A 56,727-nucleotide genomic window follows, 5' to 3' on the forward strand; every position below is an offset into this window, starting at 1 on the left:
CCAGCTCCCCGCCGGCTACAAGGCGGTGCTCCCGGCGTGAACCACGGCACCACCCTGCGCCCGATGCGCTGGTGCCGAGCCGACTTCCCACTCCCGTTGCTCTCCGTGCGCCGAGGTCCGGTCAGCCTCAGTTGAAGACCAGGACGTCGGTGCGCATCGGGATGGAGCTGTTCCAGCCGATGTTGATCTTGAAGGTCACGATCCCGTTGCCGGGGGCGATGCTCGACACCTGGAAGGCGGCGGCGCCCACGAAGCGGTTCCCGTTGGAGTCGATCTCGGAGGCGGTGATGACGACGGTGGAGTCGATCCCGATGACGTTCCAGGGGATCTGCAGGTTGAACGTCCCGTGCGAGGGGGTCCAGGTCCACCAGCCGCGCCACACGGCGCCGACGTTGCCGCCGATTGCGGCGAGCTCCTGTCCGGGGCTGGTGGGCTGCGAGCTGCCCGCGATCTGCGGGCTGTCGGAGGCGGAGACGGAGGAATCGGCTGCGGTCATGGCGGCTCTCCTGTCGCCGGGAGAGCCTCCACAGGCTCTCCGGATACTCCGAGTGTCGGTCAGTATGCGGAGCGTCGACAATCACTCGTGCGAGTGAACTCCCCTGCCTCATCGGCGTGTTGGCGTACTGACCGGACAGGCCTCATTGGGAGGTGTCGACTCGTTGGGTCGCCGCCACGGCCATCCGCAGCGCTTCCGACAGTGCCGCCAGCAGCGGCAGCGTCGGCGCCGCGTGCCCCGCCTCGACTGCCCGCAGCTGCTCCTCGGTCAGCCCCGACCGCTCCGCCGACTCCGCCACCGACCGCCCGAGCGCCGCCCGCCGCTCCCGCACGGCCCGCGCCAGATCGCCCGCCGGATCGCCGTCCGGATGCGCGGGGAAGTCCTCGATCAGGGGTCGTCTGCTGTCCATCGGGGCTCCTCGTCTCGACTGCGGGGCGCACAGTGTGACAGCGCGTCAGCCGGAAAAGGGTGAAGCGGCGGTCAAGTCTCCTTGGCCGCCGCCCAGTTCATCGCACGGCCCCTCCGAGGCCTCCCGCCGGAACGCACACCGCACCGCGTATCAGGACTTCCCCGCCGGAGCCATGCCGATCTCCTCGCCCCGGGTGCCGGATTGGTCATCCATGTCGATTCTTCCGGAACCTCTTGGTGACGGCCCTGAAGCCTTCGAAGGTATCGATCACGTCGAGCTCGATCATCACCTTCGAAAGTCCACCGCCGACGGCTAGAAGTTCGTAAGCGATGAGATACATGGCAGGGACGAAATCCGGTCTCAATCGTTCCGGCGGCGGGGGAAGAGCCGTCCGGGCCAACCCTTTCGGTGTTCGGCCTCGGTGGCGGAATCCTTCAGCTCCGGGTAGGCGTCATCGGGCCTGTTGTGCCCGATGTCGAGATCCTCGCCGGCCCGGGTGGATACCGAGCCCGGGCCGTAGTTGGACCAGACCGACATGCCGTCATTCGTCATCTGGACGACGAACGGGATCTCGGTGGTGGGCGGCGCCTCGCTGTTCACGACGACGGCCTCGCCGGGCTCCAGCCAGATGTCACTGCCTTCGGGTTCGAGCATCAGCTCCATTCGCCGGTCGCTACGGTTCTCGATCTCGACCTTGAATTTCACTTTGCGTTCCATTCGAAAAGTATGGCATGGGCGTGGGTTGGTGAATTGCTCGGGTCGCCCGCTTCCCCGGGGAAAGCGGGCGACCCGAGTCATGGCTACTCCTGATCAGCTGGAGCGTTTCGCCTTGCGCCAATTCTTGAGGACGTAGCGGGTCGCGGCTGCACGGGGGCCTGCGCTCGGGCTCGGGGTGCGTCTGAACGCCGAGGCGTGTGCCACCTCCTTGAAATACCTGTGGACGATCCGCACCTCCTTCTTGGTGAAGGTCTTCTGCACGTTCCTGACGTGTTCCAGGGTGTGCAGCTTCCGGTTCTCGTTCTTGTTGAGCCACAGCACGCCGTTGCCGAGCTGGTTCGGCGGAACATTGTGTCGCTGGGCTACGGCCCCGACCTTCTTCCAGTGCTTGGCCACGGAGGGGAAGTCCGAGACCTTCGTCCCGACTCCCTTCAGGCCGCTGGCCGTCCGCATGGCCGAGACGCCCCGGCTGACGCTCTTCGCGGCGACCACCGCGGTGGCGACGACGGCGGTCGCGCCCACGGCGGCGGCGACGACCGTCGCCGCCATGACGGCGGCTTGTCCCCAGTTGCCGGTGGCCGCGTAGGAGACGGCGGAGACGGCTGCCGCTACCGAGCCGATGGGACCGGGGATGTACGACGCGACCTCGGCGACCTTGGCGACCACCTCGACCGTCTTCTTCAGCCACTTGGGCATGCCCCAGTTGCCGTCGAGGTCGGTGCAGTTGACCGGGTCTCCGGTGCAGTAGTCGTACGCACTGGCGTTGCCGCCGGGGACCGGGTCGACCTGGAGGAACCGGCCCAGGGCCGGGCTGTAGAGACGGGCACCCATGAGGATGTCGCCGTCCTGCGCTTCGGCCGAGCGCAGCTTTCCGCCGAGCCAGCCGTATCGGACGGTGGTCTGGCCGTCCTGCGGGATGCCGAACTCGTCGAAGTCCAGCACCACCGGCCTGGTCAGTGCCGTGTCCGTGGTGACGACCACGGAGCCGAACAGGTTGGTCAGCTGCAGCTGGATGCCACCGGTCCGGCCGGTGGTGGCCACCAGGTCGGCGTCCGGCCCCGAGATGTTGCGGGTCAGCGTGCCCAGGGCGGTGTCCTCGACGGTCCACCGGACGTGGTCGGAGTCGTCGCCGTAGTGGTTCAGCTTCGACGCCGAGCCGGCCCAGGTGCCGTCGGCCTGCTTCTTGCTGGTGGTGAACGCGGTCAGGCGGTGAGCGGCGTCAACGGCCCATTCCTGCCTGGTGTCCCCCTTCTCCTGGGCGGCGACCTTGTCGTTCGCCCAGTAGGTGTTGGTCGCGCCGGTGGCGGTCTTCACCGTGCGTCCGAAGGCGTCGTAGACGAAGCCCGGGTCGGTGAGCCGGTCGGCGCTGTCGTAGGTGTGGTTCTCCGCCGTGGCCCCGGCCGTGCTGCACTCGCCGGCCTCCCCGCGGGGGGAGGTCTGCTTGGACAGGCGGTTGGAGTGGGCGTCGAAGGCGTACTGCCGGGTCACGCAACCGGCGGCGGCCGTGGTCTGCTCGGCCTTCACGAGCCGGCCGAGCCGGTCGTACCGGTAGGAGCGGGTGGCGGTGGAGCTGGTGTCCTTGGCCACCTGGCCCTGGGTGGAGATGTCGGTGGTCTGGGCCCAGACCACCGTGTTGTCGGAACTGCGGGTGTAGCTGCGGCCGGTGGCCTCGCCGACCGCGTTGAAGGTGTCCTTGCGGACGATCCCGCCGGGGTAGGTCTGCTCGACCAGCTGGCCGTCGGGGCCGTACTTCGCGGTGAACTCGCCCGCGACGCTGTCGTTGACCGAGGTGACCAGCCCGCGCGGCTCCTTGGCGCGGTCATAGGTGTAGGTGGTGGACCCGGTCGGGTCGCTCACCTTGACCGGCTTGCCGTACCGGTCGAACTCCGTGGTGGTCGTGGCACCGTCGGCGTCCGTGTAGGAGATCAGTCGGCCGAGGGAGTCCAGGACCCGGGTCAGGGACTTGTCGCCGGTCGTCGTCCGCACTGCGTCGCCCGTCGCCGGGTCGTAGTCGACGGTCACCTTGGGCAGGGGCTTGCCCTCGTCCGAGACGATCTCGGTCGAAACGATCCGGTCCAGCTCATTGTGGACCGTGACGTTCTTGCGGGACTTGCCCGCATTCGTCTCCGTCGTCTCCTCGGGCTCCTTGAAGGCCGAGTAGCGGGTGACCCGCTTCACCGGAAGGGTGGTCGGCATCCGAGTGCCGTCCGCCCCGGTGACCGCACCGCCCGGCATCGTGACACAGGCCAGGCCTGCCCACTCGGGGCGGTTGCCGCAAGCGGTGTCGTCCGGATTGGCCTTGGCCGTGTAGAACACGGACTTGACGGTGCCCGCGTCGATGCCGTTCGAGCCCGGCTTGCGGGATTCCAGCGCCCGCCCGGCCGGGTCGTACTTGACGTAGGCCGTCAGCTTGGCGCCGAGGGCGTCGGTGGTGACCGAAGTCGCTGTCTTCAGCGTCCAGCCAGGGGCGCCCCCGATGGGCGCGTCGTAGCCGCGCTTGGTGACGCGCAGCTCGACGTCGTCGGCGTAGCCGTCGATGCGGGCGCCGTCGGTGGCGGTGGTGATCAGGTGGTAGGCCTGGCCGTCGGGCTTCCCCTCGTCGTAGGTGTTGGTGTTGTGGTCCCGGGCCACGACCGACGTGCCGGCCGGGAGCGTCGGGTTGACGGTCGTCTTGGTGAGCGTGACGGTGTCGGCGCCGGTGTGGAAGCGCTCGCCGCCGCTGGCGGTGTTGGTGTCGATGACGGTGAGCCTGAGCTCGTGGTCACCGCGCGCGAGGTGCAGCGACCGGCCCACCGAGAACGGGGCGATCACCGGGTTGGTGCTGTAGGTGTCGATCGGCTGGCCGATGTTCTGGCCGTCGATCGCCCACTGGATGACGCCGTGGTCGCTGTTCTTGGTGAGCTGGCCGGAGAGGACGTAGTCGCCCTCCTCGGGAACGCTGACCCGCATGGTGTCGAACGCGCCCGCCGCCGCGCCGCGGATGCCCAGGTGGGCGCCCCCGGACCAGAGCAGGCCGCAGCAGTCGCTGTCGACCTGGACCTTGGTGTTCGTGCCCAGTTGCGGCAGCTTCTCGGCCTCGAACGTGACGGTGACCGGGGCGGTCTGGCCGTTGACCTGCTCGGCCAGGGACGCCCGGTAGGCCGGGCCCAGCGTGTCGAGCACATCGATGCCGTCGGCCGAGTAGACCGTGCGCGAGTCCAGCAGTCGGGCCCGCGAGGCGGGGTCCGCCGGCAGGTTCAGCTCGGCGGCGAACGTGTCGGCGTCCGGGTGGCTGCCGAGCGCGATCGAACGGTTGGTCGCACTCAGGGTGCGTACGACATGGCCGTAGCGGTCGTACTCGGAGGTGTCGATGTCACCGCCGGGGGTGACGGACGGACTGGCCGTGTTGACCTCGCTGCCGGAGGCGTTGAGGTAGTGGACGCCGGCGGGCTTGTAGCCGTCCGGGCCCGGCTTGGCGGCCGAGGCCGTGTTGGCCCGGGGGTCGTCCTCCGGGCCGAAGACGGCGGTCGCGTCCGTCGGAGCATCGGTCTGCGCCCACTTGGCCACGTCGGCGCCCGCCAGGTCGTACGGACCGCCGGCACTACGGGTCAGCGGCACGTCGTAGACGACCGAGGTCGCATTCTCGCCGATCACCCGGTCCTTGCTCCCCGGCGCGAGGGTCCCGCGACGGACCTTGAGCAGACGGCCGGGGTCCTGGTCCGCCGCGGCCTTGCCGTAGTCGAAGTTCCACGGCAGCTGACCCGCGGGGGCGATCCGGGTGACCCGGCCCGCCTCGTCGTAGGTGTAGGCGAGTTTCAGCGGAGTAGCCGGACGCGGATCCCAGACGGTGGCGATACGGCCCTTGTCGTCGTACGCGTAGTGCGCGACCTCGACGGCCTCCTGCTTGGAGGTGGCCGGGTTCCAGGACCAGACCTTGACGCCCCGGACGCGGTCCAGGTAGTCACCCGGGGCCGAAGCGGTCGCCGTCGTCGCCTTGGCGTAGTCGTACTCCATCACCTCGCAGCCGCGCGGCAGCGGGTCGACGGTGCAGCCGTTGACGTCGTCGACGCCCGGTTCCACGGCCGGGATGACGCGCTTGACCAGCGAACGGCCATCGGCGGTGTCGTACTGGTACCGGGTCGTCGAGGCGGCGTCGGGCCCGGTCTCGCTGACCACCTGGTAGATGTTCGAGCCGGCCTGGCGGGCGAAGACGGTCCTGGAGCCGTCCAGGTCGGTCAGCTCGTAGGTGGTGCCGGCGGTCTGGAGGTCCCAGATCTGGTTGGGGCCCGCCCAGCAGACCCAGATCGAGGCGCCCTTGTCGGCGTCCAGGCACTGGCCCGAATGACGGTTGGTCACCGTGTTGTCGGGGCGGACCTCCCACTGCTGGTTGTTACCGCCGTTGCAGGTCCACAGGGTGAGCGGGGTGCCGTTGGCGACCTGGCCCAACGGGTTGTCCAGGCAGTGGCCCAGCAGCCGCAGGGTGAGGTCGTCGCCGCGGGTCCACTGCTGGTTGGCGGCGCCGCTGCAGGCGGCCGGCTGCAGCCGGGAACCGTTTCCGGGCACGCCGCCCGCGACCTCCAGGCACTGGCCCGAGGTGGCGAGGACGATCGCGCCGGACTTGGCCGGCACGGCCTTCAGGGTCAGGCCCTCGGCACCGGGCTCGGGGAAGAACGTTCCGTCGTTGCCCTTGGCGAAGGTCAGCGAGCTGTCGTCGTTGTTCTTGATCTCCACCAGGTCGGACTGCTGGAAGGAGAGCGAGCGGTAGTCCGAGCCCTTTCCGGCGTCGGGGCCGCCGGCCCACTGGGGGCCGAAGGGGGCGACGATCTCCTTCAGGGACAGGTCGTCGAAGTAGACCTCCTTGCCGCTGCCGCCCGCGTTGCCGTTGTAGAGGCGGAACCAGGCCTCGGTGGCGTCGGCCGGGACGGCCATGTCGACCGTCAACTGCTGCCAGCCGTCGGTGAAGGAGGCCTTCGGGGAGGCCGTCTCGCCGTAGCCGGCCGGGGTGCGGTACACGCCGACGAGGCGAAGGCCGCGGTCGGGCAGTGGGCTGTCCAGTCCGGTCGCGCCGGGGACGTAGATCCAGCCGGTCAGCCGGTAGGTGCGGCCGGGCTTCATGCCCTGACCCATGGTGTACTCGGGGCCCAGTGCGGCGAAGGAGTCCCACCCGGAGGCAGCCGGGGTGACCGACAGCGAGTCGGTGGAGCTGTCGTGGCCCCGTGTCGTGGAGCGGGTGACGGTCGCCTGGCCGGGGGTGAAGCCCGTCGTATCGGCGCCGATCTGGCGCTGGTTGAGCGTCAGCCGCTCGCCCTGGGGCTGCCAGCCGCGGCCGAGGTCACGGGAGGACACCGTGCGCTTGACCGACATGCCGAACTCGTCGGCGTCGGTGACGTCGGTGGAGTAGTCACCGGTGAGCAGGTTGACCGAGCCGGGGCCGATGCCGGTGCTCGCCGCGCCGTCGGCGTTGCGGTCGACCGTCATGGTGTTCCAGACGGTGGTGTAGCCGTTGCCGGAGCCGTCCTCGGGGAACAGCACGGCACGCACCTGGACGACGCCGCCGACCTGGCCGAGGGTGTCCAGCACGTTCCAGTCGGCGTGGGTGCCGAGGTCGGCGAGGCGCGGCTTGTCCTCGGTGACGGCCGTGTTGTCGGCCTTGGTGAGGTTGGCGCGCGGGACGGTGTACTCGGTGGCGCCCGGGCCGCGGCGGTACTGGTAGACGACCCGCTTGAACTGGGCCTGGGCGTCGACGGAGAGCTTGACGCGCTTGGCGGCCTGGGTGCCGTTGACCGGCGAGCTGATGCCGGCCTGGCCGACCTGGAACACGTACGTCGCGGGCGGGGACAGGTTGCCCGCACGGTCCTTGGACTGCACGCTGAGCACGCGCCGGCCCTCGGTCGTCGGCGTTATCGACGTGGTCAGCGCGCCGGTCGCGGCCACGGTCACCGGGGTGCCGCCATCCAGGGTGTGGACGTAGGCCGCGGTGTCGTCCGTGCCCGGGGCGGGCGAGAAGGTGAACGAACCCGGCTGGCCGGCGGTGCCGTGCCAGAGGTCGTCCGCCGGGTAGTCGGCCGAACTCACGAACGGCGTACCGGGCTTGACGGTGTCGGCGACGACGTTGGTGCCCACCCAGCCGGAGCGGGACTTGCCGTCGTCGAGCATGGCCCAGATCGAGTACTGCACGCCCTCGTCGAGGCGGGCGATGCCGTAGTCGGAGGGGCGGACGGTCGCGATCGCGCCGTTCGGGGTGTCCCGGACGATGCTGCCGACGAAGGTGCCGCCGCGCCACAGGTCCAGGTAGACCTTCAGCGGGTCACCGTCGGGGTCGGCCGCCTGCACCTGGAAGCGCGGGTTCGGGTCCGAGGTGTAGCGGGGGTTGCCCTGTTGCGAGGGCAGGACCTCCACGGTCGCCGGGGTCGCCGGGACGGTGTTGTACGTGATCGAGACGAACGGCGGCCAGTAGCCCTCGGCGGAGCTGAACCGCTTCCACGACAGGCTGCTGGACTCGTCGGCGGCCTTGAGGGCGAAGCCGTAGTCGTTGTAGCCGAATCCGGCGAAGTGCCGGATCATCTCGGTGACGTCGGCCTTGGCCCAGAAGGTGCCGTCCGGGGCGTAGCAGTCGTGGTTGTCACCGTCGCCGGCGACGTCGTAGGTGTCGTTCGACGTGGCCCACTTGCGCTCCATGGCGGGCTGGTTGCCCCAGCGGGTCCACCAGGCCGCGCCGCCCGCGTTCCACACCTCCCACTGCTTCGGGGTGCAGGAGGAGGAGTGGTAGTTGGCGAGATGGAGCGTGGCGCCCAGGATCTGCTTGCCGTTGAACGACCCGCCCGGGACGGTCAGAAACGACCGGGCCACGACCTTGCCGTCGTAGCTGCCCAGTTTGAGGTCGGTCGACGCGGAGGCGTCGATGTTCTCGTTGGTCTGGACGTAGGTGTCAAAGGTCGTGCCGACGTCCACCACCGGGTCGATGGTGACCGGGAACCGGGTCTTCGGGTCCGCCAGGAAGTGGGCGTCCGGGGTGAACACCAGCTCGGTGTCGGTGCCTTGGCCGCGCAGCTGCATCGTGACCGCGCCGCGGTTCAGGTGCTCCTGCGAGGCCGGGTCCACGACGGCGTCCCACATCACCGGGGCCGGGATGCGGACGGTGGTCCTGCCGCTCGCCTTGTCGAGCAGCTGGATCGAGCCGTCCTGCTGCGGGGCGACGGTGAGGCCGGTGGTGTCGAGCGGGATCGTCACGGTGCCGGTCTGGGCGACGGCGGCACGGTCCTTGACGATCAGGAACTGCTCGAAGCCGGTCCGGGTGGCCTCCAGCACCAGGTCGACACCCGGGCGGGCGTCGACGTAGGTGGCCTTGTTGCCCTCCAGCCTGGGCTTGGGCAGCTTGCCGAGCCAGCCGAACCTGACCTGCTGCTCGCCCGAACCGATCCGCACCAGCTCGCGCTCGGCGGGCTCGGCCTCGGCGGGCTTCGGGTCGGCCGCGGGGGCTGCGGCGGCGCGGACGCCGTTGCGGGAGGCCCGGGTCGGCGCGGCCGAGGAGGACGCGGACGGCGAATCGGACGCTGTCGGTGCGGCAGACGCGGTGGCAGACGGCGCCGGAGAGGGCGCGGCCGTCGGCGTCGCGCTGGGCGCCACCGCCGGCGCCGTGGTCGGCGCGGTGCTCGGCACCGTCGCCGGCGCGGCGCTCGGCAGGCTGTCGCCCACCGTCACCCCGGCGTCGCCGCCCTCGAAGACGACCCCGCCCGGGTGCGCCTTCGGCGCGACCTTGCCGTCCTGGGTCTGCACCAGGGTGGTGTCGACGGGCACCCAGGCGTCGCCGGACTTCATCCGGATCGGCCCGGTGGACCGGTCGGAGGTCAGCGTGCCGTCGGGGTTGGCCCACAGGGTGGTGAACTCGGTTCGGGCGCCGGTGACTTCGATCCGCCGCTTCTGCAGTCGGGCCGAGAGCAGGGCGGACGCCTCGTCGAGCGCCTCGGTGGCGGGCGCGACCGGGGGTACGGGCGGTGTGGACGCGGCGACCGCGGGGGTCGCCGTGATCGCGTCCACCGCGACACCGGTCTGCACCAGCAGACCGAGCGTCAGGATGGCGGCTATTCGCCGTTTCCTGCGCGTGGAGAAGGCCCCGTCCGTGGAACCGGACGAGGCCTGAGACCGTCGTGACATCAAGACTCTCTCAAGAGATTGCCAATGTTTAGCACGGCTTTGGTAAAAGCCGATTCACAATCTCTCATTCGCGACGCACTGCGAATGGCCAACGGGGATGAAGATTCCGTAACGGATCAACGGTTCAGAGTGTTCGTGGAATGACGATTCGTCGGCAAGGTGCCGATATGTCGGAAAAATCGCCAGGGCCCTACGCCGGTTCGTATGTCGTCCGCCGCACCAGCGCCCGGGCGTGCGCGCCGTCCATCGGGTGGGCGAACAGGTACCCCTGCCCCAGCGGGCAGCCCATGGCGGCGAGCAGGTCGCGCTGGTCGGGGTGTTCGATGCCTTCGGCGATGACCTGGACGCCGAGGGTGTCGGCGATCCGGGTGATGCCCTCGACCAGGGCGTACTGCTGGGGGGAGAGGCCGAGCCCGTCGATGAAGGACTTGTCGATCTTCAGGAGGGAGATCGGGAACTCGCGCAGGTACGACAGTGAGGAGTAGCCGGTGCCGAAGTCGTCGATCGCGAGGCCGATGCCGAGTTCGCCGAGGGTGGCCATGTCGGCGCGCAGCCGGTCGTCGCGGCGCATGAGGACGGATTCGGTGAGTTCCAGGACGAGGGTGCGCGGGTCGATGCCGGAGGTGTCGATGGCGTGGCGGACCACGTCGACGAAGCCGGCGTCGCGGAACTGGCGGGCGGAGACGTTGACGTTGACCCGCAGCGGGGGGCGGCCGGTGGCGGTGCGGGCGGCGGAGCTGGCGGCGTGCCAGGCGGCGGCCTCCTCGGCGGCGCGTTCGAGGACCCAGGCGCCGAGCGGGACGATCTGGCCGCTCTCCTCGGCGAGGGCGATGAACTCGTCGGGCAGCACCATGCCGCGCCGGTCGTGCGGCCAGCGGACGAGGGCCTCGAAGGCCACCAGGTCGCCCGTGCGAAGGTCGATGATCGGCTGGTAGTACAGCTGGAAGGCGGATTCGGCGATGGCGGAGTCCAGGTTCTCGTTCATCTCGTGCCGTTCCACCATCCCGGCCTGCAGGGCGGGCCGGTAGTGGCACCACTGGCGGCGGCCGGCCGCCTTCGCGGAGTAGAGCGCGAGGTCGGCGTGGGCGAGCAGTTCGGCGGAGTCCACGCTGTCCTCGGTGGTGGACACCCCGATGCTGGCGCTGACCCGCACGGCGCCCGCGCTGAGCTTGAACGGTTCGGCGAAGACCGCGAGCACGCCGGCCGCGAGGGTGTCCACGTCGGCCGGGCGGGACGCGTCCTCGACCAGGACGGCGAACTCGTCGCCGCCGAGCCGGGCGGCGGTGTCCGAGCTGCGCAGCGCGGTGGAGATCCGCAGCGAGACGGCGACCAGCAGTTCGTCGCCCACCGCGTGGCCCTGGGTGTCGTTGACCACCTTGAAGTCGTCCAGGTCGATGAACAGCACCCCGGTGACGGCCCCGCTGCGCTCGCCGCGGGAGAGCGCGTGGCCGACCCGGTCCTGGAACAGCACCCGGTTGGCGAGGCCGGTCAGCGAGTCGTGGAAGGCGCGGTGGGTCAGCTCGCGCTCCATCTGGCGCTGCTCGGTGACGTCGCGCAGGGTGAGCACCAGGCCGCCGACCGTCGGGTCGTCGCGCAGGTCGGTGTAGCGCACCTCGGCCTCGATCGGGGTGCGGTCCTGACGCAGCAGCCGCCAGTGCTCGCGCGGCTGGTCGCCGCGGGGCGGCTCGGCGGAGCCGCGCATCCGGGCCAGCGCCTTGCCGACGTCCCGGCTGTCCTCGGGCGGGACGAGGTCGGTCAGCAGGGTGCCGTCCAGGTCGGGGCGGCCCAGCACGCGCTCGGCGGAGGAGGAGGCGTAGCGGATGCCGTCGTCGGCGTCGAGGATCAGGATGACGTCGCTGGCGTTCTGCACCAGGGTGCGGAAGTACAGCTCGCTGTCGCGCCGGGCGACCTCCTGGCTCAGCACCTGGCGTTCGACGGCCAGGGCCGCCTGGCCGGCCAGGATCTCCAGCGAGCCCCAGAGGCTGGTCAGCTCCTGCTCGGTGCCGGTGACCACGAGCGCGCCGATCAGCGGGTCGCCGGAGGGGCGTTCGGCCAGCGTGAGCGGGCAGACCAGGGCGGCGGGCATGTCGCCGAGGTGGGTGGGCAGCTCGTCGGAGCCGACGGGCAGCAGGCGGGTCTCGCGGTGGGCGGCGAGGCGGGCGAGGGCCTCGTCCTGGGCGTGCTCCGCGTCCCGGGCGGTGTCGTCCGGGCCGCCGGTCCTGCCGATGCCGGCCCGGCGCACGTGCAGCACCCCCGACTCGGTGACCGCGAGCAGCGCGACGTGCCCCCGCTCGGCGGGCATCAGGGTGGAGGCGGCGGACTGGACGGCGTCGGCGACCTCCGCCACCGTGACCGCCGCGGTCAGCCGGGCGCCGGCCTCCCGCAGCGCCCGCTCCCGGGCCACCGCCTGGCGGCGGGCGACCACCACGACGGCCAGCCGGGCCAGCACCAGCAGGTAGAGCAGCGCGGAGAAGGCGCCGATCACGCCCGCGTTGCTGGTGTTGCCGGCCAGCGACTCGATGATCAGGATGGCGGGCGCGATCAGCGAGGCCAGGGTCAGCAGCGCGAGCCGGGTGGCGGAGAGGTCCGGCTGCTGGGTGGGGACGGGCCTGGTCAGCTCGACCATCGACGGGTGCAGCGCGGCCGCGCCCCAGGCGGTGTAGAACGCGGCCCAGCCGAGCTCGACGCCGGTGCCGATCCGCCAGGTGCCGTGCAGCTGGATCAGCCCGTAGAGGATGTCCGAGGTGAGCAGGCCGAGGGCGCCGACGGTGAGCAGTTGCAGCGAGCGGGAGTTGCCGCCGCGCGGGGTCAACAGCCGTAGCAGCAGGGCGAGGACGACGACGTCGCCGAGCGGGTAGGCGATCGAGACGGCCTTCTGGATCCAGCTGAGGTCCGGGTTCCGGGCGTACGGGAGGATCAGGTAGATCCAGACCAGCAGGGCCAGTCCGAGGGTGATGATCAGGGCGTCGAGCAGCCCGGCGCGGTCCTGGCGCGCGGTGCGCCAGCGGATGAAGCCGAGCAGGCCGACCGCGTACAGCAGGAACTCGGCGAGGTAGAAGCCGTCGGCGACGGACGGGAACGGGTTGTTCAGGTGCAGGATGTCGAGCTGCAGGGCCTGGATCGCCTCGCCCGTGGTGAAGCTGAGGTTGGCCAGTGCCAGCACGTACCAGAACAGCGGGTGGCGGGGCCGGTTGAGCCGGACGCCGACCACCACGGCGGCGACGCCGCCGAGGCCCATGCCCGTCCACCAGACGATCCGCAGCCCGGGGTCGGCGAAGTAGATGCCGGTGAACAGCACCATCCAGAGCAGGTAACAGACCATCAGGCGTTGTCGCCGGCGAGTCAACGAGGCTACCTCCTCCGCGACACCACCCCGCCGTTCGGACGGGGGAGTTCGGGCGAGGGCGGGTCTTGCGGACGGGTCCTCGGGGGCCGGTCGGCCCACGGGGGAACGGCGTCCGGCGGGCTGTGCGACGGACGTTGTCGGTGTGCCCTGAGTGCGTATAGTCGGAATTGTCGCACCTCCCAGCATTCTGCCGCTTCAGCACGAGGTCAAGCCGGTGGACGACGCAGCCGACAGCGCACGGGGCGTACGCCCGGATGTGAACTCCGGACGTCACGCCGTGGTACGGAACGACGACGGCCAGTACGCGCTCTGGCCTGGGGACTTGACCCTGCCCGGCGGGTGGCGGCAAGTCTACGGCCCGGACGGGCGGGCGCAGTGCCGGGCCTGGGTGGAGCGGAACGGGCGGGCCGCACCGGAGCGCGCCGCCCGCGCCGCCCGGGCCGGGTTCGCGGACACCGCGCACGGGCTGTTCCGCGCCCGGGCCGCGCACGACCCGGAAGCGGTCGCGGTGGTGGGGGAGGAAGGCACGCTGAGCTACCGCGAGCTGGACGCCCGCAGCGACCGGCTGGCGGCCGCGCTGCGGGCCCGGGGGGTGGTGCCGGAGCAGGTGGTGCCGGTCTGCCTGGGGCGCGGGGTGGAGCTGGTGGTGGCCTGGCTGGGGGTGCTCAAGGCGGGCGGGGCGTTCCTGCCGCTGGACCCGGCGCATCCGCAGCGGCGGCTCGCCGGGCTGGTGGCGGACTCCGGGGCACGGGTGGCGGTCACGGACGGTCGCGCATTCGACGGGGTGGAGCGGGTGGGGCCGGACGACGGTGCTCCGGACGAGCTCGCCCCGGCCGATGCCACCCCCGACGACCTCGCGTACCTGATCTACACCTCCGGCACCACCGGCCGCCCCAAGGGCGTCCCGGTCACGCACCGTTCACTGGTGTTCACCCTGGACCGGGTCATCCACGCCTACGGCCTCGCCCCGGGCGAGCGGGTGCTCCAGCTGGCCGCGCTCGGCGCCGACACCGCGCTGGAGCAGGTGTTCTCGGCGCTGCTCGCCGGGGCGACGGTGGTGCTCGGCGGCCGCGACACCTGGGCGCCGACCGAGCTGGTCCGCCGGCTACCGGGGCTCGGCCTGGCCGTCGCCGACTTCACGCCCGCGTACTGGCACCACGTGCTCGACCTGTTGCCGCCCGGCGGCCCGGCCCCGGCCGGGCTGCGGCTGGTGGTGGTCGGCGGGGACGTGGTGCACGCCGACGACTGCCGGGCCTGCGCGGAGCGGCTGCCCGGGGTGCGGCTGCTCAACGCGTACGGGGTGACGGAGGCGGCCGTCACCTCCCTGCACTGCGAGGTCACCCCGGAGCTGCTGGACTCCCCGGCCGCGCCGGTGCCGATCGGCCGCCCGCTGCCGGGGGTGCGGGTGCACGTGCTGGACGGGCGGCTGCGCCCGGTGCGGCCCGGTGAGCGGGGCGAGATCCACCTGGGCGGGCCGGGCCTCGCCCGGGGCTACTGGGAGCAGCCCGGGCTCACCGCCGAGTCGTTCCCGCCCGATCCGTACGCGCCGCTGCCCGGCGAGCGGATGTACCGCACCGGCGACGCCGGACGCTGGCGGGCCGACGGGCAGCTGGAGATCCTCGGGCGCTTCGACGACCAGGTGAAGGTGCGCGGGCACCGGGTCGACCCGGCCGAGGTCGAGGCGGTGCTGGCCGCCCACCCGGCGGTGCGGCAGGCCCGGGTCGCGGCCGACGGCAGCGCGCCGGACGGCAGCCGCCTGCTCACCGCCTACTACACGCTCGGCGACCGGGCGGTGCGGCCGGAGGGGCTGCGGGCGTTCCTCACGGAGCGGCTGCCGGAGTACCTCGTCCCGGCGGAGTTCGTCGCGCTGGAGGCCATGCCGCTCACGGCGGCCGGGAAGATCGACCGGCGGTCGCTGCCGGACGCCCCGGTCCGGGCCGACGCCGCCCCGGCCGCACCCGCACCCGCGCCCACGTCCGCAGTGGAGCCGGGTGCGGCGGAACCGGGTGCGGCGGAACCGAGCGCCGTCGAGGACGCCGTCGGACACCTCTGGGCGGAGCTGCTCGGCGCCGAACTCGTCGGCCCCGATGCTGACTTCTTCGCCCTCGGCGGCACCTCGCTGCTCGCCATGGAGATGCTCGCCCGGGCCCGGATGATGTTCGGCCTGGACGTCGGCCACGTCCGCACCCTCACCCGGGCGCTGCTGCGCTCGCCCGTGCTGCGCGACTTCACGGCCGCCCTCCAGGCCGCCCGCACCGGCGGCGGCCCCGGCGGTGGCGGCCCGGCCGACACCGCCGTGGACTGGTACGCCGAGGCCCGACTCACCCACGCCGTCCGGCAGTCCTGGAGCCCCGCGCCCTCCCGGGCCGAACCCGCCGAGATCCTGCTCACCGGCGCCACCGGATTCTGCGGCGCCCACCTGCTGCACCAGCTGCTCGCCACCACCCACGCCCGGATCCACTGCCTGGTCCGCGCGCCCGACCAGGAGCACGCCCTGGAGCGGCTACGCGCCACCCAGCAGCGCTTCCTGCGCCACGACCTGACGGACGCCCGGGTGGTGCCGCTGGTCGGCGACCTGGCCACCGAGCGGCTCGGCCTGACGGAGCGCCGGTTCGACTGGCTGGCCGACCACCTGGACGCGGTGTACCACCTCGGCGGCCAGGTCAACTTCCTCTACCCGTACCACCAGCTGCGCGCGCCCAACGTCGGCGGCACCCGGGAGGTGGTCCGGCTCGCCGGGCACAGCCGGGGCGTGCCCGTGCACTACGTCTCCACCCTCGCGGTGCTGGCCGGCTTCGGCGCGGCCGGCGTCCGCGAGGTCACCGAACGCACCCCGCTCGCCCACCCCGAACGGCTCGGCGTCGGCTACGTGGAGAGCAAGTGGGTCGCCGAACAGCTGCTGCACAACGCGGCGGCGGGCGGACTGCCGGTCACCGTGCTGCGCACCAACGACGTCACCGGGGACCTCACCACCGGGGTGATGAACACCGGTACCGAACTCTGCGCGCTGATCAAGTACTTCGCCGACAGCGGCAGCTGCCCGGACGTCCGGCTGCCGTTGGACTTCGTCCCGGCCGACCGCTTCGCCCGGGCGCTCGCCCACATCGCCGCGCACGCGCCCGCCGACGGCGAGGTCTACCACCTCACCTCGCCGAACCCGGCCGGGCTCCCCGACCTCGCCGACCGGCTCCGGGCGCGCGGCCACCGGATCGCCGAACTCCCCTACCGGCACTGGGTGCAGCGGCTGGTCCGGTTCGCCGCCGGGCACCCGACCCACCCGATCACGCCGTTCGTCCCGCTGTTCGTCGACCGGGCGCCGGACTCCCGGCTGTCCATCAGCGAGCTGTACTTCCAGCCGGTGTTCCCCCGGTTCGACCGGTTCAACGCGGAGGCGGCGCTGGAGGACAGCGGCATCGAACTGCCGGACGTGGACGCCGGGTTGCTGGACCTCTACCTGGCCCGGCTGGCCGACGAGGGGTTCCTGTGACCCGGACGGTGCCCGACTTCGACGCCCTCGACCTCCGGCACGCCCCGGCGGACGGGCCGGTGGCCTTCGGCGGCGTGCTCGGCCCGCGCCAGCTGCTCGCCGCCTACCGGCACGGACTCTTCCCGCTGCCCGCCGCCGACGACTACGCGGCCGCCTACAACGAGGCGCTGCACGGGGACGCCGTCGACGCCGGTGAGGTGGCCCTGCTGCCCGGCGGGGCGGACCCGTACGCCCTGGCGTGGTGGTCACCCGACCCGCGGCCGGTGCTGCGCCCCGGGGCCGTCCGGCTGCCCCGCCGGCTCGCCCGGCGGCTGCGCGGCGCCGTGGAGTGGTGGACGACCGCCGACCGGGCCTTCGACGCGGTCCTCGCGGCCTGCGCCGAGGGGCGCCGACCGGCCTGGCTCACCGAGGAGTTACGGGCGGTGCTGATCGAGCTGCACGGGCTCGGCGCGGCGCACAGCGTCGAGGTGTGGGAGGGGGAGGAGCTGATCGGCGGGGTCTTCGGCGTGGCCGTCGGCCCGGCGCTGAGCCTGGACTCGATGTTCCACCGGCGCCCGGACGCCGCCCGGATCGCCGTCGCCGACCTCGGAGCCCGGTTCGGCGCCGCGGGCGGACGACTGCTCGACGCCCAGTGGGACGGGCCGTACGTGCGCAGCCTCGGCGCGCAGCCGACGGAGCGCGCCCGCTACCTCGCCGAGCTCGCCGGGGGCCCCGCGGCGGATACCCTGCCGGACGGTCGCCTGCCTGCCGCGCGGCTGGCCTGACCTGCGGGACAAGGGTCGGCCCGGCAGTCCGTTGGCCTGTCTTCGACAAACTTATTCCTCGTCAGTAACATGACGCCGCGTGTTCAAACCCTCGATAGGCAGGGCCGCGCCCGCAGCCCTGCTCACCCTCATCCTCGCCGGAACGGCCGCGTGCGGGCCCACCGGCTCCGGCAGCACCCCGCAGGCCGCCGTCGAAGCGGCCGCCACCAGCAACGCCGACACCGGCGCCACCGCCGCCGGGGGCAGCCCGGCGGGCGGCACCCCCGCCTCCGGCGCCCCCCACGCCCGGGCCGGCACCCCGGCCGCCGGCCGGCCGACCCCGGTCTCGGGCACCGGCAACGTCACGGTGGCGCCGGCCGGCGACCAGCAGGCCGCCATCGGCACCCCCGGCAAGGACGGCGGCGCGGTCACGGCCGCGACCAAGGCGCTCCAGCTCACCGCGTACGACCCGGGGAAGGGCACGGCCGTGCTCACCTCCTCCGGTGCGACGGCCGCGCCGAGTGCCGCGCCGAGCGCCGCGCCGACGGCCTCGGCGAGTGCTGCGCCGAGCGCCTCGTCGACCGCTTCGCCGACCGGCTCGCCGAGCGCGAGCACGAGCACGAGCGCGGCCCCCTCGGCCTCCGCCACCGCTGCTGCCGCCGCTGTGCAGCCCGGCCAGCTGATCGCCAGCCCGCCCACCGCCGCCGCCCCGCAGGGCGCCCTGGTCGCCGTCACCGGCGCCACTCCGGGCACGGGCAACACCGTCAACCTGACCACCCGCCCGGCCACCCTCTCCGAACTCCTCGGCGGCACCGAGGCGGACGGCCAGGTGCCGATCGACGTGCACGGCATCCAGGTCACCCCGCTGGTCAAGGACCTCAAGGCGACCGCCGGCATCGACGGCAACGGCGTGAAGGCCGACGCCTCCGGCACTCTGGGGATCGACGTCAAGGCCCCGGTCCCGCTGCCGGCGGGCGCGAGCCTGGACGCCTCCGGCTCCCTCCAGCTGCACCCGGCCGTCCACTTCGCCTACCACGGCGCGCAGGCCACCAGCCCGCGCACCGCCTCGATCGGCTTCGACCTGGGCGCCCAGGCGCACTGGAAGGTCACCGGCGACGTCGCCCGCAACACCGGTGCGGCGCCGATCCGGGTCCCCTTCGCCAAGCTGCAGGCCAGCCCGGTGCTGACCGTCGCCGGTCTGCCCGTCGTCGTCAACCTCGGCCTCACCTGCTACCTGGAGGTCAGTGCCGACGGCCAGGTCCACCTGGAGACCGAGCAGGACGCCACCGGCACCTGGGCCGTGCGCGCCGACTACACCGGCGGCAAGGGCTGGACCCCGGTCACCAGCGCCGACACCAAGGTCTCCCCGGTGCACGTCCGCCTCAACGGCAAGGCGTCCGTGCGCGCCGCCCTCGGCGTCCAGGCCAGCGTCGGCCTGTACGACACCGTCGGTGTCGAGGCCGCCGTCGCCCCCTACCTCAGTGCCAAGGCCGACGGCTCCCTCGCCGTCGACCTGCCCGGCAACGGGCCCGAGCTGAAGGGCAGCTGGGCCCTGGTCGGCGGCGTCGACCTGAACGGCGCGCTGACCGCCCACCTCAAGGTCTTCGGCACCCCGCTGTTCGAGAAGAGCCTGCCCTTCCCGCCCTTCCACAAGGAGTGGCCGCTGCTGACCGGCTCGGCCACCCTGCCGGCCACGAAGCCCAGCGGCAGCTGACGCGCCGCCAGAGCGTCGAGGACCCCCGGCCGAGCCGCTCGGCCGGGGGTCCTCGCGTCCGCCGGAGCGGGAGCACTCAGGGCGGGAGCACGTCGACGGTCTGCGGCCCCGCCGCCGACACGCATCCGCCCCGGATTCCCCTACTCTTCCTCCATGCTGTCTGTGGTGGTGGCCCCCTGGGAGGGCCGGGCGGAGCCGGTATTCCTGCGCGCGCCGGACGAACTGCACGACGCCGCGAGCACGATGAAGGTCGCGGTGCTGGCGGCGCTGGCCCGCGGCGGGGTGGACCTCGACGCCGAGGTGCCGGTGGTGAACCGCTTCGAGTCCGTGGTGGGCGGGGAGTTCGGCAACGATCCCGACTGGGACAGCGATCCGCTGCCCTGGGAGCTGCTGGGCACCCACGTGCCGCTGCGGCTGCTGGCCGAGCGGATGATCACCCACTCCTCCAACCTGGCCACCAACCTCTGCCTGGCCCGCACCGACCAGCGGACGGTGGCCGAGGTGTGGCGCCGGGCGGGGGCCACCCGCAGCTCCAGCCCGCGCGGGATCGAGGACTACGCGGCGCGCGCGGCGGGCGTGCACAACCGGGTGAGCGCCCGCGACCTCGTCCGCCTGCTGCACTCGCTCGCCGACGAGCCGGAGTTGCTGGCCCTGCTCGAACGCAACGACTTCCGGGTCGACCTGGCGGCCGGCCTCCCGCCGGGGATCCGGATCGCGTTCAAGAACGGCTGGGTGCCCGGCGCCCGGCACTGCGTCGGCCTGGTCCACCCGTACGACTGCCCGCCGTACCTGATCGCCGTCTGCTACACCGGCCCGCTCGCCGACGGCACCGACCGCACCGACCCGGCGGCCCGGCTGCTGGCCCGGGTCTCGCGGGCGGTGTGGCAGCGGCGCCGGGAGATCACTCGTTGACCGCGGGCATCGGCGCGCCGTCCGGGTGCCCTGCTCCGTACCCCGCGCGGGCGCGACTCCCGCGCGGGGTACCGAGGCGGCGTCCGGGGGCGGCGTCCGGGGACAGCGGCATCAAGCTGGGCTCGGGCGGACTCAGTACGGCTTGACGAGCACGTGGGCGGCGCCCGGGATGCCGATCTTGAGCAACTCGTCCTCCTCCGGGGTGGTCGGCGTGCCGGTCTCCTGCTTGAGGACGGCGCGGGAGAGCGACTGGACCCACATGGCGCGCGGGCGGCGGCGCTCCTCCCAGGCGGCGAGGGCGGCCGGGACGTCGGCCGCGGCGTCGAGGCTCTCGGCGAGGACGAGGGCGTCCTCGACGGCCATCGCGGCGCCCTGGGCGAGGTGCGGGGTGGAGGCGTGGGCGGCGTCGCCGGCGAGGACGATCCGGCCGACGTGCCAGGGCTCCTCGACGGTGACCTGGGAGATCCGGGAGTGGACCACGGCGGTCGGGTCGGTGACCTGGGCGAGGGCCTCGGCGATCGGGCCGCCGAAGCCGGCCAGCCGCTCCCGGAGCTGCTCGTGGGCGCGGTCCGGGTCCGGGCGGAAGTCCTCGGCCTCGGCGAACACCGAGCCCAGGTACATGAGTTCCTCGCTGATCGGGGTGAGCAGCGCCTTGGCCTTCAGGTTGCCGGCGGACATCACGACGCCCTTGACCTCGGGCGAACGCGGCAGTGTGACGCGCCAGTTGGCGAAGCCGGTGTACTCGGGGGCGTACCTGTCGCCGTACAGGTGCCGGCGCAGCGGGGAGCCGATGCCGTCGAAGCCGACGACCAGGTCGTAGCGGCCGACGTGGCCGTCGGTGAGGGTGACGTCGACCCCGGTGCCGTCGTCCGCCACCGAGGAGATGGTGGTGCCGAAGCGGACGTCGGCGCCGGCCGCGGTGGCGGCGGCGGCCAGCACCCGGGCCAGGGCGGGGCGCGGTATGCCGTTGTTGGAGGGGGCGTCGCCCATCCGGGGCTGGGGGATCTGCGCGAGGGTGGTGCCGGCCGGGTCGCAGATGGTCAGCACCTCCCACTCGAAGCCGACGGCGAGGCACTCGTCGAGCACGCCGATCTCGCGCATCACGTGCAGGGCGTTGGACGGCTGGATGATCCCGACGCCGAGGGCCTCCAGCTGGTCGCGCAGTTCGGCGACCTCGACGTGGTGGCCGCGCCGGGCGAGGGCGGTGGCGAGAGTGAGGCCGCCGATGCCGCCGCCGTGGACGAGGACGCGCAGGGGTGTGGTCATGGGGTGACTCCGGTACGGGGGAAGGGGCTCAGCCGACGGGGGCGGCGGCGAGGTCCATCAGGTGGTCGACCAGGGCGAGCAGCAGGTCGCGGCCGAAGCCGCGCTCGCGCACGTCGCCGATCAGCATCGGGACCTGCGGGTCGAGGTCGAGGGCGGCCCGGATCTCCTCCGGGGTGCGGGTGTTGTGGTTGTGGAAGCAGTTGATGGCGACCACGAAGGGGATACCCCGGCTCTCGAAGAAGTCGATCGAGGCGAAGCTGGTGTCGAGCCGCCGGGTGTCGGCGATGACGATGCCGCCGAGGGCGCCGTTGACCAGGTCGTTCCACATGAACCAGAAACGTTCCTGCCCGGGCGTGCCGAACAGGTACAGCACCAGCTCGGGGCTGACGGTGATCCGGCCGAAGTCGAGGGCGACGGTGGTGGTGTCCTTCTGGTCGACACCGTCCAGGTCGTCGACGCCGACGCTGGCCGTGGTCAGGTACTCCTCGGTGCGCAGCGGGGCGACCTCGCTGACCGCGCCGACCAGGGTGGTCTTGCCGACGCCGAAGCCGCCCGCGACCAGGATCTTGACCGCGGCGGGAGCGGTGGCGGGGGCGGTGGCGGGGGCGGTGGCGGAGTGGGTCGTGGGGGAGTGGGTGGCGGAGTGGGGCGTTGCCATGTTCAGAGTCTCCGGAGTCCTTCGCGTACGGCCGTGAGGAGGCCGAGGTCCACGCCCCCGGCGGCGCGGGCCACCGAGAGCGGTGCCCGGGCCTTCAGCAGGCCCTGGGCGATGAGGTCGCCCAGGAGGATCTTGGTGACCGAGACCGGGAGGTCCAGGCCGGCCGCGATCTCGGCGACGGCGGCCGGGCGGCGGCAGCGGTCGAGGATCAGCCGGTGCTCGGGCTGGAGGCCGCGGGCACCGGCGCGGCTGCCCCGCGCCAGGGCCGCCTCGGCCTCGTCCTCGGCCGTGGTGAGCACGGTGATGAGGGTGAGGTCGTCGCGCTCGGGCGCGGTCCGGCCGCGGGTGATGGTGTACGGGCGGACCATGACGCCGGTCTCGTCCTCGGCGTACGGTTCCTCCAGTTCGCTCCAGTGCGGCGTCCGGCCGCGGGCCCGGGGGTCCTCCTCGCCGGTGTGCGGCCCCACCCCGGTCAGCCCCGGTTCCGGGAGGCGAAGACGTCGAAGGACGCGGGGGCGCCCTCGGCACGGACCGGGGTGGTGAGCTTCTGGCCGACCTGCTGCACCAGGGTGTGCATGGCGACGGACATCACCTCGGCGTCGACCTCCTGGGAGGCCACCACGGCCAGGTGGGTGCCCTGGGCGGCGGCGATGACGAACAGCCAGCACTCGGCGAGCTCGACGATCACCTGGTGCACCGGGCCGCCGTCGAAGAGCTGGCCGACGCCCCGGGCGAGCGACTGCTGGCCGGTGGCCACGGCGGCGAGGCGCTCGGCGTCGGCGCGCTCGATGGTGCGGGAGTGGCTGACCACGAGGCCGTCGTCGGAGAGCAGGACGGCGTTGCGGGTCCCGGGCACCGAGTCGACGAGTCCGTCCAGCAGCCAGTCCAGGTCCTGGTGGGTGGCGGTCGTGCGGTTCATGGCTGGTCATCCGTTCGTGTGGTTCGGGGTTCCACGGCCGGCGGGGCCCAGGGGGTGGGCGCGGGCGCGGAGGCGGGGGGACCGGCGGGCGGGTCGGGGGGAGCCGGCGTGGCGGTGGTGCGGGCGGGCAGCGGGTGTTCGCCGCTGTCCTGGGCGCGGGCGGCGCGGGACTGGCGCTGGAAGGCGCCGATGGTGGCGCCGGAGCGGCGGACGGGGCGTTCGGCCCGCTCGGGCATTTCGACGCGGCCCGCCTGCTGGAGCGGGGCACCGGCGGGCTGTCCGGCGGCCGGGTCTACCCACTCCTGCCGGGTCGGCGGCGGCACCCGCAGCTCGGCGGCCAGGCTGGCCTGGCGGACGCGCTGGGGCAGCGGCGGCTGGCCTCCCTCGACCTGGCTCACCGGCACGGCGGAGGGGTACTCGCGGGTGCGGCGCCGCTCGGCCAGCCGGTAGTGGTCGGCCGGGCGGTACTGCTCGTCGGCGTACGGGGCCTCGGCCTCGGTGACCCGGGCGTAGGCGATGTCCGGGTAGACGATGTCCGGATAGGCGGGGGCCTCCGGCGCGGGGGTGGGGCCGGAGACGGGCTGCGGCTCGGCCGGGACGACCGCGTAGGCCGGGGCCGGGTCGGCGGGGGAGCTGTGCTGGATCGGCTGCTCCGGGAGCGCGGGCTGCTGGAGCGCGGGCGGTGAGAACGCCGGTTCCGGGAACGTCCGTTCCGGGAACGCCGGTTCCGGGACGGCCGGTTCCGGGACGGCCGGGGCGGCGCACCGCACCGGCGCGCCGGCCCCGCCGGTCGTGCCGACCACGCCCACCGTGCCGACCACGCCCACCGTGCCCGCCGTCTCGCCCGGCAGCTGCCCGAAGGCGTCCACCGGGGCGACCGGCGGCCCGGCCGTGACCGCCGCCGGCGCCGCCTCGTCGGAGGCGGAGCGCACCGCCCGGCGGGAGCGCCGGACCAGCGGGATGGGCTCGACGGGGGCGGCGTCCGGGAGCCCGGCGTCGCCGTCGATGACGAGTTCGTCCGGGATGAGCACGACCACCCGGGTGCCGCCGAAGGCGGACGGCCGGAACTCGATCCTGAGTCCGGTGAGCGAGGCGAGCCGGGCGACGACGTGGAAGCCGAGCCGGATGTCGTCGGCGCGGGCGAGCACGTCGGTGCGCGGCGGGCGGCTCATCAGCTCGTTGGCCGCGTCGTACTGTTCCGGGTCCATGCCGAGGCCGCGGTCCTCGATCTCGACCGCGAGGCCGCGGCCGACCATGGCGGCCCGGACCTCGACCGGGGTGGGCGGCTTGGAGAAGGTGGTGGCGTTCTCCATCAGCTCGGCGAGCACGTGGGCGACCGGCCCGACGGCCCGTTCGGAGAGCCACGGGTGGCCCTCGACGTCGATCATGATCCGGCGGTAGTCCTGCACCTCGCCCTGGGCGGAGCGCAGCACGTCCAGCAGCGGGACGGGCTTGCGCCAGCGCCGCTGGGGCTGGCCGCCGGCCATGATGACGAGGTTCTCCTCGTAGCGGCGCAGGCGGGCGGTGAGGTGGTCGAGGTCGAACAGGCCCTCCAGGACCTCAGGGTCCTCGTGCTTGCGCTCCAGTTCGTCGAGCTTGCGCAGCTGGCGGCCGATCAGCAGCTGGGTGCGGCGGGCGATGCGCTGGAGGAGGCGTTCGAAGCCGCGGTGCTGGTCGGCCTGCCGGACGGCGGCTTCCAGGGCGGAGGCGCGGGCCAGGTTGAGGGCCTGGCCGAGGCGGGCGAGCTCGTCGGTGCCGTTGCCGTGGGCGCCGGTGGTGACGGCGCGGCTCTCGGCTTCGGCGTCGACCTGTTCGCCGCGGCCGAGGCGGTCGACCACCTCGGGCAGGGTGCGCTCCATGTCCTCGGCCTGGGTGTGGAGTTCCTTGATCCGGCGGCGCAGCGAGCGGCTGATCCGCCAGGAGGCGATGACGACCGCGATGACGGTGATCAGGCCGACGACGGCGGTCAGCACGACACGGGTGAGCAGGCCGAGGATGGTCCCCTTGCCGACCTCGACGATGGCGCTGGTGCGGGCCTCGATGGCCTTGACCAGCTGGGGGTTGAGCTGGTCGACGGCCTGGCGCCACTGGTCCTGGGCGGCGGGCAGTCTGACGGTGCCGTTGGAGTCGGCGGCGGTCGGCCGGGTCAGCTGCTGCTCGACGGCGGTCTTGGCCTGCCAGGCGGGGCTGTTCATCAGGTCGTGCCAGGCGGCGGCCTCGCCGTCCGGGACGTACGGGATGACCTGGACGGTGAACAGGTGGTCCTGGGCGCCGATCAGCTGCTGGATCTGCTGGTATTCGGCGGTGCTGAGCCGGCCGGTGGGCCAGCCGCGGGCCAGGACGGCGTCCTCGCGGGCGAGCATCTCCTTGGCCCAGAAGGAGTTGACCAGGGTCTTGGAGACCCAGGTGACCTCGCCCGCGTCGACGTGGCTGAGCGCGGTGAACAGCCGCAGGTCGACGGCGATGAGGTCGGTGTAGTAGGTGAAGACGGCCTGCTGGTCGACGGCGCCCTTGTCGACGGCGGCCCGTTCCTCGGCCAGCTTGCCCAGGGCCTGCCGGGCTTCGGCGACGGCGGTGCGGACGTCGTCGGGGGCGTTGTCGGCGGTCTCGCCGGACAGCGCCTGGAACTGGCGCACCGCGTCGTCGGTCAGCTGCCGCTGGTGGCGCAGCTGGTCGGTGTTGCCGCCGGGCCGGGCGAGCGCCTCGGCGCTGAGCCGGCGCTCCTCCTGGAGGTTGTAGTAGACGATGTTGGACGGCTGGCCGGCCTTCTGGGCGAGCATGCCCTGGGCGGCCTGGCGCTGGAAGTCGAAGACGGTCTCACCGCTGGTCACCGCCCAGAGCGCGACCAGGGCGAGGCTGGGGACGACGGCCAGGACGAGCAGCGCCGTCCGCAGGGACAGGCGTGGACGCCTGCGGGGGGTCTTCGGCGTCCGGGGCCGCCGATTCGCACGCGCGCGCAGAGCAGACTCCTTGGGGCTGGCGGCCGACCGGTGAGGGGCTGGCCGTCCGGGCACGGGCTTTCACGGGCTTCTTGTACGGGCTTTTTGACGAAGCGATACTAGTCATATCGTGTGATTGGAGTGAAAGCCTGTTCGCCACCTGGGTGGTGCTTGTGCACCAGCTCGACACAATGTCACCCGCACGTTGACGGTTTGTGCCCGAAGCAGCCGGGTTCGGACCTGCCTGACACAGTGTCGGCCCGGCCCGCGGCCGCTGGATGGCCGCCGTGTGAAAACTGTGTGACGCCCCGTCCGGCAGCCCCAGCCGGCCCGGGCCTGCCTCAGCGAGGGCTGAGCAGCCGCGACCGCGTCGACTCCAGCTCCGCCGCCAGCACCCGGCCCGCCGCCACCGGATCGCCCTCGTGCAGCGCCCGGACGAGCTCCGCGTGCGAGGCGTACCCCTGGTTCGGGTCCCCCTCGCGCAGCCCGAGGAGCCCGACCAGGGCGACCAGGTGCTCCCGCAGGACCGGCGCGAACTGGGCGAAGAGGTCGTCCAGGACGGGGTTGTGGGCGGCGGCCACGATCGCCGTGTGCAGGGCGATGTCGGCGTCCACGAAGGCCGCGTCATCCGCCCCGCCGGCCGCCAGCCGGGCGGCCAGGGCGGTGTCGACGGCGGCGAGGTCGGCCTCCGTGCGGCGCTCGGCGGCCAGCCGGGCGGCCTGCACCTCGACCATCGTCCGCACCTCGTAGACGTGCGCCAGCTCGGCGGTGCGCAGTCGGGTGGCCCAGTCCCCGACGGTCGGGCGGTCGGCGGTCACGAACACCCCGGCGCCCTGGCGGGCGTGCACCATCCCGGCCGCGGCGAGGGTGCGCAGCGCCTCCCGGACGGTCGAGCGGCCGACGCCCAGCTCCTTGGCGAGTGCCACCTCGCCGGGCAGCCGGCCGCCGACCGGCCACTCGCCCGACCGGATCCGCCGCTCGATCAGCGCGGCGGCCTGTTCGGCGAGGGGGGAGGGGCGGAGCGGGAGCATCGTCGTCACCTGTCAGGTTGTCTGAGGACTTCTGTCATGGTTACTCTACCCGGCATGCAGTCGTGGAGCGCTCTCCTTCTCGGTGGCCGCAGCGGGGCGTGACCGTGACCGGCACCCCGCTGCGGGGCGCCGTCCTGCCGGTCTCCGGAACAACCCGTTCCGGTACCCGAGTCGAGGACCCCGAGGACACCCGATGCGATTCCCGACCCTGCACGCCCCCACCGGCCCCACCCCGGCCGGCGCCCCCGCCTGGAACCCCCAGCGCGGCGGCGCCATGCCCTCCCACCGCTACCGCCCCGCCCACGAGCGGGTCCACGTCCCCGCCCTGCTGCGCCGCTGGCCCGGCCGCAGGATCGAGCGGGCCCCGCTGTGGGTGCCCGTCGACCTGCGCGACGGCAACCAGGCGCTCGCCGAGCCGATGGACCCGGCGCGCAAGCAGCGCATGTTCGACCTCTTCCTGGCCATGGGCTTCAAGGAGATCGAGGTCGGCTACCCCTCCGCCAGCCGCACCGACTTCGACTTCGTCCGCCGGCTCGCCGAAGCGCCCGGGGCGCTGCCCGAGGACGTCACCGTGGTCGTCTTCACCGCCGCCCGGGCCGACCTCATCGACCGCACCTTCGAGGCCGTCCAGGGCCTGCCGAACGTCGTCGTCCACCTCTACACCGCCACCGCGCCGCTGTGGCGGGACGTCGTCCTCGGCAAGGACCGGGCCGAGCTGAGGGCGCTGATCACCGCGGCGGCCGAACGGATGGCCCGGCTCGGCGAGGGCCGGGACGGCCTGCGGTTCCAGTTCTCGCCCGAGGTGTTCAACCTGACCGAGCCGGACTACGTGCTGGAGGTCTGCAACGGCCTGACCGAGCTGTGGGACGCGAGCCCCGACCGGCCCGTCGTCCACAACCTGCCGGCCACCGTCGAGATCGCCACCCCCAACGTCTACGCCGACCAGATCGAGTACGTGGACCGGCACCTGGCCCGGCGCGACTCCGTCATCCTCTCCGTCCACCCCCACAACGACCGGGGCACCGGCGTCGCCTGCGCCGAACTGGCCGTGCTGGCCGGCGCCCAGCGGGTCGAGGGCTGCCTGTTCGGCAACGGCGAGCGCACCGGCAACGTCGACCTGGTCACCCTGGCGCTCAACCTCCACACCCAGGGCGTCGACCCGATGCTCGACCTCTCCGACATCGACACCATCCGACGCACCGTCGAGCACTGCAACCGGCTCCCGGTGCACGAGCGCCACCCCTACGCGGGGGACCTGGTGCACACCGCCTTCTCCGGCACCCACCAGGACGCCATCAAGAAGGGCTTCGCCCAGCACGCCAGGACGGCCGCCGAACTCGGCCTGCCCGAACGGCAGGCGCCCTGGTCGGTGCCGTACCTGCCGATCGACCCGGCCGACCTCGGGCGGGACTACGAGGCGGTGATCCGGGTCAACAGCCAGTCCGGCAAGGGCGGTATCGCCTATCTGCTGCAGACCGCGGCCGGACTGGAGCTGCCCCGGCGGCTGCAGATCGAGTTCGCCAGGGTGGTCCAGGAGGCGACGGACGACAGCGGGCGGGAGGTGACCGGCGAGGAGCTGTACGCGCTGTTCCGGGCCGAGTACCTGGACGCCGGCGCCGCCCGGACCTGGCGGATCGACGGCGACCGGGCGGAGGTGGACGGCCGCCCGGGCCGCGGCGCCGGGCCGGTGGACGCCGTCGCGGACGCGGTGGGGGTGGAGGTGCTCTCCTTCACCGAGCACAAGGTCGGGGGCAGCCCCGACGCGATCGCCTACGTCGAGGCCCGGGTCGGCGGCGCGGTGGTCTGGGGCGTCGGCCGGGACGCCTCGGTGCTCACGGCCGGCGTACGGGCGGTGCTGAGCGCCGCCGACCGCGGGGCATCCGGAGGCGCCGTCCCCGGCACGGCCCCCCGCCCCGCCCGCGGCACGGTCCCCCGCCCCGCCCGCGGCACGGCCTCCGGACGCGGAAAGGCATGATGGGGCGATGAGTTCACCCCTTCCCGCACGAAGCATCGCGGTCGCCGAAGCGCTGGCGGCGGCCGGCGTCGCCGGTGAGATCGTCGTCCTGCCCGACTCCGCCCGTACCGCGGCCGAGGCCGCCGCAGCCATCGGCTGCAACGTCGGGGCGATCGCCAACAGCCTGGTGTTCAGCTGCGACGGCGAACCCCTTCTGGTGATGACCAGCGGCGCCCACCGGGTCGACACCGCCCACCTGGCCGCCGAGTTGGGTGCGAGCCGGATCACCCGGGCCTCCACCGACCAGGTCCGCGAGGCCACCGGCCAGGCCATCGGCGGCGTCGCCCCCACCGGGCACCCGGCGCCGCTGCGCACCGTCGTCGACACCGAGCTCCAGCAGTACGAGGTGCTGTGGGCGGCGGCCGGGCACCCGCACACCGTCGTGCCGATGACGTACCAGGAGCTGCTGGAGGTCACCGGCGGCACGGCGATGGCCGTCGTACCGCCCTCGGCGGCCGGCAGCTGACGGCTGACGGCTGAGGTCGTCACGGCCCACCGCCGTCCCGGCGGTGGGCCGTTGCCGTGCGGAGCGTCCCTGGGACGCCCGGGGAGCCCGGGCCGCAGGCGGCTCCCCGGACGGGCGGCGTCCCAGGGACGGGGAAGCGCTAGCGGGACGCCGTCAGCGGCTCCTAGCGTCGGTCGGGTCGAAAGCGGCCGGTCACGGACCGCGCACCTCACCCCGGGAGACCCCACCAGTGTTCACGTCATCGTTGTTCAAGCGCGCCGCAGTGGTCGCGGCTTCCGCAGGGCTCGCGTTCGTCGCGCTGGGCGGCACGGCCAGCGCCAGCTCCACGGCCGGCGACATCTCCATGTACGACAGCGGCATCGGCGTCAAGTGCGTCCAGATGGCGCTGAACGACTCGAACGTGCACGCCGGCCTGAAGGTCGACGGCATCTTCGGCCAGCACACCAAGGACGCCGTGATGCAGTTCCAGCGGACGAACACCGCCAAGGCGGGCTGGTCGCTCGACGTCGACGGCATCGTCGGCCACAACACCGGCTCCGCGATGATGGAGATCATCGTCCACAACGAGCACGACTGGGGCAACACCTGCTGGGAGAACATGCCCACCTGACGGGCCTGCCCCACTCCGCTTCCCCTCCCCCTCCCGCACTCAGTGAGGAATTCGTCAATGAAGCGCATCCCGGCCATCGTCGCCGCGATGTTCGCCGCGCTGCTCGCGGCCGTGCTCGTCGCTCCGGCCGCCCAGGCCGCGAGCTGGCCCCTCGTCCGCAACGGCGACCGCGGCGACAACGTCACGACGGTCCAGTACCTGCTGGCCGCCCGCGGCTTCGCGACCGGCGTCGACGGTGCCTTCGGCCCCGGCACCGAGGACAAGGTCAAGAGCTTCCAGAGCGCCAACGGCCTGACCCCGGTCGACGGCATCGTCGGCGGGGACACCTGGTCCAAGCTGATCGTCACCGTCCGCAGCGGCGACCACGGCGACGCCGTCAAGGCCCTCCAGGTCCAGCTGAACGCCCACGGCGCCGGCCTCGGCGTCGACGGTGCCTTCGGCCCCGGCACCGACGCCAAGGTGCGCAACTTCCAGCAGTCCGCGGGCCTGACCCCGGTCGACGGCATCGTCGGCCCGGCGACCTGGGGCGCCCTGCTCGGCGGTGGCGGCAGCACCGGTGGCTCCGGCGGCGGCAGCGGTGACAAGCTCACCCAGTCGCAGGCCGCCTCGATCTTCTCGGCCGCCGGCATCACCTGGTCCTCCTCGGGCAACTGCTCCGACCGCACCAGCAGCAGCTGCACCTCCTTCGACGGCCTGCGCCGCGCCTCGGCCGGCGGCGCCGTCAACTTCAAGCACGCCAGCAACTGCGCGGTGAACATCACCGGCGGCACCGAGACCGGCCACGCCAGCGGCACCTACAGCCACGGCACCGGCTACAAGCTGGACTTCGGCATGTCGAGCTGCATCACCGACTACATCCACGGCAACTTCTCGCACAGCGGCACCCGCGGCGACGGCGCCGACCTGTGGACCGCCCCCTCCGGCAACATCTACGCCAACGAGGGCAGCCACTGGGACGTCACCTTCATGAACTGACGCCCGCGGAGCGCCTCCTGCGAGGCGCCACGCAGGGGCAGGGCCACCGGACACCTCCGGTGGCCCTGCCCCGTTCTGCTCCCATGGCGCCGGGCGTCGTCCACGACGGCGGACACTGGGGCACGGGCCGCCCACCAGGCCGGTCCCTTCGCACGGTTGACGAGGAGCCGACGTGTCCGCCCTGCTCATCCTGAACTACGACGTCACCGACCCCGAGCGCCTGGACGCCTACCGCCGGGCCGCCACCCCCGTCCTGCTGGGCCCCGGGGAGCTGGTCGCCAGCACCGACCGGACGGTCCACCTGGGCGAGGGCGACCGCCCGCCCGGCGGCACCCACACCGTCGTGCTGCGCTTCGCCGACGCCGAACAGGCCCGCGCCGTCTACGAGTCGGAGGCCTACCGGGAGCTGCTGGAGGAGCGCCTGGCGGCCACCGTCCCGTTCGCGGCGATGATCGTGCCCGCCCGCTGAGGCCTCCGTCAGCGAAGCTGCTGCCGGGCGGCCTTCTTGGCCTCCGCCTTCGCCCGCAAGGCCACCGCCTTGGGGGAGTCGCCGTACCACCACCACGTGTACCCGGCGCTCGCCAGGAACAAGGCCACGAAGCCGAAGAAGAACGGATTGAGCGCAAAATGACCGCCGTTGGCCAGGCGGGAGAGGATCGAGCAGGTGAGGAGGATCGCGCCGATGAGCAGGGTGGACAGCGTCTTCTTGGTGCGGAGGTTCATGCCGCGCACTGTAGGGCCCCGCAGCGGTGTTGACCAAGTGTCACGACAGAACGGGGATACCGGGGCTGATCTGCTGAAATGCCGCCATTCGATCGGCGCGGACCCCTCCCCTCGGCCAGCCGGGGCGCCGCGTCGTACGCGCGCCACCGACAGTGCCGGTGGCGCGCGGGTTGCAGGCGGTGTCAGGGCGTACGAACCGGTTCCTTGCCGGCGGCCGGGGTGGTGCGCGGCGTCGGCGCCGCAGCCGGCCGGAGCAGGACGGCGCAGGCGAGGGCGGCCAGCAGGGCGAGCGAGGCCGCGACGATCAGGCAGAGCCGCAGGCCGTCCAGGAAGGAGCCGCTGAGGGCGGTCAGGGCCTGGCCGGTGGCGGGGCCGAGGTCCAGCCCGGCGACGGCGCCGAGCCCCTGTTCCCGGGCGACGTCGACGACGTGGCCGCCGACCCCGGCCGGCACCCCGGCGTCCGCCAGCCGCCCGGGCAGGGCGTCCACGGCCCGGGTGGTGAGCAGGGCGCCGAGGACGGCCGGGCCGAGGGCGCCGCCGACCTGGCGGAAGGCGTTGTTGCCGGCCGCGGCCATGCCGGCCAGGTGGTGCGGGACGGCGGAGACGGCGGAGGCGGTCATCGGGGTGAGGACGGCGCCCAGGCCGAGGCCGAGCAGCAGCAGCCGCCAGGCGATCGAGCCGAAGGAGGTGTGGGCGTCGAGGTCGGTCAGCGACAGCAGCGAGCCGGCCGTGACGACGAGTCCGCCGGTGATCAGGATCCGGGCGGACACCCGGTGCATCAGGCGCCCGACCGGCAGGCTGGCGGCCAGCGAAGCCCCCGTCACCATGACCATCCGGAAGGCCGCCTGGAGGGTGGTCAGGTGCTGCACCAGGCCGAAGTACAGGCTGAGCACGAAGAAGAAGCCGATCAGCCCCAGGAAGCTGATCATGGCGACCAGCGAGGTGGCGGTGAAGGCCGGGCTGCGGAACAGGGCGAGGTCGATCATCGGGCCGGCGCTGCGCCGCTCCACGGCCACGAAGGCGACCGCGGCGACCGCCCCCAGCACCAGGGCGGCCACCGTCGCGGGCTCCCCGAAGCCGTTGGCGCCGCCCTCGATGACGCCGTAGACCACGGCGGTGACGGCGACGGCCGCGCTGATCTGGCCCGGCCAGTCGAGCCGGCGGCCGTGCGGGGCGCGCGAGTCGGGCAGCAGGAAGGCGGCGACGCCCAGCACGATCAGCGACACCGGGACGGGCAGCAGGAAGATCCAGCGCCAGGCCACGTGCTCCAGCAGCACGCCCGCGATCAGCGGGCCCACGGCCAGCGAGGCCAGCAGGGACATCGCCCACAGCCCGATGAACCTGCCGCGCTCCCGGTGGTCGGGCACCGCGTGGCTGATCAGCGCCAGCGTGGTGGGCAGCAGGGCCGCCGCGCCGAGCCCGGAGGCGGCCTGCCCGGCCCACAGGGCCTGCACCGAGCCCGAGTTCACCGATATCGCCGCGCCGACGGCGCACAGCGCCATGCCCGCCTGGAACACCCGCTTGCGGCCGTGGACGTCACCCACCACGCCGGTGGTCAGGATCAGCGCGGCCATCGGCAGCACGAACGCGTCCGACACCCAGGACAGTTGGGCGGTGGACGCGCCGAGCGCCCGCTGGATCGCGGGCAGGCTCACCGACACGGTGGTGACGGGCAGGTAGGCGACGAAGACGCCCAGGCAGGCCATGACGAGGATGACAGCCCGTCCGGTCCTGGGGCCTTGCATCGTTGCGGAGTTCACGGAGGTCTTCCTTCGGCTGCGGAGGTGCCGTACGGGCACCGGCGGCGGTGAGGGCGCCGCCGTGTCCGGCGCGCGCCCGCTCACGGGCCGGGCGCACCGGCCGGGCCGCGCGGCCCGCACCGGCCACCGGTCGCCCGCGGAGCCGCCGACCAGCTTCGCCCCGACGGGTGCAGGATCCCCAGGCGATCCCGGGGGATGCGATGAAACCTCCGTTCCGGGCGGTGTCCGTGTGATGATTCCGCCATGCCCGATGACCTCGACCGCAAAATCATCCACGGACTCCACTACGGCCCGCGGGTCCCCTTCCGCCGCCTCGCCGAGGTCATCGGGGTCTCCGAGCAGACCGTGGCCCGCCGCTACACCGCCCTGCGCCGCAGCGGAGTCCTGCGCGTCGTCGGCCTCAGCTCCCCGGACGCGCACGGCCTGGCCCAGTGGATCGCCCGGCTGCGCTGCCGCCCCGCCGCCGTCGGCCCGCTCGCCGACTCCCTCGCCCGCAGGCCCGACGTCGCCTACGTCGGCATCGCCTCCGGCGGATCGGAGATCAACTGCATCATCCGCTCACCGGCCGGCAGCGGCCGCGACGACGTCCTGCTGCGGCAGCTCCCCAAGGCCGCCTCCGTCCTCGACATGAGCGTCGTGCTGCTCCTCCACTCCTTCGGCCCCGAGCGCGCGGCCGGCTGGACCGGCGGCGAGGGCTCCCTCACCGAGGAGCAGGTCCGGCAGCTCGCCGCCGAGCGCCCCGACCCCGTCGGGCCCCCGCTCACCCCGACCGACGACGACCTCCCGCTCCTCGCGGCCCTCGCCGAGGACGGCCGCGCCTCCCACACCCACCTCGCCGAGGTCACCGGCTGGTCGAAGCCCCGCGTCGCCCGCCGCATGGAAGCCCTGGAGTCCTCCGGCTCCCTCGTCTTCGACGTCGACACCCTCCCCGAACGCCTCGGCTACGAACTCAACGCCACCGTCTGGCTCCAGGTCGACCTCTCCCGGCTGCACCGGATCGGCGAGGAGATCAGCCGCCATGACGAGGTCGCCTTCGTCGGGGCCGTCAGCGGCCGGCACAACATCATGGCCGTCGTGTTCTGCAAGGACACCCCGGACTTCTACCGCTACCTGAGCACCCGCCTCGCCCAGATCGAGGGCATCCGCGGCTACGAGATCAGCGTCCGCGTGCGCCGCCTCAAGCAGGCGGCCTCCCTGATCCACCACGGGCGGCTGATCCACCCCGCCCTGGGGTGACGGGTGCTGGGGTCACCGGTGCTGGGGTGACCGGTGCTGCGGCGCCGGCCTGCCGGTGGGCGCGGCCGGCCGGGCCGGGTGTCCGCTACTTCTCGTACGCGGTCCACTGCTGGTTCGGGGCGCCGACCGACAACTCGGTGGTCACCCGCTGGTCCTGCCCGTTGGCCTGGAGGACGTAGTCCAGGTACTTCACGCTGGCGATGGCGGTGGCGTCCACGCTCGGTTCGACGATCCACCGCTGGGCGAGGTTGGTCGCATCGCAGTTCTGCTGGGTGACGGCCTTGCCGGGGCCGGCGGCAGCGAGGCACTTGCCGTAGTGGGTGCCCTTGATGGTGAAGGTGCCGTTGCCGAGCGGGGTGAGGGTCCACACCTGGTAGGTGAGGCCGGGGTCGCGGGTCCAGACGTCGCTTCCGAGGTACTCGTCCAGGTTGTTGAAGTCGCTCTGGACCTGGAGGGAAGCGGTGACCGGGACGGCGGCGGTGGCCGTTCCGCAGTTCAGGACGGCGCCGCCGGTGAGGGAGGCGGTCGCCACGAGGGTGGCGACGGCCTTCTGGGTGATGCGCACTGCTTCTCCTAGTTCGAGGGGCCGGCGAGCCCGGAGTGGGCCCGCCCGGCCGCGAAACTAGGGGCGTGAGGGAGGTCGTTTGTGGACGACTCGATGAGGGTAGGCCAAGTGGTTCCGACGTTTCACTGGGAAAGCGCAGCCGGGGCGGTCGCGAGGGTGAGGAAGGACTCCCAGGCGGCGGGGGCGAAGGTCAGGTGGGGGCCGCTCCTGTCCTTGGAGTCGCGCACGTGGACGGCGGTGGTGGTCTCGGCGACCTCGACGCAGGCTCCGCCTTCGTTGCCGCTGTGGCTGCTCTTGCGCCAGGCGATCTCGACGCATTCGCCGCCTTCGTTGCTGCTGTGGCTGCTCTTGAACCAGGCCAGTTCGCTGGTCATATGTCCCCCCGGTCGGTGGGATGGCGCGGTCGGTCCGACGGTACGGCACCGGCCCTCCGCTGGGTAGCGGCGGGCCGGTGTCCGACTGCTCGTCACTTCACGTAGGGGGTCCACTGCTGGTTCGTGGTGCCGAGTGACAACTCGGTGGTGGCGGGCCGGTCCAGACCGTTGGCCTGGAGGACGGTGTCCAGGTACTTCGCGCTCGCGATGGCAGTGAAGTCCAGGCCCGGGTCGAGGTACCACCGCTGGGCGAGGTCGTTCGCATTACAGGGCTTCTGGGTGACGTTCGCCCCGAGGCCGTTGCTCGCGACGCACTTGCCGTAGTGGGTGCCCTTGATGGTGAAGGAGCCGTCGCCGATCGGGGTGAGGGTCCAGTTCTGGTAGGTGAAGCCGGGGTCGCGGGTCAGCACGTTGGTGCCGAGGTACTCGTCCAGGTTGGTGTTGTCGCTCTGGGCCTGGAGGGAGGCGGTGACCGGGACGGCGGCCGTGGCGGTGCCGGAGTCGAGGACGGTGATGCCGGAGAAGGAAGCGGCCGCCGCGAGGATCGCGACGGCCTTGTGGGCGATGCGCACTGCTGCTCCTGGATTCGAGGTAGTCGCGAGCCCGTTCGGTCGGGCCCGTTCAGCCGCGAAGCTAGGTGTGTGGCGGTGTGGTTCGTCCGCAGTTCGGGAGGTGTCGGCCCGAGCGGTTACGGGGTTTCACCCGGATAGCGCAGGTGAGGTCTGGTCAGACCTCGGCGGTGGCGGCGTACTTCACGAACGCCTGCCACGCGGCCGGCTCGAAGGCGAGCTGGGGGCCGCTCTTGTCCTTGGAGTCACGCACGTGGACGGTGCCGGGCGTCCCGGCGACCTCGACGCACTGAGCTTCCTCGTTGGTGCTGTAGCTGCTCTTGAACCACGCAAGCTCGGCCATCTCTACCGCTCTCCCAGAATCTGTTCGATCAGGGCCAGGGACTCGCTCAGCCCCAGGGCCTGAGCCCGGATGCTGCTGTACCGTGCGGCCATATTACGGACTTCCACCGGGTCCGTGATCAATCGATTTACGTGCTGCGCGGCCGCGTAGCCGATCTGTGGCTTGCCGCCGGGCGGCGTGAGGATCGTGAACGAGCCGCCCATTCCCGCGTGGTTCATTCGGTCGAGCGGCATGATCTGGAGCTCGGGGCCTCGCATCTCGCCGACCTTGAGCAGGTGTTGGAGCTGCTCCCGGTGTACGTCCCATCCGCCCAGAGGGCGCCGGAGCACACTCTCGTCAAGCACCCACGTCACGACCGGCATGGGCCAGCGCGCGAGGATCTCCTTTCGAGCGAGCCGAACCGCCACCCATTCGTCGATCTTCTCCGGCGAGAGCAGAGGCCGGCGCATCTCGTACAAGGTGCGGATGTACGACTCGGTCTGGAGCAGTCCTGGAACCACCATCGTGCTGTACTCGTGGATCTCGATGGCCCGGTTCTCCTCCACGGTGAAGGCCTTGGAGAAGGCCGGGTGCCGCTCGCTGACCCGGATCTTCGCCTTCATCACGTCGTCCGCGACGACCTTCAACGCGCCACGGGCGTCCAGGAGGTCGTCCACCACCGTCAGGAACTCGATCCTCGGAGTCCGGACGCCGCGCTCGATCGCGCCGACCATCTCCTCGCTGTAGCCCGACATCTTGGCCAGTTGCTTCTGCGTGAGCCCCGCCCGCTCGCGGAAGAACTTGATCAGCTTCCCGACCGCGCTGTAGAACTCCGCGACCCCGTCCGAGTTCTCCGCCGTCTCGCCGTCGTCGAAGACCGTGCGCTCGACGCCACCCACGGCAATCACCCGCCCTTTCGATTGACCTGGGCCACTTACAAGCCGACCCTCCGCACCCGTACAGGTACTCTCCGTGCCTGCTGGATCCATGGTCAGCGTACGTCCGCCCCGCCACGCTTTCTTCCATGACGACCGAAATCCCCCTCGACAGACCCCGACCCCACACCACCGTCCTCGCCGCCACCCCCAAGGGCGTCGGACTGTGCCGACGCATCGCGAGGCGTCAACTCACCTGCTGGGGAGTGAACTCCACGCACATCGACGCGTTCCACTCGGCGCTCCTGATCGTCGCGGAGCTGGCCACCAACGCCGTCCTGCACGGACGCGTTCCGGGGCGCGGGTTCGAGCTGCACCTCTCCCTCACCACCACCGTGCGCCGGGGCACCACCCTTCGCATCGAGATCAGCGACCCCAGGGGTGACAGGCTCCCCGTCCTCCTCACCGCCCCCACGTCCCACTCCCAGTCGGGCCGGGGCCTGATCCTCGTCGACGCCCTCAGCGATCGCTGGGGCACCATCCCCCGCCACCCCAACGCCAAGACCGTCTGGGCCGAACTCGACCTCACCGATGCCGATGCCACCCCCGATGCCGACTGAACCCCGCCATAGCGAAGCCCCGGGCGGTGCCACCCTCTGCACCCTCCTCCCCTTCGCGCTCCTCCTCGCCCTGCTCGCCTGGGCCTACCCCCTCACCGCACCCCGGCCCGACCGCAACCACCCTGCCCCGCACCCCACTTCAAGCTCGACCCCGTGAAGCACGAGGAGTGGGAAGTCGGCCCCGCCGACTTCCCACTCCTCCCGCCGACCGCCTCGACCACCGCGTCCGCGTACTCGGCCAGCCCGGCCGACTCGTCCTCGCACGGGAGGTCCGCTGCGATCACCTCGTGGCCCCGGTCCCGCAACTCGGCCGCCAGCGGCCCCCAGTACCACGCGTCGGCGCCCGCGCCGTGGATCGGTACGTACGTCGCCACCGTGCCCCCCTCCGTCGTTCCGGAACCCGACCGTCTCCGACGGGGCCTGACGATCCCTCATGAACGGCAAAGTCAGGTGCCGGACGCCCTGGCGTCGCCTAGGATCCGTCCGCATGGATCGACACATGTCCGGCGGTCTCGGCCCCGTGGACAGTCATGCCGCCCGCTGCCGGGAACGGGGCGACGCCGAGCACCGCAGGAGCATCCGGCTCCACCCCGTCCATCCCGACCGGAACCTGGTGCTGTACGTCCAGCGGATCGAGGCGGCCGGGTGGCAGCTGACGGAGCAGGCCTTCAGCGACGACGGGGCCCACCGGCGCTGCTCGATGCGCTTCGCCCGTACCACCGGTTGATCGGGCCTCAGGCCAGCGCGCCGAGGGCGTGGAGGCCGGTGCGGCTGCTGCGGTAGACGGTCGGACCGGCGGCGGCCAGCGAGACGTAGGTGAACTCGGTGTCGGAGCGGAGCTTCTCCGGGGCGTCCTGCCAGCGCGGGCTGCCGGTGTCGAGGTCGAAGGCGAACAGCCGGTCGTCGTTGGTGCCGACGTACGCGACGCCGTTCGCGGCGGTCATCGAACTCTGCCCGCGGCCCAGGCCCAGGGTCACGGTGGCCGTCCAGCGCGGCTCGCCGGTCTCCGTGTCCATCCCGACCAGGTGTCCTCCGCTGAGGAGGCAGACCGTCCCGCCCGCGGGCGCCAGCGGGCAGTTGCCGGAGCCGTGCTGCGTGCGCTGCCAGCGGACCCGGCCGGTGGCCGCCTCCAGCGAGCAGACCCACGTGGTGGTCGGGGTTCCGCCGGCGCAGGTCAGCAGGACTGCGCCCTGGTGGACGACGGGGGTGCTCCTGACGCCGGGGACGCTCTCCTGCACCCAGCGCTGCTCGCCGGTGCGTGCGTCGAAGGCGCGGACCCCGACCCCGCCGCTGTACACGGTGCCGCCGTCCGCGGCCAGGAAGTCCCCGGCGCCGGACGCCTTGCTCCAGCGTGCCTCGCCGGTGGCGGGGTCGTGGGCGTGGAGTGCGCCCCCGTGGACCGCGAACACGGCACCGCCGCCGACGGCGATCGGGGTCTGCTCTGCGGGGAGGTCGGCCCACTCGGGCGCCGGCACCTGCCAGTGCACCTCACCGGTGGCGGCGTCCAGCGCCTGCAAGCCGGTCGAGGTGGCCGCGTACACCGCGCCGTCACCCGTCGTCGCCGGACGGCCGCTCGTGTAGCCGGAGGCGGCGTCGGCCGAGTCGACCACCCGGCTCCAGCGGACGGCGCCGGTGCGGGGGTCGAGCGCGCGCATGGTGCCGTCGGACCCGGAGACGTAGAGGCCCTGCTGCGGGCCGTCCGCCAGTACGAGCCGCCCGTTCGCGGCCGTCGTGCTCCAGAGCCGGGGGCCGCGCTCGCCGTCCCGCTCCGCCCACCACCGGGCCCCGCCCGCGACGGAGAGGGCGCCGATTCCGCCCGCAGCGCTCAACAGCAGTCGCCTCCGGTTGATCTGGGGGCGGGCCGGCTGGTTCTGGGCTGCTGCGTCGGTTGTCACCTTGTACATGACTTCCGACCTGGCCCGATGGTTCCCGCGGGCACCCGTCCTCGGTGGGTGTTCGGAGGAGGCCGGGAAGCCCGGTGGCGGTCGGGGCGGGGATCGGGGAAGCTCGGGCGCATGGTTTCGGTATTGCAGAACGTGGCGATCGACTGCGCCAACGCCTATGAGCTGGCCCAGTTCTGGAGCAAGGTCACGGGCCGTCCGCTCGGCAAGGACGACAAGCCCGGTGACGAGGCGGTGGAGGTGGTGCTCGCGGAGGGGCCGGTGCTGTTCTTCGCCCAGGTGCCCGAACCCAAGACGATCAAGAACCGCTTGCACCTCTGTCTGCGCCCCGAGGACTCGCGCGACCGGGAGGTGGAGCGGCTGCTGGGACTCGGTGCCACCCTTCTCGCCGACCACCGCGAGCCCGACGGCGGCGGCTGGGCCGTCCTCGCCGACCCCGAGGGCAACGAGTTCTGTGTCCTGCGCAGCGCGGCCGAGCGGGCCGCCATGGAGGCCTGACCCGGCCGGCCGGAGTGGGAAGTCGGCTCCGTCGACTTCCCACTCCTCGTTCCCGGTTCCGTGCCGCCCGGTAGTACCGGGCGCGTGCAGGGATCACCAGTGGATGTTTCGCGCCCGTACGCCCCGCGCCCGTCAATGCAGGTGCAGTGCCGCCAGTTCCTCCGCCGTCAGTACGAGGCCGGCCGCCGCAGCGGAGTCGCGGATGGACGCCGGGCGGCGGGCGCCGGGGATCGGGAGGACGGTGGGGGACTGGGCGAGGTGCCAGGCGAGGCAGACCTGGTGGGGGCTGACGCCCCGGGCGCGGGCGACGGTGTGGAACGGGGTGTCCGTCGCGGGTGCGGCGCTTCCCGGGTCGTCGACGGCACTGGCGGAGATGCCGCCGAGGGGGCTCCAGGGGAGGAAGGCCAGGCCGAGTTCGGTGCACAGGTCGAGGGTGTCGCGGCTGGCGGTGTACGCAGGGGAGAAACGGTTCTGCACGGAGACCAGGTACGGGCCGAGGATCTCCCGGGCGGTGCGGATCTGCGCGCGGTCCACGTTCGAGACGCCGACCATCCGCACCGTCCCGGCGTCGACCAGCTCGCGCAGCGCGCCGACCGAGTCCGCGAACGGCACCGCCGGGTCGGGCTTGTGCAGCTGGTAGAGGCCGATGGCCTCGACCCCGAGCCGCGCGGCCGAGGCCTGGGCGGCCCGGCGCAGGTGGCGCGGGTCGCCGTCGACCGTCCAACTGCCGTCGCCGGGACGGCCCCGGCCGCCCTTGGTCGCCACCAGGACGCCGTCCGTGCCGCCGCCGTAGCTCGCCAGCGCCCGGGCGACCAGGTGCTCGTTGTGGCCGAGCTCGTCCGCGTGCCAGTGGTAGGAGTCGGCGGTGTCGATCAGCGTCACGCCCGCGTCGAGAGCGGCGTGGACGGTGGCGATCGCCTGCCCCTCGTCGGGGCGGCCCTCGACGGACAGCGGCATCGCACCGAGGCCGATGGCGCCGACGGTCAGGCCACCCACCGTGCGGGTGAGGGGGGTTGCCGGTATCGCGGTCATGCGCGGGCCTCCTTGACGGCCTGGGGCAGCCAGTCGGTGACGGGGGAGAAGCGGAATCCCTCGCGGGCCGACCGGCCGGTGTCCATCGCGTAGCAGCGGTCGAAGGAGAACGGGCTGGGCTCGTCCGCGTCGCTCGCGGTCAACTCCGGTTCGGCGCCCACCACCTGGCCGACGATGTCGCACAACTCCCGTACGTCCAGCGCCTCCGGGGAGGCCGCGTTGACCGGCCCGGTGAAGTCCGCCCCGGCCGCCCAGGCCAGGAAGCGGGCGATCTCCGGCGCGTGGACGAAGGTCGCGCGCTGCGGCGCGGGGTGCACGGCCACCGGCCGGCCGGCGGCGATCCGCTCCACGTAGTGGGCCAGCCGCCCGGTGAAGTCGGCGCCGCCGAGGACGTGCGCGGTGCGGACGGTGACGAGGTCGAAGGGCGCCAGCCGGGTGAGCAGGGCCTCCGCCTGGCGCTTGCCCTCGGCGTAATGGCTGCTCCGGAACTCCTCGTCCGACCAAGGGAGTTGCAGGTCGACCCGCTCGGCCGAGAGGTCGAGCGCCTGCTCCGGCAGCGGCGGGCCGTCGGGGCGGCCGAGGTGGGCGTAGACCTCGACGGTGGAGGTGAGCAGGTAGCGCGGGGTGCGGTCGGCGAACACCCGGGCGGCGACGGCCGCCTGGACGGGCGAGTAGCAGACCTGGTCCACGACGGCGTCGAAGCGCCGGTCGCCGAGCGCGGCGCTCAGCGCGGCCTCGTCGTCGCGGTCGGCCGGCAGGTGGGTCACGCCGCGCGGGGCCGGGGCCGAGCCGCGGTTGACGACCGTCACCGCCGCGCCCGCGTCGCGGAGTTCCTCGATCATCATCCGCCCGAAGTACCGGCTGCCGCCGATCACGCACACGTCCACGTTCCCTGGATCCCTTTCGTGCCGCCCTGTTCCGTCCCGTCCCGTTCCGTTTCGTTTCGTTTCGTACGGTGCGGTCCGGCTCTGGTGATCATCCTGCCGTGAGCCGGACGACAGCAGTAGTGTTCGGCTGGAGCCCCCGTCATAAGGAGAACTGTTGATCGACGTCCAGCGGCTGGCCGTCCTGCGGGAAGTCGCCCGCCGTGGCAGCTTCAACCAGGCGGCCCAGGCCCTGCACTGCACCCCCTCGGCCGTCTCCCAGCAGGTCGCCGCCCTGGAACGCGGCCTCGGCTCGCCCGTCGTGGAGCGCTCCACCCGGGGCGTCACCCTCACCGAGACGGGCCGCCTCCTGGTCGAGGCCGCCGACGCGATCGCCGCCGAACTCGCCGACACCCGCGAGCGCATCGCCCGGCTGAGCGCCGAGCGGACCGCCCTGACCGTCGCCACCTTCGCCAGCGGCGGCCGACGCCTGCTGCCCGCGGCGCTCGCCGGCTTCGCCGCCGACCACCCGGAGGTGGAACTGTCCATCCTGGAGGCGGAACCGGAGGACAGCCTGCCCGCCGTCCGGGAGGGGCGGGCCGACCTCGCCCTCGCCTACCACCTCGACGGACCGCCGCCCGGCCGGCCCGGAGACCGCTCCGGACTGGACTGGACCCCGCTCGGCGAGGACCCGCTCCGCCTCGTCCTGCCCGTCCGCCACCCCGCCGCGATCCGCTACCGGGACCGCCCCGAGGCGCCGCACCTGGCCGAACTCGCCGACCAGCGCTGGATCCTGGGCTGCCGCAAGTCCGTCGGCCAGCTCACCCGCCACGCCGAGCTGGCCGGGGTCGAGCCGCGGATCGCCTGCACCGCGACCGACTACGAGTTCGCCCAGTCGCTGGTCCGCGGCGGAGTCGGCATCGCCCTGATCCCCGAGATCGGCCTGGCCCCGCACCCCGAGCTGGTCGTCCTCCCGCTGGCCGAACCCAGCCCGCGCCGCCACCTCGGCCTGGCCCTCGCCCGGCGCCGCCGCGGCCGCGTCGCCCGACTGGCGGAGGACCTGGCCGCCCGGCTGGTGGGCGGAGCGGACGCGGACGGAGCAGACGCCGCCTGAGTGCGGCCGGGGACGGACCGGGGGCGAACCGGGGGCGAACGAAGCACCCCGGGAACCGGCCGGTACCGTACGGCGGTGAGCAACTCGACGCCTCCCGGGTGGTACCCGGCCCCCGGTGCGGACGGCGCCCCCGGTCTCGAACGCTGGTGGGACGGCCAGGCCTGGACCAGCGATGTCCGGCCGCTGCCGACGCCCGGCTACGGCCACCCGGCCGCCACGGCCCCGCACCCCGGCCAGGAGGCCCACCCGGGCACCGGATACGGCCCTCCGGGCACCGGCTACGGATATCCGGGAGACGGTTACGGCCACCCGGGCGACGGCTACGGCCACCCCGGCCCGGCGCTCTACGCGCCACCGCCGAGCCCCCGCCGCGCCCGGCCGGGCGTGATCGTCGGCACCGTGGCCGGCGTGCTGGCCGTGGCCGGGATCGTCGCCGCGTTCGCCTTCAGCCACAGCAACGGCCCGCTGATCGGCCCGCTCGCCGGCCCGGCCTCCGGCCCGACCACGAGCCCGACGCCGAGCAGCACCTCCCGGGGCACCCTCCCCCCGCCGACCCCCACGCCCGGCCCGACCACCCCGGCGGTCAAGCCCGAGCCGGTCGTCACGGGCATCGCGCCGGACCCGCAGCACGCGATCACCGTCCCGATCCTCGAGGGCTGGACCACCGACTCCAGCCGCCCGAGCTACTCGATGTTCGAAGGCACCGGCCAGTACACCTGCGACGGCGGCCACCGTTGCGTCCGCGGGATGTTCGCCGTCGGCAAGGACGTGGTCCAGGGCGCCACCGCCAAGGACGCCGCCGACGCCGCGATGCCCGCTTGGGCCGGCGGGCTCTACCCCGGGGTCACCCAGCACACCGACTACGGCTCGGGCGTCATGAGCGTGGACGGCGTGCCCGGCTACGTCGACCGCTGGCACGTGACCACCGCCACCGGCGCCCAGGGCTACGTCCTGCTGGCCACCTTCCAGGCCAAGGGCGGCGGCTACGTGGTGTTCGAGGGCTCGGTGGACGACGACGCGCTCTCCCCGGACAAGGCCTCGCTGGAGGAGGTCCTCAAGGGCATCAAGCAGTCCGGTTCCTCCTCCGCCGCCGGCACCTGACCGGCCACCGCGACCGGCCACCGCGGCCGGCCACCGCGGCGCGATCGGCTCTTGATCGGACCACCCGCCTGGGCCCACAGTGGACGCTTCGGGTACGTCAACAGGAGTGCTGCATGGGCATATTCGGACGGAACAAGAAGCAGCGGCCGGCCGCCGGGCTCGACATCGGCGGCGGGATGCGGGTGCACATCGACGCCTCGCCGCAGGAGGTCAAACGGATCGTCAAGGGCCTCCGGGCCCGGGCCGAGGCCGGGGACGTCGCGGCCCGGGCCGACCTGGCGCGGATGCTGGAGTACCAGGGCAAGGAGGAGGAGGCCGCGCTCTGGTACCAGCAGGCCGCCTTCGGCGGGGACGTCGACGCGGCCGCCTGGCTCGCCGACCGGCTGCTCAAGGACGGGCAGTTCGCGTACGGCCTCGACTACCTGCGCATCGCCGCCCGCGGCGGCCACCTCTCCGCCGCCTTCAACCTCGCCGCCCTCCTGCTGGACCAGGACCGCGACAGCGAGGAGGGCGCCCGCTGGATGCGCAGCGCCGCCGAGGCGGGCCACCCGAAGGCCATGGACCACCTCGGCCTCGACGAGGCGAAGCTCCAGGCCGCCCGCGACGACCTCGCCCGGGACATCGCCGCCGCCGAACAGGGCGACGCCGACGCCGCCCACCGGGCCGCCACGGCCCTGCTGGCCCTCGGCGAGGGCGACCGGGCCGAACCCTGGCTGGAAGTCGCGGCGAACGGCGGCATCGCCGACGCCGCCTGGGAGTTGGCGCTACGGCTGCGCGAGCGCGGCCAGACCACCCGGGCCCTCGTCCTGCTGGAACAGGCCGGTCGCAACGGCCGCCCGGGCGCCGCCCGACTCGGCGGGATCTGGCTCTACGGCGACGGCGAACCGGCCGCCGCCGTACCGCTGCTGCGCCGGGCCGTGGCGGAGGGCGAGACGCTGCTCATCCCGGTGCTCGGCGCCGCCCTCAGCGCCGCCGGCGACCTGGCGGGCGCGGAGGCCGCACTGCGCCCGGCGGCGGACGCCGGCGACTGGCAGGCCCAGTACAACCTGCTGTCCGTCCTCCAGCAGCGGGCGGGCGGTACGGGCACCGGCCCGCAGAGCGAGGAGATGCGGAGCCTGCTCGAACGGGCCACCGTCGGCCTGCACGCCCAGGCCCAGGAGCGGCTGGACGCCGGACGGCCGCAGCAGGCCGTCGACCTGCTGCTGATCGGCGCCCGGGCCGGCGACCCGGCGGCGCAGCGCTCGCTGGGGCAACTGCTGCTGGCCATGGACCCGAAGGACCCGGAGGGGAAGGAGTGGCTGCGGCGCTCCGGTGCGGGCGGGCGGGCCTGACGGCCGCCCGTCGGACCGCCGGGGGAACCGCGGCGGACCGCAGGGGCGCTAGGAGGTCAGGAACTGCGAGCCCGAGTCCGGGACCTTGGCGCCGTCCTTGTCGAAGAACTCCCACAGCTCGGCCTTCTTGCCCGCCGGGCGGGCCACCACGGCCTGGTGCAGGGGCAAGTCGCCCACGGTGACGATCGTCGGCTCGGTGACGCTCCCGTCCGTCCAGGTGACCTTCACCCGGGCGATGTCCGGGCCGAGGCTCAGCCCGACGATGTCGCCCGGCGCCACCGTGTCGCCCTTGCCGCGGGCGCCCTCCAGACCGCCCGCGATGTACGTGCCGTCGCGGGGGTCTAGCTTGCCCGGGGCGGGGGTGACGCCCTCGGAGTCGTGGCTCTGCCGGACCCCGTCGACCGTGAAGTAGGTGTTGATGACGTCGGAGTCGGCGTTGTAGTACCGGTCGACGTACTCCGGGGTGGGCTTGCCGATCGCCGAGTCGTACGGGCTGCGCTCCTGCCAGACGGCCAGGGCCTGCTCGTACGCGCGGTCCTTCGGCGCCGTCGGCCACACCGCCCGCCACAGCTTCCACTCCTTGCCGTCCGCCGTGGTGCCCTGCCCGAGCACCACTCGGAGCGGGGTGAACGGGTCCCGCGCCGCCGGGGTGGCGGGTGCGGGGGTCGGCGGGCCGCCGGTGCCCGCGCCGTGGCCGGTGCCCGCGGCGACCAGCGGGTGGGAGGCGGCCGGGTCCGGCCGCAGCTGGGTGATCGCCCCGCCCGCCAGCACCACCACCGAGGCCAGCGCCAGCGCGCCGACCGCCGTGCGGCGACGGCGCCGGATCCGCCGGCCGCCCGCCACGATGTCCGCCACCGGCACCGGTCCGATCCGCGCCGTCGACGCCGCCTCGGCCAGGCCCAGCCCGACCCACAGATCGGTGTCCTGGCCCGCTTCCGGGTTCTCCATGGTCATACCGCCCCTCCGATCTCAGTCCTGTCCTTCAGTTCCACCAGCGCCGAGACCTGCCGCAGCCGCCCGATGCCCTTCGCCGCGTGGCTGCGCACCGCGCCCACCGAGCAGCCCATCGCCAGCGCCGTCTGGCTGTCGCTCAGGTCCTCCCAGTGGCGCAGCACCACCGCCTCGCGTTGGCGCGGCGGCAGGGTGGCGAGCGCGGCCAGCAGCGTGCCGCGCTGGTCGGAGCGGGCGAAGCCGTCCTCCGTGCCCGCCGTGTCCGGCACCGCGTCGACCAGCAGCTCCGGCGGCCGGCGGCGCCAGCGGCGGGCGTGCTGGTTCACCAGGATCCGCCGCACGTAGGCGTACGGATCGTCGGCCCGGCGCACCTTCGACCAGGCCGCGCAGGCCTTCTCGGCCGCCGACTGCACCAGGTCCTCGGCCGCGTACTGCTCGCCGGCCAGCAGGAACGCCGTGCGCACCAGCCGTGGCCAGGCCGCGACGATGAACGTCTGGAACTCCTCGTCCCGCACGTCCTTCGGTTCTCCCATGAGCACCTCCTCACCCACCAAGAGCCCACCCGGGGCCGGAAGCGCTTACCCCCCGTCGAAATCGTTCGCCCGCCATCGGCCAGGGCCGTAGCATCCGTCGCATGATCCTCTCCCACGACGACGCAGGCTCCGGGCCGGCCGTTCTCCTGCTGCACTCCGCGGTGTGCGACCGACGGATGTGGGACGGGCAGTGGCAGGCCCTCCTCGACGCCGGCCACCGCGTCGTCCGCTGCGACTTCCGCGGCTTCGGCGACACCCCGCTCGCCGACGGGCCGTACGCCGCCGGCGCCGACGTCCTCGCCCTGCTCGACCACCTGGGCATCGAGTCCACCGCGGTGGTCGGCGCCTCCTACGGCGGGCGGACCGCCCTGACGGTGGCGGCGCTGCGCCCGCAGGCGGTCACCGCCCTGGCCCTGTTCGGCGCGGGCCGGCCGGGCCACCAGTCCTCCGAGGCCGTGCGCGCCTTCGGCGCCGAGGAGGAGGCGCTGGTGGCGGCGGACGACATCGACGGCGCCGTCGAGCTCAACGTCCGCACCTGGCTGGGCCCGGAAGCCGACGAGGAGACCCGCGCGTTCGTCCGCCGGATGCAGCGCCACAACTACGAGGTGCAGTGGGAGGCGACCGGCGGCCCGGAGCAGGAGGACGTCGACCTCGCCCGGATCACCGCCCCGACCCTGGCCGTCGCGGGCGCCCACGACCTGCCGGACTACCGGGCGATCGCCGCCGAGCTGCCGGCCCTGCTGCCGAACGCCCGGCACGTCCGCCACCTCGAACTGCCCTGGGCGGGCCACCTGCCGAGCCTGGAACGGCCGGCGGAGGTGACGGCGCTGCTGACGGAGTTCCTGCGGGAGCCCGCGGCGGGGCGGTAGCGGGAGCAGCAGGCGGAACAGGACGTCGACGGGGCCGACTTCCCGCTCCGGGCCTACGAGTTCACCGTACGGCCGGGCAGGCCCTGAGCGGGCAGCTCGACCGAGCAGTCCAGGATCCGCCCGTCGTCGGTGCCGACCAGCAGCCGTCCGGGCCCGGCGACGGTGAGCGCGGTCGGTACGGCGACGACCCCGCCGACGCTGAGGCGACCGCGGGTGGCGGTGCCCGTCCGGAGGTCGAGGGCGACGAGTCCGCCGTCCCGGTAGCCGACGTACGCGTGCCGGTCGTCGGCGTCGAGTGCGGTCGCCTCCGGGTCGGTCCGGAACACCCAGAGCGGGGCGCCGTCGGCCGCCGCGCGCCGCACCACGAACGAGCCGCCCGGCTGCAGGCCGCGGCCGTCGTACACCGTGCCCGTGTGGACCAGGCCGCCGTCGTCGAGTTCCACGCCGGGGCCGGCGAAGTGGGTCTCGCCGGGGGTGAACGCGAACGGGAACAGCCGGCGGTACGCCTTCCTGCGCGGCCGGTGCGGGCCCTCGGCCGACCACCCGTCATGTTCGGACAGCTCAGGTAGTTCGGGCAGTTCGGGCAGGTCGGCTGCCGCGAGCCAGGTCGTGTCGTCCGGCCCGCGGCCGACGGCGCGCGGCGCGCTGACGTGCTGCCGGAAGTAGACCCGGCTGCCGCGCCGGACGCGCAGGCGGCCGAGCTCCCCGTCGCTGCCGACGGGGGCGAGCGCCGGCCGGCCGTCCAGGCACCGCACCAGCGTCACCGGCCCCGCCGGGGGCAGCCGGTCGAGCTCCGTGCCGTCCGCGAGCGACAGCCGGGCCACCGACTGTGCCGGGCCCTTCCACACCCAGGGCACCGGCCCGGCCACCCACGTGGACCGCCCGTCCGCGGCGACGACGAGGTCACGGCCGCCCCACTCGTCCGGTACGGCCCACTGCCGTTGCCCCGAGGGCAGCCAGGACTCCACCGCGACCGCGTCGAGCGCGGCGAGGATCCTGCCGTCCGGCAGCGCCTCGACCGCGCGGATGCTGTGCCGCGGATCCCAGTCCGCGGCGAGCCCGGACAGCGCCCGCCGGGCGGCCTCCCGGCCGTCGGGGCGCGGCGCCGGGACGCGCGGCCCGGCCAGCTCCGCCGGGGCGACCGTCCGGGGCGGCACGGCCCGCCAGTCGGGCCGGCGCACCACCGCGACGTGCCCCTCGACGTGCGCGGCCCGGTCCTGCCAGTCGTCCGGCGGTGCCAGCAGGATCCGCAGCTCCTGGGCGTCGAGCCACTCCAGCCCCAGGACCTTCCGGCCGTACTCGTGCTCCAGGAGCGAGGCGTGCGCGCCCGTCTCCAGGTCCAGCAGCAGCAACTCGCCGGTGAAGAAGTACCCGCCGTCGTAGCCCCCGGTGCCGACGGCGAGCAGCGGCAGCGTGGGGTGGAAGGCCATCGCGTGCACCCGGTCGCGGGAGCGGAGCAGGGCCAGGCAGGCCAGGTCGTCGGTGCGGTAGACACCGACCGGCGCGACACCCCGGCGCTCGATGGCCCCGGCCACGGCGAGCAGGCCGCGGCCCCGGTCGGCGACGGCGAGGACGGGGTCGCCGACCTCGGTGAAGGGGCGGTCGCCGAGGATCCGGTCGACGCGGAGGAAAGGGGTGGCCATGCGGAGGATCGTCTCAAGGGGGCCGCCCCGGTGCGCCAGGGGGCCAGGGGTGGAAAAGGGGGTGGAAAGGCGCTGGAAAGACCGGACTCGAACGTGTGTCGGGCGCCATCATGGACAGGTGCACTTCACTTCGGAGACCAGCTCGGACGGCGTCGTGGAACGCCGTTTCGTCCTCGACGGCGTTCCCGGCGTGCTCTGGCAGCCGGACGGATCGGGGCTCGGTGGGCGGCCGTTGGTGCTGCTCGGCCACGGGGGAGGGGGAGACCGCTGGGGGCCGCGGGAGCGGGCCCGGCGGTGCGTGGCGCGGTACGGGTGGGCGGCGGTGGCGCTCGACGCGCCCGGGCACGGCGAGCGGGCGCGCACCGCGCAGGACGAGCGGTTCGCCACCGAGGTCGGGGAGTTGCTGGCGGCCGGGCGGCCGCTCAGCGCGTGGGTGGCGCGGCACACGGCGGCGCTGGCGGAGCGGGCCGTGCCGGAGTGGCGGGCGGTGCTGGACGCGCTGGCGGGCGCGGCGGGTACGGCGGGTACGGCCGGCACGGCGGGGGAGGGCCTCGGGCCGGTCGGGTACTGGGGGTTGTCGCTCGCGACGGTGATCGGCATCCCGCTCACGGCGGTCGAGCCCCGGATCCGGGCCGCGGTGTTCGGCCTGGCGGGCCATGCCTCACTGGTGGAGGCGGCCGGGCGGGTGGCGGTACCGGTGCAGTTCGTCCTCCAGTGGGACGACGAACTCCAGCCCAGGGAGGGCGCGTTGGCGCTGTACGGTGCGCTGGGTTCGCGGGAGAGGACGCTGTACGCCAATCCCGGGGGCCATCGGGCGGTGCCCGGATTCGAGGCGGCGGCTTCGGAGGGCTTCCTGCTCCGGCACCTCGGCCACGGGTAGCTCCTCGGACGATCCGTGTCCGTTCTCACCCGTGATCGACCACACTTCCGTCACATCGGCCCCGCGCTTCACAGCGTTCCCACGGTTTCGGCTGTCCGCATTGCCGGGATGGACGGAATTTGTCGAGGATTGTTTGGCGTGGTCGTATTCCGGTGCCCGTAGGGGGCGAGTAAAACTTCGCAAAGAATTGCCCTCGTCGACCACCCGCCCGGGCGCCGATTTCAACAGAATGTTGCAGCTCAGGGGCCCTGCCGTCACCCGCCGTCGATTTGGCGTGACCCGCCGTGCCCGCCCCGCTCCGCAATCCGCAGGAGTACGGTTCCCAACGAATCGCCGAACGGGCTCCCGGGCAATCTCCTGGGCCCCCTCGACCGTACCGGGGAATCGGTGCGCCGCATGGCTCGACAAAGGGGTCGGGAAGGGGCACCGCAGGGGGCTCCGGTGACCGTCCGTCCGATATCCGTCAAGGCTGTTCCTGGCGACGCTGCCGACCCTTCCCCGGCTGCACCGGATCTGACCCGTGGGCACCCTAACCTGGTAGTCCCTCGCATTCCGCCGGTCAACTGCCCTGCATTTCCTGTGACTTGCATTTCGTCGGATTCTCGGAAAGGAGACGTGGTTCCGATGAACCTCTCCCCGCGTGAGATGGACAAGCTCTACATCTACGTCGTGGCCGATCTGGCCCGCAAACGCCGCGACCGCGGCGTCAAGCTCAACTACAGCGAGGCCTGCGCGCTGATCAGCGAGGCCATCATGGAGGGCGCCCGGGACGGCCGCACCGTCGCCGAGTGCATGGAGATCGGCAAGCAGGTCGTCAGCAACGCCGAGGTCATGCCCGGCGTCCGCGAGATGCTGCCGCTGCTCCAGGTCGAGGCCGCCTTCCTGGACGGCACCAAGCTGGTCTCCTGCCACGACCCGGTCGGTGCCTGAACCATGGCCGCACGTCAGTCCGCCACGGTCGTCCTGGCCGGCGGGCACGAGAGCGACGGCGGACGCGACCTGGCCGCCCTGGTCGGGCGCGTACCCGCGGCACCCGAGTACGTCGTGCACGCGGCGGCCGCCGCCGGCCGGCCGCTCGCCGAAGCCGTCCGGTCCGCCCTCGGGGCCGGCGACGCACCGGTGTGCGTCGTCCCGATGACCCTCGGCCGCGACCCCGGGCTGATCGCCGACACCGCCCGCGCCCTGCGCTGGCTCGCCGCCGGCGAGGGCCGCGGACGGCTCGCCCTCACCGCGCCCTTCGGCGCCACCGAGCACCTGATCGGCTGGCTGCGCGCCGCCGCGGCCACGGCGGGCAGTGCGGACGCCCTCCTGGTCACCGCCCCGGCGGCCGGCCCCTTCGAGGACGCCGAGCTGTTCCGGATCGCCCGCCTGGTCCGCCAGTACGGGCGGCACCAGCGGGTCGAAGTCGCCTTCATCGGGGGCGACCCCGACCCGGCCGAGGGCGTCCGGCGCTGCCGCCTGCTCGGCGCGGACCGGGTCACGGCCGTCCCCGCCTCCTTCGGACCGGCCCTGCCCGGCGGACCGGCCGCCGGCCCGAGCGTCGGCCCGAGCGTCGGACCGACCACGGGCGGCGAGGACGTACGGGACGGCGGCCCGCTGCTGCGCCCGTCCGCGATCGCCGGGGTGGTCGCGGCCCGCACGGCGGCGGCACTGCACCTGCTCGGCCACGGCGAGGACGGCATCCTGGCCGGCCTCGACGCCGAACACGGGCACGGCTACGCCCACAGCCACGGTCCGGGCGAACAGCAGCACAGCCACGGTCCGGGCGGGACGCCCCCCAGCGACCCCCGCACGCCCACGGACCAGCAGCAACACCAGCACCGGCACCAGCACACCCCCACGAACCCCCACCCCCACGCACACACCCCCACGGAACCGGCAGAGAGGGAGGCCAGCCATGTCCGGTAGCGCCGCATACCTGTACGGCGACGACCCGGTGGAGATCAACGCCGGTCGGGCCAAGGCCACGGTCACGGTCAGCAACACGGGCGACCGCGCGATCCAGGTCGGTTCGCACTACCACTTCTTCGAGGCCAACCGCGCCCTCGACTTCGACCGCAACGCCGCCTTCGGCATGCACCTCGACATCCCGGCCGGCACCGCCGTCCGCTTCGAGCCCGGTGACACCAAGGACGTCACCCTCGCCGAATTCGGCGGACACCGCCGCCTGGTCGGCTTCAGCAACCTGGTCGACGGCGGCGTCACCGCGCGCGACACCCGGGCCCGCGCCATGGACCGGGCCATCGCCCGCGGCTTCAAGGGCACCAACCTCGACCACAAGGACGACGACCTGCACGGCAGGGACTTCCACACCCGGACCCACCCGGAGGGCGACCGCTGATGGCCATCCTGTCGCGCAAGCAGTACACCGACCTCTTCGGCCCCACCGTCGGCGACCGCTTCCACCTCGCCGACACCAACCTGGTGGTCGAGGTCGAGCAGGACTTCAACCAGGGCCACTACGGGGACGAGGCCGTCTACGGCGGCGGCAAGGGCATCCGCGACGGCATGGCCCAGGACCCGGCCGCCACCTCCGTGCAGGGCGCGCTCGACCTGGTGATCACCAACGTCGTGGTGCTGGACCCGGTGCTCGGCGTGGTCAAGGGCGACATCGGCGTCAAGGACGGCTTCATCGCCGCCGTCGGCAAGGCCGGCAACCCGCACACCCAGAGCGGGGTGCACCCCAAGCTGGTGATCGGCCCCGGCACCGAGGTGATCTCCGGCGAGCACCTGATCGCCACCGCCGGCGGCATCGACACCCACATCCACTTCATCGCCCCGCAGCAGGCCCAGGAGGCGCTGAGCAACGGCATCACCACCCTGATCGGCGGCGGCACCGGCCCGTCCGACGGCACCAACGGCACCACCTGCACCCCCGGCCCGTGGAACATCGGCCGGATGTACCAGGCGGTCGAGGACCTCCCGGTCAACGTCGGCCTGCTCGGCAAGGGCAACGGCTCGCTGCCGGGCGCGCTGCGCGAGCAGGTCGAGGCCGGGGTGTGCGGGCTCAAGGTGCACGAGGACTGGGGCAGCACCCCGGCGGCCATCGACACCGCGCTGAGCGTCGCCGACGAGTACGACGTGCAGGTGGCCATCCACACCGACACCCTCAACGAGTCCGGTTTCTTCGAGGACACCCTGTCCGCGATCGACGGCCGCACCATCCACACCTTCCACACCGAGGGCGCGGGCGGCGGCCACGCCCCCGACATCATGCGGATCGCCGGCGAGCCCAACGTGCTGCCGTCCTCCACCAACCCGACCCTGCCCTACACCGTCAACTCGGTGGACGAGCTGCTCGACATGGTGATGGTCTGCCACCACCTCAGCCACGACATCCCCGAGGACGTCTCCTTCGCCGACTCCCGGGTGCGCGCCGAGACCATCGCCGCCGAGACCGTGCTGCACGACGAGGGCGTCATCTCGATCTTCTCCTCCGACTCCCAGGCCATGGGCCGGATCGGGGAGACCTTCACCCGCGCCTTCCAGACCGCCCACCACTGCAAGGCGCAGCGCGGCAAGCTGGCCGGCGACAGCGAGCGCAACGACAACTTCCGGGTCCTGCGCTACCTCGCCAAGCTCACCGTCAACCCGGCGATCGCCTCCGGCACCGCCGAGCACATCGGCTCGCTGGAGCCCGGCAAGCTCGCCGACATCGTGCTGTGGCCGATCAACTCCTTCGGCGCCAAGCCCAAGCTGGTCATCAAGGGCGGCATCATCAACTGGGCGCTGATGGGCGACCCCAACGCCTCACTGCCCACCCCGCAGCCGGTCTACTACCGCCCGATGTACGGCGCGCTCGGGCGGGCCAAGCAGGCCACCCGGATCACCTTCATGTCCCAGGCCGCCGTCGACCTCGGGGTGCCGGCCCGACTGGGGCTGGACAGCCGGGTGCTGCCGGTGCGGCACTGCCGCTCGGTCGGCAAACAGCACATGGTGCGCAACGACGCCCTGCCGAAGATCGCGGTCGACCCGGAGACGTACAAGGTCACCCTGGACGGCGAGCCCGCGACCATCGAGCCGGCCCGCGAACTGCCGCTCAACCACCTCTTCTACCTCGCATGAACGGTCCGCCGGAACAGGTGGCCGAGGAGCGGTTGGAGGCCCTGGACGCCCTGCTGGTCAGCCTCCAGCTGACCGACTCCGCCTTCCCCAGCGGCTTCTACACCCTCTCGCACGGCCTGGAGGGCTACGCCCAGGCGAAGGCCGTCACCCCCGACACCGTGCCCGAGCTGCTCGCCGACCTGCTGCGGCACGGTGTCGGACCGTCCGACGCGACGGCGCTGGCGCTGGCCCACCGGGCCGCGTCGGAGGGCGACTGGGAGCTGTTGGTCGAGACCGACCAGCGCCTGCACGCCACCAAGCTCAACCGCGAGCTGAGGCTCGCCGCCACCCGCACCGGGCGCCAACTCCTGGACATCGCCCGGGAGTCGGTGGGCGGCGAGCCGCTGGAGCGGTACGCCGCCCTGGTCGCCGGGAAGCGGGCCCCCGGCTGCCAGGCGGTGGCCGCCGGGGTCGCCTACGCCTCGGCCGCCGTCCCCGTCGAACAGGCCGTGGCGGGCGATCTGTTCGCCTTCTGCACCAGCTTCGTCGGCGCCGCGCTGCGCCTGCGGCTGACCGACCACCGCAAGGCGCAGGTGGTGCTGCGGGCCGCCGCCCCGGTCATCCGCGAGGTCGTGGCGGCCGCGCTGGAAAGGGAGTTGGCGGATCTCGGCGGCTGCGTGCCGGTCGCGGACGCGATGTCCGGGCGGCACGAGCGGGCCGAGGCCCGGCTGTTCGCGAGCTGAACACACCTACGATCGAAGGGAATCGCATGACCGACAACGTGCTCCGGGTGGGCATCGGCGGCCCGGTCGGCTCCGGCAAGACGGCGCTCATCGAGGCGCTGGTGCCGGTGCTGATCGCGCGCGGCCACCGCCCGGCGGTGATCACCAACGACATCTACACCCAGGAGGACGCCCAGCACGTCCGCCGCACCCTCGCCGGGGTGCTCGACCCCGAGCGGGTGGTCGGCGTCGAGACCGGAGCCTGTCCGCACACCGCCGTGCGCGACGACCCGACCATGAACCTGGCCGCCGGGGCCGAGATGCTGGAGCGCTTCCCCGACGTCGACACCCTGCTGTACGAGTCCGGCGGGGACAATCTGACCCTCACCTTCAGCCCGGTGCTGGTCGACCTCTTCCTGTTCGTCCTCGACACCGCCGAGGGCGAGAAGATGCCCCGCAAGCGCGGACCGGGCATCACCGAGTCGGAGCTGCTGGTCATCAACAAGATCGACCTCGCCCCGTACGTCCGCGCCGACCTCGGCATCATGGAGTCCGACGCCCGGCGGGTGCGCGAGGGAGGGCCGGTGGTGCTCACCAACTGCCTGACGGGGGAGGGGCTGGAGTCCATCGCCGCCTTCCTGGAGACCTTCCGGAAGGTCCCGGCGTGACCGTTCCCCCGGTGGACGACGCCCCGCCCCGGCTGGACCCCCGGCACTACGAGCCGGCCCGCGTCCCGTACGCGGTCCGCCGGTACGCCGGGACGCCCGACACCCTCGCGGTCGGGCGCCCCGGCAAGGTCGGACTGCTGGAACTGGCCTTCGAGCGGATCGGCGGGCGCACCGAACTCACCGGCCACTACCAGAAGTCGCCGCTGCAGATCATGCGCCCGCTGTACTTCGACCCGGCCCGTCCCGACCTCGCCGTCACCCTGCTGATGTCGACCGGCGGCGGCATCCTCCAGGCCGACCGGCTGCGCACCGACATCCGCTGCGGTGCCGACACGGCGGTGCACCTCACCACCCAGGCGGCCACCAAGGTCTACCGGATGGAGTACGACTACGCGACGCAACTGGTCAACCTGGCGGCCGGGCCCGGCGCCTACGTGGAGTACCTGCCCGAGCCGGTGATCCCCTTCGTCGACTCGCGCCTCTACCAGCGCACGGTGCTCACCGTCGACCCGGGGGCGACCGTCCTGGCCGGCGAGACCGTCCTGGCCGGCCGCCTCGCCCGGGGCGAGCGCAACGCCTACCAGGTCTTCGCCTCGGACCTCGAAGTGCGCCGCCCGGACGGTGAGTCGGTGGCCGTGGACACCGTCCGGCTGGAGCCCGCCGGGGCCGGCGTCACCGGGCCCGCCGTCCTCGGCGGC

The 56,727-nt window shown here is 73.2% G+C and carries 50 protein-coding genes and 1 pseudogene (1 of these 51 only partly in view); 26 read left to right on the top strand and 25 right to left on the bottom strand.

Annotated elements, in window-relative coordinates; genetic code table 11:
* Positions 1-127: 127 nt before the first annotated feature.
* From ABTY61_RS07520 to ABTY61_RS07540, 5 genes are all read right to left on the bottom strand, one after another.
* Positions 128-496 (bottom strand): hypothetical protein, encoded by a 369-nt coding sequence (locus ABTY61_RS07520; RefSeq protein ID WP_350503996.1) that lies wholly within the window; start codon positions 494-496, stop codon positions 128-130.
* Between the two features lie 142 nt (positions 497-638).
* The gene (locus tag ABTY61_RS07525; RefSeq protein ID WP_350503997.1) at positions 639-905 is read right to left on the bottom strand and encodes a helix-turn-helix domain-containing protein; all 267 of its coding nucleotides are present in this window, start codon (positions 903-905) and stop codon (positions 639-641) included.
* A 360-nt stretch (positions 906-1,265) separates the two neighbouring features.
* Positions 1,266-1,622: a hypothetical protein gene (locus ABTY61_RS07530; RefSeq protein ID WP_350503998.1), complete on the bottom strand. Its 357-nt coding sequence runs from the start codon at positions 1,620-1,622 to the stop codon at positions 1,266-1,268.
* A 93-nt stretch (positions 1,623-1,715) separates the two neighbouring features.
* Positions 1,716-9,755: a ricin-type beta-trefoil lectin domain protein gene (locus tag ABTY61_RS07535; RefSeq protein WP_350503999.1), complete on the bottom strand. Its 8,040-nt coding sequence runs from the start codon at positions 9,753-9,755 to the stop codon at positions 1,716-1,718.
* 190 nt (positions 9,756-9,945) lie between these two features.
* Positions 9,946-13,101 carry a putative bifunctional diguanylate cyclase/phosphodiesterase gene (locus ABTY61_RS07540; RefSeq protein ID WP_350504000.1) on the bottom strand — a complete coding sequence of 1,052 codons (3,156 nt, stop codon included), beginning with the start codon at positions 13,099-13,101 and terminating at the stop codon, positions 9,946-9,948.
* Positions 13,102-13,357: 256 nt separating this feature from the next.
* Between ABTY61_RS07540 and ABTY61_RS07545 the strand changes: the two genes are divergently transcribed.
* From ABTY61_RS07545 to ABTY61_RS07560, 4 genes are all read left to right on the top strand, one after another.
* Positions 13,358-16,588 (top strand): amino acid adenylation domain-containing protein, encoded by a 3,231-nt coding sequence (locus ABTY61_RS07545; RefSeq protein ID WP_350504243.1) that lies wholly within the window; start codon positions 13,358-13,360, stop codon positions 16,586-16,588.
* Complete coding sequence (locus ABTY61_RS07550; RefSeq protein WP_350504001.1) at positions 16,585-17,352, top strand: leucyl/phenylalanyl-tRNA--protein transferase; 768 nt, start codon at positions 16,585-16,587, stop codon at positions 17,350-17,352. Before ABTY61_RS07545 ends, ABTY61_RS07550 begins: the two co-directional genes overlap by 4 nt.
* A 79-nt stretch (positions 17,353-17,431) precedes the next feature.
* Positions 17,432-19,045, top strand: a complete 1,614-nt coding sequence (locus ABTY61_RS07555; protein ID WP_350504002.1) for a hypothetical protein — start codon at positions 17,432-17,434, stop codon at positions 19,043-19,045.
* A 153-nt stretch (positions 19,046-19,198) separates the two neighbouring features.
* Positions 19,199-19,957 carry a serine hydrolase gene (locus ABTY61_RS07560; RefSeq protein ID WP_350504003.1) on the top strand — a complete coding sequence of 253 codons (759 nt, stop codon included), beginning with the start codon at positions 19,199-19,201 and terminating at the stop codon, positions 19,955-19,957.
* Positions 19,958-20,089: 132 nt separating this feature from the next.
* Here ABTY61_RS07560 and ABTY61_RS07565 read toward each other — a convergent pair whose 3' ends face one another.
* From ABTY61_RS07565 to ABTY61_RS07590, 6 genes are all read right to left on the bottom strand, one after another.
* Positions 20,090-21,223: an FAD-dependent monooxygenase gene (locus ABTY61_RS07565; protein ID WP_350504004.1), complete on the bottom strand. Its 1,134-nt coding sequence runs from the start codon at positions 21,221-21,223 to the stop codon at positions 20,090-20,092.
* Positions 21,224-21,251: 28 nt separating this feature from the next.
* Positions 21,252-21,881 carry a GTP-binding protein gene (locus tag ABTY61_RS07570; RefSeq protein ID WP_350504005.1) on the bottom strand — a complete coding sequence of 210 codons (630 nt, stop codon included), beginning with the start codon at positions 21,879-21,881 and terminating at the stop codon, positions 21,252-21,254.
* Positions 21,882-21,883: 2 nt separating this feature from the next.
* A complete protein-coding gene (locus ABTY61_RS07575) occupies positions 21,884-22,249 on the bottom strand; it encodes a DUF742 domain-containing protein (RefSeq protein ID WP_350504244.1) in 366 nt (121 codons plus the stop codon).
* A gap of 104 nt (positions 22,250-22,353) precedes the next feature.
* On the bottom strand, positions 22,354-22,800 hold the full coding sequence (locus tag ABTY61_RS07580) for a roadblock/LC7 domain-containing protein (protein ID WP_350504006.1): 447 nt from the start codon (positions 22,798-22,800) through the stop codon (positions 22,354-22,356).
* Positions 22,797-25,631: a sensor histidine kinase gene (locus tag ABTY61_RS07585; RefSeq protein WP_350504007.1), complete on the bottom strand. Its 2,835-nt coding sequence runs from the start codon at positions 25,629-25,631 to the stop codon at positions 22,797-22,799. Before ABTY61_RS07585 ends, ABTY61_RS07580 begins: the two co-directional genes overlap by 4 nt.
* Before the next feature lie 449 nt (positions 25,632-26,080).
* Entirely contained in the window at positions 26,081-26,770 is a 690-nt protein-coding gene (locus tag ABTY61_RS07590; protein WP_350504245.1) for a FadR/GntR family transcriptional regulator, read from the bottom strand.
* A gap of 193 nt (positions 26,771-26,963) precedes the next feature.
* Here ABTY61_RS07590 and ABTY61_RS07595 point away from each other — a divergent pair, with 193 nt between their 5' ends.
* From ABTY61_RS07595 to ABTY61_RS07615, 6 genes and pseudogenes are all read left to right on the top strand, one after another.
* Positions 26,964-28,745, top strand: a complete 1,782-nt coding sequence (locus ABTY61_RS07595) for a 2-isopropylmalate synthase (RefSeq protein WP_350504008.1) — start codon at positions 26,964-26,966, stop codon at positions 28,743-28,745.
* Positions 28,746-28,752: 7 nt separating this feature from the next.
* Entirely contained in the window at positions 28,753-29,250 is a 498-nt protein-coding gene (locus ABTY61_RS07600) for a YbaK/EbsC family protein (protein WP_350504009.1), read from the top strand.
* Positions 29,251-29,479: 229 nt separating this feature from the next.
* Positions 29,480-29,860 (top strand): peptidoglycan-binding domain-containing protein, encoded by a 381-nt coding sequence (locus ABTY61_RS07605; protein ID WP_350504010.1) that lies wholly within the window; start codon positions 29,480-29,482, stop codon positions 29,858-29,860.
* An 87-nt stretch (positions 29,861-29,947) separates the two neighbouring features.
* Positions 29,948-30,187, top strand: a pseudogene (locus tag ABTY61_RS41955) (peptidoglycan-binding domain-containing protein); the annotation flags it as partial.
* 12 nt (positions 30,188-30,199) lie between these two features.
* Entirely contained in the window at positions 30,200-30,835 is a 636-nt protein-coding gene (locus ABTY61_RS07610) for a peptidoglycan-binding domain-containing protein (protein WP_502895248.1), read from the top strand.
* Between the two features lie 172 nt (positions 30,836-31,007).
* Positions 31,008-31,304, top strand: coding sequence for a DUF1330 domain-containing protein (locus ABTY61_RS07615; protein ID WP_350504012.1), 297 nt, complete (start codon positions 31,008-31,010; stop codon positions 31,302-31,304).
* A gap of 8 nt (positions 31,305-31,312) precedes the next feature.
* On the opposite strand, the gene ABTY61_RS07620 is transcribed toward ABTY61_RS07615, so the two are convergent.
* On the bottom strand, positions 31,313-31,558 hold the full coding sequence (locus tag ABTY61_RS07620; RefSeq protein ID WP_350504013.1) for a hypothetical protein: 246 nt from the start codon (positions 31,556-31,558) through the stop codon (positions 31,313-31,315).
* 182 nt (positions 31,559-31,740) lie between these two features.
* Positions 31,741-33,303, bottom strand: coding sequence for an MFS transporter (locus ABTY61_RS07625; protein WP_350504246.1), 1,563 nt, complete (start codon positions 33,301-33,303; stop codon positions 31,741-31,743).
* Between the two features lie 258 nt (positions 33,304-33,561).
* Here ABTY61_RS07625 and ABTY61_RS07630 point away from each other — a divergent pair, with 258 nt between their 5' ends.
* A complete protein-coding gene (locus tag ABTY61_RS07630) occupies positions 33,562-34,554 on the top strand; it encodes an Lrp/AsnC family transcriptional regulator (RefSeq protein WP_350504014.1) in 993 nt (330 codons plus the stop codon).
* 85 nt (positions 34,555-34,639) lie between these two features.
* On the opposite strand, the gene ABTY61_RS07635 is transcribed toward ABTY61_RS07630, so the two are convergent.
* The 5 genes from ABTY61_RS07635 to ABTY61_RS07655 all read right to left on the bottom strand — a co-directional run bounded on the left by ABTY61_RS07635 (position 34,640) and on the right by ABTY61_RS07655 (position 37,283).
* Positions 34,640-35,119 (bottom strand): RICIN domain-containing protein, encoded by a 480-nt coding sequence (locus ABTY61_RS07635; protein WP_350504015.1) that lies wholly within the window; start codon positions 35,117-35,119, stop codon positions 34,640-34,642.
* Between the two features lie 122 nt (positions 35,120-35,241).
* On the bottom strand, positions 35,242-35,493 hold the full coding sequence (locus ABTY61_RS07640; RefSeq protein ID WP_350504016.1) for a DUF397 domain-containing protein: 252 nt from the start codon (positions 35,491-35,493) through the stop codon (positions 35,242-35,244).
* Positions 35,494-35,585: 92 nt separating this feature from the next.
* Complete coding sequence (locus ABTY61_RS07645; protein ID WP_350504017.1) at positions 35,586-36,065, bottom strand: RICIN domain-containing protein; 480 nt, start codon at positions 36,063-36,065, stop codon at positions 35,586-35,588.
* Positions 36,066-36,219: 154 nt separating this feature from the next.
* Positions 36,220-36,405, bottom strand: a complete 186-nt coding sequence (locus ABTY61_RS07650) for a DUF397 domain-containing protein (RefSeq protein ID WP_350504018.1) — start codon at positions 36,403-36,405, stop codon at positions 36,220-36,222.
* 2 nt (positions 36,406-36,407) lie between these two features.
* Positions 36,408-37,283, bottom strand: a complete 876-nt coding sequence (locus ABTY61_RS07655; protein ID WP_350504019.1) for a helix-turn-helix domain-containing protein — start codon at positions 37,281-37,283, stop codon at positions 36,408-36,410.
* A gap of 125 nt (positions 37,284-37,408) precedes the next feature.
* Between ABTY61_RS07655 and ABTY61_RS07660 the strand changes: the two genes are divergently transcribed.
* The gene (locus ABTY61_RS07660) at positions 37,409-37,879 is read left to right on the top strand and encodes an ATP-binding protein (RefSeq protein ID WP_350504020.1); all 471 of its coding nucleotides are present in this window, start codon (positions 37,409-37,411) and stop codon (positions 37,877-37,879) included.
* A gap of 92 nt (positions 37,880-37,971) precedes the next feature.
* Here the strand turns inward: ABTY61_RS07660 and ABTY61_RS07665 are convergent, their stop codons facing one another.
* A complete protein-coding gene (locus ABTY61_RS07665; RefSeq protein ID WP_350504021.1) occupies positions 37,972-38,253 on the bottom strand; it encodes a lipase family protein in 282 nt (93 codons plus the stop codon).
* 113 nt (positions 38,254-38,366) lie between these two features.
* Here ABTY61_RS07665 and ABTY61_RS07670 point away from each other — a divergent pair, with 113 nt between their 5' ends.
* A complete protein-coding gene (locus ABTY61_RS07670) occupies positions 38,367-38,606 on the top strand; it encodes a hypothetical protein (RefSeq protein WP_350504022.1) in 240 nt (79 codons plus the stop codon).
* A gap of 7 nt (positions 38,607-38,613) precedes the next feature.
* On the opposite strand, the gene ABTY61_RS07675 is transcribed toward ABTY61_RS07670, so the two are convergent.
* A complete protein-coding gene (locus ABTY61_RS07675; RefSeq protein ID WP_350504023.1) occupies positions 38,614-39,783 on the bottom strand; it encodes an outer membrane protein assembly factor BamB family protein in 1,170 nt (389 codons plus the stop codon).
* A 111-nt stretch (positions 39,784-39,894) separates the two neighbouring features.
* Between ABTY61_RS07675 and ABTY61_RS07680 the strand changes: the two genes are divergently transcribed.
* Positions 39,895-40,278, top strand: a complete 384-nt coding sequence (locus ABTY61_RS07680; RefSeq protein WP_350504024.1) for a VOC family protein — start codon at positions 39,895-39,897, stop codon at positions 40,276-40,278.
* A gap of 132 nt (positions 40,279-40,410) precedes the next feature.
* Here ABTY61_RS07680 and ABTY61_RS07685 read toward each other — a convergent pair whose 3' ends face one another.
* Positions 40,411-41,310: an aldo/keto reductase gene (locus ABTY61_RS07685; RefSeq protein WP_350504025.1), complete on the bottom strand. Its 900-nt coding sequence runs from the start codon at positions 41,308-41,310 to the stop codon at positions 40,411-40,413.
* Positions 41,307-42,197 carry an NAD-dependent epimerase/dehydratase family protein gene (locus ABTY61_RS07690; RefSeq protein ID WP_350504026.1) on the bottom strand — a complete coding sequence of 297 codons (891 nt, stop codon included), beginning with the start codon at positions 42,195-42,197 and terminating at the stop codon, positions 41,307-41,309. Before ABTY61_RS07690 ends, ABTY61_RS07685 begins: the two co-directional genes overlap by 4 nt.
* 154 nt (positions 42,198-42,351) lie before the next feature.
* Between ABTY61_RS07690 and ABTY61_RS07695 the strand changes: the two genes are divergently transcribed.
* The 3 genes from ABTY61_RS07695 (at position 42,352) to ABTY61_RS07705 (ending at position 45,719) form a co-directional block, all read left to right on the top strand.
* Positions 42,352-43,287, top strand: a complete 936-nt coding sequence (locus ABTY61_RS07695; RefSeq protein WP_350504027.1) for a LysR family transcriptional regulator — start codon at positions 42,352-42,354, stop codon at positions 43,285-43,287.
* Between the two features lie 75 nt (positions 43,288-43,362).
* Complete coding sequence (locus tag ABTY61_RS07700; RefSeq protein WP_350504028.1) at positions 43,363-44,388, top strand: DUF2510 domain-containing protein; 1,026 nt, start codon at positions 43,363-43,365, stop codon at positions 44,386-44,388.
* A gap of 113 nt (positions 44,389-44,501) precedes the next feature.
* Positions 44,502-45,719, top strand: a complete 1,218-nt coding sequence (locus tag ABTY61_RS07705) for an SEL1-like repeat protein (protein WP_350504029.1) — start codon at positions 44,502-44,504, stop codon at positions 45,717-45,719.
* 48 nt (positions 45,720-45,767) lie between these two features.
* Here the strand turns inward: ABTY61_RS07705 and ABTY61_RS07710 are convergent, their stop codons facing one another.
* A complete protein-coding gene (locus ABTY61_RS07710) occupies positions 45,768-46,673 on the bottom strand; it encodes a hypothetical protein (protein ID WP_350504030.1) in 906 nt (301 codons plus the stop codon).
* Positions 46,670-47,203, bottom strand: coding sequence for a SigE family RNA polymerase sigma factor (locus ABTY61_RS07715; RefSeq protein WP_350504031.1), 534 nt, complete (start codon positions 47,201-47,203; stop codon positions 46,670-46,672). The genes ABTY61_RS07710 and ABTY61_RS07715 overlap by 4 nt, the downstream gene beginning before the upstream one ends.
* Positions 47,204-47,304: 101 nt before the next feature.
* Here ABTY61_RS07715 and ABTY61_RS07720 point away from each other — a divergent pair, with 101 nt between their 5' ends.
* Positions 47,305-48,072: an alpha/beta fold hydrolase gene (locus tag ABTY61_RS07720; RefSeq protein ID WP_350504032.1), complete on the top strand. Its 768-nt coding sequence runs from the start codon at positions 47,305-47,307 to the stop codon at positions 48,070-48,072.
* Between the two features lie 53 nt (positions 48,073-48,125).
* Here ABTY61_RS07720 and ABTY61_RS07725 read toward each other — a convergent pair whose 3' ends face one another.
* Positions 48,126-49,715, bottom strand: a complete 1,590-nt coding sequence (locus ABTY61_RS07725; protein ID WP_350504033.1) for a PQQ-binding-like beta-propeller repeat protein — start codon at positions 49,713-49,715, stop codon at positions 48,126-48,128.
* A 118-nt stretch (positions 49,716-49,833) separates the two neighbouring features.
* Here ABTY61_RS07725 and ABTY61_RS07730 point away from each other — a divergent pair, with 118 nt between their 5' ends.
* The 8 genes from ABTY61_RS07730 to ABTY61_RS07765 form a co-directional block, all read left to right on the top strand.
* Positions 49,834-50,595: an alpha/beta hydrolase gene (locus ABTY61_RS07730; RefSeq protein WP_350504034.1), complete on the top strand. Its 762-nt coding sequence runs from the start codon at positions 49,834-49,836 to the stop codon at positions 50,593-50,595.
* Positions 50,596-51,219: 624 nt separating this feature from the next.
* Complete coding sequence (locus ABTY61_RS07735) at positions 51,220-51,525, top strand: urease subunit gamma (protein ID WP_188310190.1); 306 nt, start codon at positions 51,220-51,222, stop codon at positions 51,523-51,525.
* Between the two features lie 3 nt (positions 51,526-51,528).
* Complete coding sequence (locus ABTY61_RS07740) at positions 51,529-52,503, top strand: sirohydrochlorin chelatase (protein ID WP_350504035.1); 975 nt, start codon at positions 51,529-51,531, stop codon at positions 52,501-52,503.
* Entirely contained in the window at positions 52,493-52,936 is a 444-nt protein-coding gene (locus tag ABTY61_RS07745) for an urease subunit beta (protein ID WP_350504036.1), read from the top strand. The genes ABTY61_RS07740 and ABTY61_RS07745 overlap by 11 nt, the downstream gene beginning before the upstream one ends.
* Positions 52,936-54,660 (top strand): urease subunit alpha, encoded by a 1,725-nt coding sequence (gene ureC, locus ABTY61_RS07750; RefSeq protein WP_350504037.1) that lies wholly within the window; start codon positions 52,936-52,938, stop codon positions 54,658-54,660. The genes ABTY61_RS07745 and ureC overlap by 1 nt, the downstream gene beginning before the upstream one ends.
* Positions 54,657-55,382, top strand: coding sequence for an urease accessory protein UreF (locus tag ABTY61_RS07755; protein WP_350504038.1), 726 nt, complete (start codon positions 54,657-54,659; stop codon positions 55,380-55,382). Before ureC ends, ABTY61_RS07755 begins: the two co-directional genes overlap by 4 nt.
* Positions 55,383-55,408: 26 nt before the next feature.
* Positions 55,409-56,029 (top strand): urease accessory protein UreG, encoded by a 621-nt coding sequence (gene ureG, locus ABTY61_RS07760; RefSeq protein WP_350504039.1) that lies wholly within the window; start codon positions 55,409-55,411, stop codon positions 56,027-56,029.
* Positions 56,026-56,727, top strand: the 5' portion of a protein-coding gene (locus ABTY61_RS07765) for an urease accessory protein UreD (RefSeq protein WP_350504040.1). It continues 252 nt past the right edge of the window; 702 of the gene's 954 nt are visible here — the first part of the coding sequence; it begins with the start codon at positions 56,026-56,028; its stop codon lies off the right edge, out of view. Before ureG ends, ABTY61_RS07765 begins: the two co-directional genes overlap by 4 nt.

Source organism: Kitasatospora sp. NPDC096128 (assembly GCF_040303105.1).
Lineage (GTDB): Bacteria > Actinomycetota > Actinomycetes > Streptomycetales > Streptomycetaceae > Kitasatospora.

Bases quoted from the DNA above. Each gene is read 5' to 3' on its own strand.
- ABTY61_RS07520 (WP_350503996.1), bottom strand. From the start codon at position 496: ATGACCGCAGCCGATTCCTCCGTCTCCGCCTCCGACAGCCCGCAGATC.
- ABTY61_RS07525 (WP_350503997.1), bottom strand. From the start codon at position 905: ATGGACAGCAGACGACCCCTGATCGAGGACTTCCCCGCGCATCCGGAC.
- ABTY61_RS07530 (WP_350503998.1), bottom strand. From the start codon at position 1,622: ATGGAACGCAAAGTGAAATTCAAGGTCGAGATCGAGAACCGTAGCGAC.
- ABTY61_RS07535 (WP_350503999.1), bottom strand. From the start codon at position 9,755: ATGTCACGACGGTCTCAGGCCTCGTCCGGTTCCACGGACGGGGCCTTC.
- ABTY61_RS07560 (WP_350504003.1), top strand. From the start codon at position 19,199: ATGCTGTCTGTGGTGGTGGCCCCCTGGGAGGGCCGGGCGGAGCCGGTA.
- ABTY61_RS07565 (WP_350504004.1), bottom strand. From the start codon at position 21,223: ATGACCACACCCCTGCGCGTCCTCGTCCACGGCGGCGGCATCGGCGGC.
- ABTY61_RS07570 (WP_350504005.1), bottom strand. From the start codon at position 21,881: ATGGCAACGCCCCACTCCGCCACCCACTCCCCCACGACCCACTCCGCC.
- ABTY61_RS07575 (WP_350504244.1), bottom strand. From the start codon at position 22,249: ATGGTCCGCCCGTACACCATCACCCGCGGCCGGACCGCGCCCGAGCGC.
- ABTY61_RS07580 (WP_350504006.1), bottom strand. From the start codon at position 22,800: ATGAACCGCACGACCGCCACCCACCAGGACCTGGACTGGCTGCTGGAC.
- ABTY61_RS07590 (WP_350504245.1), bottom strand. From the start codon at position 26,770: ATGCTCCCGCTCCGCCCCTCCCCCCTCGCCGAACAGGCCGCCGCGCTG.
- ABTY61_RS07595 (WP_350504008.1), top strand. From the start codon at position 26,964: ATGCGATTCCCGACCCTGCACGCCCCCACCGGCCCCACCCCGGCCGGC.
- ABTY61_RS07600 (WP_350504009.1), top strand. From the start codon at position 28,753: ATGAGTTCACCCCTTCCCGCACGAAGCATCGCGGTCGCCGAAGCGCTG.
- ABTY61_RS07620 (WP_350504013.1), bottom strand. From the start codon at position 31,558: ATGAACCTCCGCACCAAGAAGACGCTGTCCACCCTGCTCATCGGCGCG.
- ABTY61_RS07625 (WP_350504246.1), bottom strand. From the start codon at position 33,303: ATGCAAGGCCCCAGGACCGGACGGGCTGTCATCCTCGTCATGGCCTGC.
- ABTY61_RS07630 (WP_350504014.1), top strand. From the start codon at position 33,562: ATGCCCGATGACCTCGACCGCAAAATCATCCACGGACTCCACTACGGC.
- ABTY61_RS07640 (WP_350504016.1), bottom strand. From the start codon at position 35,493: ATGACCAGCGAACTGGCCTGGTTCAAGAGCAGCCACAGCAGCAACGAA.
- ABTY61_RS07650 (WP_350504018.1), bottom strand. From the start codon at position 36,405: ATGGCCGAGCTTGCGTGGTTCAAGAGCAGCTACAGCACCAACGAGGAA.
- ABTY61_RS07660 (WP_350504020.1), top strand. From the start codon at position 37,409: ATGACGACCGAAATCCCCCTCGACAGACCCCGACCCCACACCACCGTC.
- ABTY61_RS07670 (WP_350504022.1), top strand. From the start codon at position 38,367: ATGGATCGACACATGTCCGGCGGTCTCGGCCCCGTGGACAGTCATGCC.
- ABTY61_RS07675 (WP_350504023.1), bottom strand. From the start codon at position 39,783: ATGTACAAGGTGACAACCGACGCAGCAGCCCAGAACCAGCCGGCCCGC.
- ABTY61_RS07680 (WP_350504024.1), top strand. From the start codon at position 39,895: ATGGTTTCGGTATTGCAGAACGTGGCGATCGACTGCGCCAACGCCTAT.
- ABTY61_RS07685 (WP_350504025.1), bottom strand. From the start codon at position 41,310: ATGACCGCGATACCGGCAACCCCCCTCACCCGCACGGTGGGTGGCCTG.
- ABTY61_RS07705 (WP_350504029.1), top strand. From the start codon at position 44,502: ATGGGCATATTCGGACGGAACAAGAAGCAGCGGCCGGCCGCCGGGCTC.
- ABTY61_RS07710 (WP_350504030.1), bottom strand. From the start codon at position 46,673: ATGACCATGGAGAACCCGGAAGCGGGCCAGGACACCGATCTGTGGGTC.
- ABTY61_RS07715 (WP_350504031.1), bottom strand. From the start codon at position 47,203: ATGGGAGAACCGAAGGACGTGCGGGACGAGGAGTTCCAGACGTTCATC.
- ABTY61_RS07720 (WP_350504032.1), top strand. From the start codon at position 47,305: ATGATCCTCTCCCACGACGACGCAGGCTCCGGGCCGGCCGTTCTCCTG.
- ABTY61_RS07725 (WP_350504033.1), bottom strand. From the start codon at position 49,715: ATGGCCACCCCTTTCCTCCGCGTCGACCGGATCCTCGGCGACCGCCCC.
- ABTY61_RS07735 (WP_188310190.1), top strand. From the start codon at position 51,220: ATGAACCTCTCCCCGCGTGAGATGGACAAGCTCTACATCTACGTCGTG.
- ABTY61_RS07740 (WP_350504035.1), top strand. From the start codon at position 51,529: ATGGCCGCACGTCAGTCCGCCACGGTCGTCCTGGCCGGCGGGCACGAG.
- ABTY61_RS07745 (WP_350504036.1), top strand. From the start codon at position 52,493: ATGTCCGGTAGCGCCGCATACCTGTACGGCGACGACCCGGTGGAGATC.
- ureC (WP_350504037.1), top strand. From the start codon at position 52,936: ATGGCCATCCTGTCGCGCAAGCAGTACACCGACCTCTTCGGCCCCACC.
- ABTY61_RS07755 (WP_350504038.1), top strand. From the start codon at position 54,657: ATGAACGGTCCGCCGGAACAGGTGGCCGAGGAGCGGTTGGAGGCCCTG.
- ureG (WP_350504039.1), top strand. From the start codon at position 55,409: ATGACCGACAACGTGCTCCGGGTGGGCATCGGCGGCCCGGTCGGCTCC.